47 protein-coding genes and 1 pseudogene (2 of these 48 running past the window's edge) are annotated in these 57,671 nt (G+C 72.0%); 26 read left to right on the forward strand and 22 right to left on the reverse strand.

Annotation, left to right across the window (positions count from 1 at the left end):
• Together ACZ4Z4_RS02670 and ACZ4Z4_RS02675 are read right to left on the reverse strand one after the other, a co-directional pair.
• Positions 1-1,326, reverse strand: partial view of a TIGR03767 family metallophosphoesterase gene (locus tag ACZ4Z4_RS02670; RefSeq protein WP_468321150.1) — the 5' portion only. Its footprint begins 450 nt before the window's first position; 1,326 of the gene's 1,776 nt are visible here — the first part of the coding sequence; its start codon is at positions 1,324-1,326; its stop codon lies off the left edge, out of view.
• Between the two features lie 268 nt (positions 1,327-1,594).
• Complete coding sequence (locus ACZ4Z4_RS02675; RefSeq protein ID WP_468321152.1) at positions 1,595-2,059, reverse strand: NUDIX hydrolase; 465 nt, start codon at positions 2,057-2,059, stop codon at positions 1,595-1,597.
• Positions 2,060-2,364: 305 nt separating this feature from the next.
• Between ACZ4Z4_RS02675 and ACZ4Z4_RS02680 the strand changes: the two genes are divergently transcribed.
• Positions 2,365-5,649, forward strand: coding sequence for a S8 family serine peptidase (locus ACZ4Z4_RS02680; RefSeq protein WP_468321155.1), 3,285 nt, complete (start codon positions 2,365-2,367; stop codon positions 5,647-5,649).
• Positions 5,650-5,718: 69 nt separating this feature from the next.
• On the opposite strand, the gene ACZ4Z4_RS02685 is transcribed toward ACZ4Z4_RS02680, so the two are convergent.
• The gene (locus tag ACZ4Z4_RS02685) at positions 5,719-6,414 is read right to left on the reverse strand and encodes a hypothetical protein (protein WP_468321157.1); all 696 of its coding nucleotides are present in this window, start codon (positions 6,412-6,414) and stop codon (positions 5,719-5,721) included.
• Between the two features lie 2 nt (positions 6,415-6,416).
• Positions 6,417-6,962: an RNA polymerase sigma factor gene (locus tag ACZ4Z4_RS02690; protein ID WP_468321160.1), complete on the reverse strand. Its 546-nt coding sequence runs from the start codon at positions 6,960-6,962 to the stop codon at positions 6,417-6,419.
• 197 nt (positions 6,963-7,159) lie between these two features.
• Between ACZ4Z4_RS02690 and ACZ4Z4_RS02695 the strand changes: the two genes are divergently transcribed.
• Positions 7,160-8,176, forward strand: a complete 1,017-nt coding sequence (locus ACZ4Z4_RS02695) for an aspartate-semialdehyde dehydrogenase (RefSeq protein ID WP_468321162.1) — start codon at positions 7,160-7,162, stop codon at positions 8,174-8,176.
• 26 nt (positions 8,177-8,202) lie between these two features.
• Here the strand turns inward: ACZ4Z4_RS02695 and ACZ4Z4_RS02700 are convergent, their stop codons facing one another.
• Entirely contained in the window at positions 8,203-9,414 is a 1,212-nt protein-coding gene (locus tag ACZ4Z4_RS02700; protein ID WP_468321165.1) for an MFS transporter, read from the reverse strand.
• Between the two features lie 81 nt (positions 9,415-9,495).
• Here ACZ4Z4_RS02700 and ACZ4Z4_RS02705 point away from each other — a divergent pair, with 81 nt between their 5' ends.
• Positions 9,496-10,413 carry a LysR family transcriptional regulator gene (locus ACZ4Z4_RS02705; RefSeq protein WP_468322087.1) on the forward strand — a complete coding sequence of 306 codons (918 nt, stop codon included), beginning with the start codon at positions 9,496-9,498 and terminating at the stop codon, positions 10,411-10,413.
• A gap of 7 nt (positions 10,414-10,420) precedes the next feature.
• On the opposite strand, the gene ACZ4Z4_RS02710 is transcribed toward ACZ4Z4_RS02705, so the two are convergent.
• Together ACZ4Z4_RS02710 and ACZ4Z4_RS02715 are read right to left on the reverse strand one after the other, a co-directional pair.
• Complete coding sequence (locus ACZ4Z4_RS02710; protein WP_468322090.1) at positions 10,421-10,975, reverse strand: DUF1203 domain-containing protein; 555 nt, start codon at positions 10,973-10,975, stop codon at positions 10,421-10,423.
• A gap of 165 nt (positions 10,976-11,140) precedes the next feature.
• The gene (locus tag ACZ4Z4_RS02715; RefSeq protein ID WP_468321168.1) at positions 11,141-12,430 is read right to left on the reverse strand and encodes a flavin-dependent oxidoreductase; all 1,290 of its coding nucleotides are present in this window, start codon (positions 12,428-12,430) and stop codon (positions 11,141-11,143) included.
• Between the two features lie 253 nt (positions 12,431-12,683).
• Between ACZ4Z4_RS02715 and pepN the strand changes: the two genes are divergently transcribed.
• On the forward strand, positions 12,684-15,251 hold the full coding sequence (gene pepN, locus ACZ4Z4_RS02720; protein WP_468321171.1) for an aminopeptidase N: 2,568 nt from the start codon (positions 12,684-12,686) through the stop codon (positions 15,249-15,251).
• 336 nt (positions 15,252-15,587) lie between these two features.
• On the opposite strand, the gene ACZ4Z4_RS02725 is transcribed toward pepN, so the two are convergent.
• The 3 genes from ACZ4Z4_RS02725 to ACZ4Z4_RS02735 form a co-directional block, all read right to left on the reverse strand.
• Positions 15,588-16,496: a LysR family transcriptional regulator gene (locus ACZ4Z4_RS02725; protein ID WP_468321173.1), complete on the reverse strand. Its 909-nt coding sequence runs from the start codon at positions 16,494-16,496 to the stop codon at positions 15,588-15,590.
• A 56-nt stretch (positions 16,497-16,552) separates the two neighbouring features.
• Positions 16,553-17,482: a DMT family transporter gene (locus tag ACZ4Z4_RS02730; RefSeq protein ID WP_468321175.1), complete on the reverse strand. Its 930-nt coding sequence runs from the start codon at positions 17,480-17,482 to the stop codon at positions 16,553-16,555.
• Between the two features lie 163 nt (positions 17,483-17,645).
• Positions 17,646-19,136: an FAD-dependent monooxygenase gene (locus tag ACZ4Z4_RS02735; RefSeq protein WP_468321178.1), complete on the reverse strand. Its 1,491-nt coding sequence runs from the start codon at positions 19,134-19,136 to the stop codon at positions 17,646-17,648.
• A gap of 116 nt (positions 19,137-19,252) precedes the next feature.
• Between ACZ4Z4_RS02735 and ACZ4Z4_RS02740 the strand changes: the two genes are divergently transcribed.
• Positions 19,253-19,819 (forward strand): TetR/AcrR family transcriptional regulator, encoded by a 567-nt coding sequence (locus ACZ4Z4_RS02740; RefSeq protein WP_468322092.1) that lies wholly within the window; start codon positions 19,253-19,255, stop codon positions 19,817-19,819.
• Positions 19,820-19,924: 105 nt separating this feature from the next.
• Here the strand turns inward: ACZ4Z4_RS02740 and ACZ4Z4_RS02745 are convergent, their stop codons facing one another.
• Genes ACZ4Z4_RS02745 through ACZ4Z4_RS02755 form a run of 3 tightly spaced genes read right to left on the reverse strand, consistent with a single transcriptional unit; the run spans position 19,925 to position 22,589 of the window.
• Positions 19,925-20,164 carry a hypothetical protein gene (locus ACZ4Z4_RS02745; RefSeq protein ID WP_150167792.1) on the reverse strand — a complete coding sequence of 80 codons (240 nt, stop codon included), beginning with the start codon at positions 20,162-20,164 and terminating at the stop codon, positions 19,925-19,927.
• Between the two features lie 20 nt (positions 20,165-20,184).
• A complete protein-coding gene (malQ, locus tag ACZ4Z4_RS02750; RefSeq protein ID WP_468321181.1) occupies positions 20,185-22,353 on the reverse strand; it encodes a 4-alpha-glucanotransferase in 2,169 nt (722 codons plus the stop codon).
• Positions 22,353-22,589: a hypothetical protein gene (locus tag ACZ4Z4_RS02755; protein ID WP_398297845.1), complete on the reverse strand. Its 237-nt coding sequence runs from the start codon at positions 22,587-22,589 to the stop codon at positions 22,353-22,355. The genes malQ and ACZ4Z4_RS02755 overlap by 1 nt, the downstream gene beginning before the upstream one ends.
• Before the next feature lie 354 nt (positions 22,590-22,943).
• On the opposite strand from ACZ4Z4_RS02755, the gene ACZ4Z4_RS02760 reads away from it, so the two are divergent.
• Positions 22,944-25,934 carry a beta-N-acetylglucosaminidase domain-containing protein gene (locus tag ACZ4Z4_RS02760; protein WP_468321184.1) on the forward strand — a complete coding sequence of 997 codons (2,991 nt, stop codon included), beginning with the start codon at positions 22,944-22,946 and terminating at the stop codon, positions 25,932-25,934.
• Positions 25,935-26,007: 73 nt separating this feature from the next.
• On the opposite strand, the gene ACZ4Z4_RS02765 is transcribed toward ACZ4Z4_RS02760, so the two are convergent.
• Entirely contained in the window at positions 26,008-26,544 is a 537-nt protein-coding gene (locus tag ACZ4Z4_RS02765; protein ID WP_150184145.1) for an HNH endonuclease, read from the reverse strand.
• Positions 26,545-26,820: 276 nt separating this feature from the next.
• Between ACZ4Z4_RS02765 and ACZ4Z4_RS02770 the strand changes: the two genes are divergently transcribed.
• The 14 genes from ACZ4Z4_RS02770 (at position 26,821) to ACZ4Z4_RS02835 (ending at position 47,254) form a co-directional block, all read left to right on the forward strand.
• Entirely contained in the window at positions 26,821-27,957 is a 1,137-nt protein-coding gene (locus ACZ4Z4_RS02770; RefSeq protein WP_468321187.1) for a mechanosensitive ion channel family protein, read from the forward strand.
• 1,435 nt (positions 27,958-29,392) lie between these two features.
• Positions 29,393-30,589: an ROK family transcriptional regulator gene (locus ACZ4Z4_RS02775; RefSeq protein ID WP_468321190.1), complete on the forward strand. Its 1,197-nt coding sequence runs from the start codon at positions 29,393-29,395 to the stop codon at positions 30,587-30,589.
• Between the two features lie 65 nt (positions 30,590-30,654).
• Positions 30,655-31,995, forward strand: coding sequence for an ABC transporter substrate-binding protein (locus tag ACZ4Z4_RS02780; RefSeq protein ID WP_468321192.1), 1,341 nt, complete (start codon positions 30,655-30,657; stop codon positions 31,993-31,995).
• Between the two features lie 12 nt (positions 31,996-32,007).
• Positions 32,008-32,943 carry a carbohydrate ABC transporter permease gene (locus tag ACZ4Z4_RS02785; RefSeq protein WP_468321193.1) on the forward strand — a complete coding sequence of 312 codons (936 nt, stop codon included), beginning with the start codon at positions 32,008-32,010 and terminating at the stop codon, positions 32,941-32,943.
• A 9-nt stretch (positions 32,944-32,952) separates the two neighbouring features.
• Positions 32,953-33,867 (forward strand): carbohydrate ABC transporter permease, encoded by a 915-nt coding sequence (locus tag ACZ4Z4_RS02790; RefSeq protein ID WP_468321195.1) that lies wholly within the window; start codon positions 32,953-32,955, stop codon positions 33,865-33,867.
• Between the two features lie 8 nt (positions 33,868-33,875).
• Complete coding sequence (locus ACZ4Z4_RS02795) at positions 33,876-35,141, forward strand: 6-phospho-beta-glucosidase (RefSeq protein WP_468321197.1); 1,266 nt, start codon at positions 33,876-33,878, stop codon at positions 35,139-35,141.
• Positions 35,132-36,127, forward strand: a complete 996-nt coding sequence (locus tag ACZ4Z4_RS02800; protein ID WP_468321198.1) for an N-acetylglucosamine kinase — start codon at positions 35,132-35,134, stop codon at positions 36,125-36,127. Before ACZ4Z4_RS02795 ends, ACZ4Z4_RS02800 begins: the two co-directional genes overlap by 10 nt.
• 206 nt (positions 36,128-36,333) lie before the next feature.
• Positions 36,334-37,818 carry a hypothetical protein gene (locus ACZ4Z4_RS02805; protein WP_468321200.1) on the forward strand — a complete coding sequence of 495 codons (1,485 nt, stop codon included), beginning with the start codon at positions 36,334-36,336 and terminating at the stop codon, positions 37,816-37,818.
• Positions 37,819-37,850: 32 nt separating this feature from the next.
• On the forward strand, positions 37,851-38,861 hold the full coding sequence (locus ACZ4Z4_RS02810; RefSeq protein ID WP_468321203.1) for a glutamate ABC transporter substrate-binding protein: 1,011 nt from the start codon (positions 37,851-37,853) through the stop codon (positions 38,859-38,861).
• Between the two features lie 111 nt (positions 38,862-38,972).
• Positions 38,973-40,292, forward strand: coding sequence for a hypothetical protein (locus ACZ4Z4_RS02815; RefSeq protein WP_468321205.1), 1,320 nt, complete (start codon positions 38,973-38,975; stop codon positions 40,290-40,292).
• Positions 40,289-42,826, forward strand: coding sequence for a serine/threonine-protein kinase (locus ACZ4Z4_RS02820; RefSeq protein ID WP_468321208.1), 2,538 nt, complete (start codon positions 40,289-40,291; stop codon positions 42,824-42,826). The genes ACZ4Z4_RS02815 and ACZ4Z4_RS02820 overlap by 4 nt, the downstream gene beginning before the upstream one ends.
• Positions 42,827-42,828: 2 nt before the next feature.
• A complete protein-coding gene (locus tag ACZ4Z4_RS02825; protein ID WP_468321210.1) occupies positions 42,829-44,169 on the forward strand; it encodes a PP2C family protein-serine/threonine phosphatase in 1,341 nt (446 codons plus the stop codon).
• 90 nt (positions 44,170-44,259) lie between these two features.
• A complete protein-coding gene (locus ACZ4Z4_RS02830; protein WP_468321212.1) occupies positions 44,260-45,615 on the forward strand; it encodes a vWA domain-containing protein in 1,356 nt (451 codons plus the stop codon).
• A 97-nt stretch (positions 45,616-45,712) separates the two neighbouring features.
• Positions 45,713-47,254, forward strand: a complete 1,542-nt coding sequence (locus ACZ4Z4_RS02835; protein WP_468321213.1) for an FHA domain-containing protein — start codon at positions 45,713-45,715, stop codon at positions 47,252-47,254.
• A 39-nt stretch (positions 47,255-47,293) separates the two neighbouring features.
• Here the strand turns inward: ACZ4Z4_RS02835 and ACZ4Z4_RS02840 are convergent, their stop codons facing one another.
• Complete coding sequence (locus ACZ4Z4_RS02840; RefSeq protein ID WP_468321216.1) at positions 47,294-48,253, reverse strand: methyltransferase domain-containing protein; 960 nt, start codon at positions 48,251-48,253, stop codon at positions 47,294-47,296.
• Positions 48,254-48,347: 94 nt separating this feature from the next.
• Here ACZ4Z4_RS02840 and ACZ4Z4_RS02845 point away from each other — a divergent pair, with 94 nt between their 5' ends.
• The gene (locus ACZ4Z4_RS02845; protein ID WP_362987569.1) at positions 48,348-48,761 is read left to right on the forward strand and encodes a globin; all 414 of its coding nucleotides are present in this window, start codon (positions 48,348-48,350) and stop codon (positions 48,759-48,761) included.
• Positions 48,762-48,801: 40 nt separating this feature from the next.
• On the opposite strand, the gene ACZ4Z4_RS02850 is transcribed toward ACZ4Z4_RS02845, so the two are convergent.
• From ACZ4Z4_RS02850 to ACZ4Z4_RS02875, 6 genes and pseudogenes are all read right to left on the reverse strand, one after another.
• Positions 48,802-49,488, reverse strand: a complete 687-nt coding sequence (locus tag ACZ4Z4_RS02850; protein ID WP_468321218.1) for a DUF8185 domain-containing protein — start codon at positions 49,486-49,488, stop codon at positions 48,802-48,804.
• The gene (locus ACZ4Z4_RS02855) at positions 49,485-49,925 is read right to left on the reverse strand and encodes an acyl-CoA thioesterase (protein WP_468321220.1); all 441 of its coding nucleotides are present in this window, start codon (positions 49,923-49,925) and stop codon (positions 49,485-49,487) included. Before ACZ4Z4_RS02855 ends, ACZ4Z4_RS02850 begins: the two co-directional genes overlap by 4 nt.
• 7 nt (positions 49,926-49,932) lie before the next feature.
• Positions 49,933-51,597: an energy-dependent translational throttle protein EttA gene (gene ettA, locus ACZ4Z4_RS02860; RefSeq protein ID WP_356573141.1), complete on the reverse strand. Its 1,665-nt coding sequence runs from the start codon at positions 51,595-51,597 to the stop codon at positions 49,933-49,935.
• 232 nt (positions 51,598-51,829) lie between these two features.
• Entirely contained in the window at positions 51,830-52,075 is a 246-nt protein-coding gene (locus ACZ4Z4_RS02865; RefSeq protein WP_468321223.1) for a hypothetical protein, read from the reverse strand.
• 145 nt (positions 52,076-52,220) lie between these two features.
• Positions 52,221-52,616 carry a hypothetical protein gene (locus tag ACZ4Z4_RS02870; protein ID WP_468322155.1) on the reverse strand — a complete coding sequence of 132 codons (396 nt, stop codon included), beginning with the start codon at positions 52,614-52,616 and terminating at the stop codon, positions 52,221-52,223.
• A gap of 366 nt (positions 52,617-52,982) precedes the next feature.
• A pseudogene (locus tag ACZ4Z4_RS02875) lies at positions 52,983-53,231 on the reverse strand (helix-turn-helix domain-containing protein); the annotation flags it as partial.
• 367 nt (positions 53,232-53,598) lie between these two features.
• Between ACZ4Z4_RS02875 and ACZ4Z4_RS02880 the strand changes: the two are divergent.
• On the forward strand, positions 53,599-54,387 hold the full coding sequence (locus ACZ4Z4_RS02880; protein ID WP_468321225.1) for an NUDIX domain-containing protein: 789 nt from the start codon (positions 53,599-53,601) through the stop codon (positions 54,385-54,387).
• Here ACZ4Z4_RS02880 and ACZ4Z4_RS02885 read toward each other — a convergent pair.
• On the reverse strand, positions 54,371-55,378 hold the full coding sequence (locus tag ACZ4Z4_RS02885; protein ID WP_468321227.1) for an XRE family transcriptional regulator: 1,008 nt from the start codon (positions 55,376-55,378) through the stop codon (positions 54,371-54,373). The two genes, ACZ4Z4_RS02880 and ACZ4Z4_RS02885, sit on opposite strands and share 17 nt — an antisense overlap.
• A 674-nt stretch (positions 55,379-56,052) precedes the next feature.
• On the opposite strand from ACZ4Z4_RS02885, the gene ACZ4Z4_RS02890 reads away from it, so the two are divergent.
• The 4 genes in view from ACZ4Z4_RS02890 to ACZ4Z4_RS02905 are tightly spaced (each overlapping or abutting the next) and all read left to right on the forward strand, a layout consistent with a single transcriptional unit that may run on beyond the window.
• Complete coding sequence (locus tag ACZ4Z4_RS02890) at positions 56,053-56,310, forward strand: DUF6284 family protein (RefSeq protein WP_468321230.1); 258 nt, start codon at positions 56,053-56,055, stop codon at positions 56,308-56,310.
• Entirely contained in the window at positions 56,307-56,759 is a 453-nt protein-coding gene (locus ACZ4Z4_RS02895) for a Pycsar system effector family protein (protein ID WP_468321232.1), read from the forward strand. The genes ACZ4Z4_RS02890 and ACZ4Z4_RS02895 overlap by 4 nt, the downstream gene beginning before the upstream one ends.
• On the forward strand, positions 56,756-57,625 hold the full coding sequence (locus ACZ4Z4_RS02900; protein ID WP_468321235.1) for a DUF2637 domain-containing protein: 870 nt from the start codon (positions 56,756-56,758) through the stop codon (positions 57,623-57,625). The genes ACZ4Z4_RS02895 and ACZ4Z4_RS02900 overlap by 4 nt, the downstream gene beginning before the upstream one ends.
• Positions 57,625-57,671 carry the 5' end (the start) of an RRQRL motif-containing zinc-binding protein gene (locus ACZ4Z4_RS02905; protein WP_468321237.1) on the forward strand. It continues 349 nt past the right edge of the window, so only the first 47 of its 396 coding nucleotides appear in the window; the start codon lies at positions 57,625-57,627; the stop codon falls past the right edge of the window. The genes ACZ4Z4_RS02900 and ACZ4Z4_RS02905 overlap by 1 nt, the downstream gene beginning before the upstream one ends.

Below are 57,671 nucleotides of genomic sequence, written 5' to 3' on the forward strand. Positions count from 1 at the left end.
GACGACGACGTACGACGGGCCGCCGGCGCGCCGCTCGTTGGCCGTCAGCTCGCGCTCCAGCCAGCGGAGTTGGGCGGTGCCGAGGGAGCCTTCGTAGTGGCCGCCGGGGTCGGTGGTGTCCAGGCTGATGCCGAGCACGTCGTCGCTGATGCGGAAGGAGTAGTACTGGGTGGCGGCGGCGAGGTTCTGCTGGGTGTAGCCGTGGCCGTGGGGGCCGGGGCCGGTGTGGGCGGGGTCGAGGTGCGCCTGGAGGTACTCGACGGGGGTGAAGGGCGCCCGGGAGGGGTCCGGCGTGACGGACCGCATCCGCCGCTTCTCGCTCCGCAGGAGCTCCTTGAACTGTGTGCCCTTGGGGTCGCGGCCCTTCTTGACCGCCTTCCAGAGGGCGGCTCCGCGCGACTCGTCCAGGGACATCAGCTTCTTGCCCCCGACGGCGAACTCGGTGAAGTACGAGTCCTTGGGCGCCCAGCAGCCGCCGGGCAGCGCGTCGTGGTTGCCGACCGTGGAGTACCAGGGCAGGCCGAGGCCGGGGCTGTTGACCTCGCGGATCGCGGCGTCGAGGAAGCCGTGCAGGTGCGGGAAGCCGAGCCGCTTGTCGGCGTCGCGCAGGGCGTCGTCCGGGTGCCAGTACAGCTCGACGCCGCTGGCCTGCACGCCTTCGTAGCGGCGCGGGTCGCCCGTGTTGGGGGTGATGCGGCCGCCGTTCATGACCTTGAGGAACCAGTCGAGTTCGGCGCGGGAGTTGTTGTCGGTGTTGTCGCCGGTCGTCACGACGCAGTGCAGGGGGGCGCCGGTGGCGGGCGCTCCGCGCAGCGCGTTGACGCGTTCGACGAGGGCGACGGCGCCCGCCACGGACAGGGACTCGTGGGGTCGCCAGGCGCTGGCGGTCTGCGCGCGCAAGTACTCGTACCGCAGCGGGTGTTGCACGTCGACGAGGTGCAGGTCGGTGAATTGCACGAAGGCGGCGAGCGGGGTCCGCCGCCCCTCCCGGCCGTCCTTGGCCGCCGCGAGGTCGCCGCGGACGACGCGCGGCCAGGCGGGCCCGTCGCCGAGCCGCCGGTAGCCGGTGGTGCCGTGCGAGGCGGCGACGGTGAGCAGGGTGGTGCCGTTCTTGTACGGCATGAGGGGTGCGGCGGGCGCGGGGCGGGAGCGCGGGACGGTGGCGTGGCCCGCAGGTGAGGCGTTGCCGGCACCGGCGCCGGGGCCGAGGGCGTAGCCGACGCCTGCGGAGAGGGTGACCGCCCCGGTGGCGGCGAGGAACGCGCGGCGGTCGAGTCGGGCGGTGGCGGCGGCTGGTGCGGTGGCGACAGAGCGTATGCGCGGCATGCGCGGTCTCCCCGAGTGCGAACGCGTCGGCAGTGGTCGCGGGCGTCCCGGCCGGACTGTGGCCTGCGGACTCCCGCTCGTACTGGATCGTTGGCATCGGGAATGGCCTGTGCGTGAACGAGACGGCAACGGGCAGCACCGATCACCGTACGTGGATCACTCGGCACCCTGCGCGGTCATCCGCCCCTCCCCGACCGGAGAGGAAGCGGTCACTCCGCGTTCACCTCGCGGGGAAGGGAAGCCCGGAAGGGAAGCCCCCGGAGAGAGGTCAGCGCACCGGGCCCGCGGCGCGGCCGTGTCCGTCGGCCGGGCGGTTGCGCCACAGTTCGAGACCGATGTCGACGAGTCCGACGCGGTCGAGGTCCGGCACGGCGGCGAGGGGGTGCCAGGCCGCGAGGTCCGTGGACCCGCCGGTCTCATGGCGGAGTTCGCCGCCCGTGACGCGCCCCTCGTACACGATCCGCAGTCCGTGGAAGTCGGCGACGGCGCCGAGCCTGCGCGGGTAGCGGCGGCGCAGCGAGTCGATGCCGAGGAGCGCGACGGGCTGGACGACATAGCCGGTCTCCTCGTCGGCCTCGCGGATCACGGTGTCGTAGGGGTCCTCTCCGTGGTCCATGCCGCCGCCGGGCAGCGTCCAGCGTTTGCTGCCGTCGCCCGCCACCCAGCGGGCCAGCAGCACCTGCTCGTCGCGTACGCATACGGCGTAGGCCGCCACCCGGAGTTCTTTCTGCACGAGGTCGACGCTAGGCGGTTCTCCTGTTGCCCGTCGTTCATCTGCGAGTTTGCCGTGGCTTGTCGCGCAGTTCCCCGCGCCCCTTCCAAAGGCACGACCGCTCCCCATGTCCCCCTATAGCCGCCCATGTCCGCGCTGGCGCATGGCGGAATTGCGTCACGCCCTGATCACAGCTCGGACAACTCTCCCCAAACAGCTGTCACTTGCGTAAAGCTGAGCGGTCATCCGGCCCCGCATTCCGGAACTCCTCGGAGTTCCGGGGCCGGGTCGACCCTCCTTCCCGACCTTCACGCACAGGGATGCCGATGCCCAGATCCAGTTCCAGCGCCAGACGCGCGCCCCGCCTCGCGATAGCCGTCGGTCTCACCGCCGCGCTCTGCGCGACCGGGGCCGTGCCCCTCGCCTTCGCGGCGGACGAGACCCCCGTGCCCGCGCCCAAGTCCGCGGGCGGCAAGCTCGGTCCGGCCGACGCCGACCTGCTCGCCGACGCCAAGGCGGAGGGCGAGAAGACCGTCACGATGATGGTGGCCACCGCGCCCGGCGCCACCGAGCAGGTCGCCGGCCGGCTCGACGCCGTCAAGGGCGGCTCGGTCGGCCGGACCTACGACAAGCTCGGCTACGTCCGCGCGACCGTGCCGACCGGCAAGGCCGACGCGGCGATCAAGTCGGCCGCCGAGCTGTCGTCGGTGCACGCCATCGATCTGCGCCACGAGATCGAGCTGGACGACCCGACCCCGGCCGCCGACCGCGCCAAGGGCGCGCGGACCGCCGCGCGCGGCACCTACCCGGGGCCGGACAGGAACACCCCGGCGAAGAACCCGTACAACCCGTCCGCCGAGACGGGCGCCGTCGACTTCGTGAAGAAGAACCCGAAGGCGGACGGCCGCGGCGTCACCATCGGCATCCTCGACTCCGGCGTCGACCTCGGCCACCCCGCGCTGAAGAAGACCACCACCGGCGAGCGCAAGATCACCGACTGGGTGACCGCGACCGACCCGATCGTGGACGCGGACGGCACCTGGCGCCGTATGACCAACCCGGTCAGCGGCCCCACCTTCACCTGGGACGGCGAGACCTGGCAGGCCCCGGCGGGCTCCTTCCAGGTCAACCGCTTCCGCGAGTCGGCCACCACCGGCGGCGACGCCAAGGGCGACATCAACCGCGACGGCGACACCACCGACAGCTGGGGCATGCTCTACGACCCGGCCGCCGGCACGGTCCGCGTCGACCTGAACAACAACAAGGACTTCACCGACGACGAGGTGATGAAGCCGTACAAGGACGGCCACCAGGTGGCCTACTTCGGCAAGGACGACCCGGCGACCGACGTCGTCGAGCGCGTCCCGTTCGTCGTCGAGATCCGCAAGGACGTCCCTACCGACCCGTACGGCGGCGACTGGGTCGGCAAGAAGGCCGACTTCGTCAACATCGGCGTCATCGAGTCCGAGCACGGCACGCACGTCGCGGGCATCACCGCGGCCAACGGCCTGTTCGGCGGCAGGATGAACGGCGCGGCGCCCGGCGCCAAGCTGGTCTCCTCGCGCGCCTGCACCTGGACCGGCGGCTGCACCAACGTCGCGCTCACCGAGGGCATGATCGACCTCGTCACCAAGCGCGGCGTCGACATCGTCAACATGTCGATCGGCGGCCTCCCGGCCCTCAACGACGGCAACAACGCGCGCGCCGAGCTCTACACGCGCCTCATCGACACCTACGGCGTGCAGCTGGTGATCTCCGCGGGCAACTCCGGCCCCGGCGCCAACACCATCGGCGACCCCAGCCTGGCCGACAAGGTCATCTCGGTCGGCGCCGCCATCTCCAAGGAGACCTGGGCCGCCAACTACGGCTCCCAGGTGGAGCGTCCGTACGCGATGATGCCGTTCTCCTCGCGCGGCCCGCGTGAGGACGGCGGCTTCGCGCCGGTCATCTCGGCGCCCGGCTCGGCCATCAACACCACCCAGACCTGGCTGCCGGGCTCCCCGGTCGCCGAGGCGGGCTACAAGCTCCCGGCCGGCTACTCCATGCTCCAGGGCACCTCGATGGCGTCCCCGCAGGCCGCGGGCGCCTCGGCGCTGCTGCTCTCCGCCGCCAAGCGGGAGAAGGTCGACCTCACCCCGGCGAAGCTGCGCACCGCCCTCACCTCGACCGCGGACCGCATCCGCGGTGAGCAGGCGTACGCCCAGGGCACCGGCCTCATCAACGTGGTCGACGCCTGGAACGCGATCGAGGACGACGCGAAGGCCCACACGTACACGGTGAAGGCCCCCGTCGACACCGCCCTGGAGCAGGAGCTGAAGAAGCCCGGCACCGGCATCTACGACCGCGAGGGCGGCCTGCGGACCGGCCAGAAGCGGACGTACGACGTCACGATCACCCGCACCTCGGGCCCGGACCGCGGCGTCCGCCACGAGCTGGACCTCGTCAACAACCACGAGAAGACCTTCCGCCTGCTCGGCGACGGTGACGTCACGCTGCCGCTGAACAAGCCGGTCACCGTCAAGGTCCAGGCGAAGGCCAAGTCCGCCGGGCTGCACAGCGCGATCCTCACCGTCGACGACGAGCGCTCCGAGGGCATCGACCAGCAGATCATGTCGACGGTCGTCGTCTCGCAGCCGCTCGCCAAGCCGTCGTTCACCTTCTCCGCCGAGGGCTCGGTGCAGCGCAGCGCCCCGCAGTCCTACTTCGTGACGGTCCCCAAGGGCGCCAAGTCCCTGGAGGTCTCCCTCGGCGGCCTGAAGGACAAGAGCCAGACCCGCTTCATAGCGATCCACCCGTACGGCGTCCCGGTCGACTCCACCTCGTCGATCGTCTGCTACCCGAACTACGAGAACCCGGCCAACACCTGCCGCCCGGACCTGCGTGCGTACGCGGAGCCGCAGGCCGGTGTCTGGGAGATCGAGGTCGAGTCGCGCCGTACGTCGCCGCTGCTCGACAACCCGTACAAGCTGAACGTCGCCGCGCTCGGCGTCGACTTCGACCCGGCCGTGCAGACACTCCCGGAGGCGAAGGTCGGCACGCCGGCGCCCGTCTCCTGGAAGGCCACGAACAACTTCGCGGCCGTCGACGGCAAGCTGAAGGGCGGCTCGCTCGGCTCCGCGAAGTCGGCGCGGCCCACCATCAAGCAGAACGAGACGCAGACCACCGAGGTCGTCGTGCCCGCGGGCGCGGAGCGTCTCGACGTCGCCATCGGCTCCCCCGCGGACGTCGCCGCCGACCTGGACCTCGCCGTGAAGAAGGACGGCCAGGTCGTCGGTTCGTCGGCGGAGGGCGACTCGGAGGAGAGCGTGAGCCTGAAGAAGCCGGCCGCCGGTACGTACACGATCGAGGTGACGGGCTACTCGGTGCCGTCCGGTTCGACCGCGTACGACTACCGGGACGTCTTCTTCTCGGACGCGCTCGGCCAGGTCACCGTCGACGAGTCGAAGCCGGTCAAGCTCGGCAACGGCGCGTCGGCGCAGGTCGACGCCAAGGTCGAGGCGAAGGCCCCGGCCGCCGCGGGCCGTGAGCTGTTCGGCGAGGTGTCCCTGCTCAACGCGGGCGGCACGGTCGCGGGCAGCGGCAGCGTGAAGGTCGAGAAGGTCACGCCGTAGCGGTCTTCGCGGCGGTGTTCTTCTGAACAGGCGCCGGACGGGCTCGGTCGAGCCCGTCCGGCGCTTGTCTCATCCGTCGCAGCGGATCTCCTTCGAGGCCGGCAGGGCCTTGAGGATCATCGCGCGCAGAGCGGCGCGGTCCTCGCCCACGGCCCAGTTGTCCGGCTCCCCCGAGCCCTTGGGGACGGTGATCAGGACGCGGTCGCCCGCCTTCAGGCGCGGATCCACGTCACGGTCCATCGGGAAGACGACCGTGCCGTCCCCGGACGTCGGCTTCAGATACCGCGACACCGCGACCGTGACGCGGTCCCGCGAGTCGCCCGGCACCGGCTCGACCGCCGTGACCGTGCCCTCCACGATGAGCCGCGAGCACGCGACGAAGCCCTCGGAGCTGAGCTTCCCCTCCGGTGCCGCGTCCTGCGCGCTGCCCGCCGCCGTGTCGTTGTCGGCGGCGCCGGGGCCGGCCCCCACCGAGAGCCAGGCGAGCCCACCGGCCAGGGCGGCGGTCACCGTGGCGGCCACCGCGCCGAGCGCGACGGTGACACGCCGGCGGCCCGCGCGCGGCCTCAGCGGAACGACCGGCTCCACAGGCTTGGCGGAAGCCGCGAGCGCGTCGCCCACGGCCCCGAGCCGCTCCCTCAGCAGCGCGACGTCCGCGACGGCCGCCGCGTGGGCGGCCGCGAAGTCGGGGTCGCGCAGCGCCTCCCCGGGCACGGGGTCGTCCGTGATCGCGAGCATCAGCGCGTCGAAGTCGTTCTCCCGCACCGTCACACCACCTCCCCTTCGTGCAGCCGCGCCCGCAGGAGCCGTACCGCCGTGTGCAGTCTGCTCTTGACCGTGCCCTCCGGGATGCCGAGCTCCTCGGCGATGGCCCGGACCGGAAGGTCGGCGTAGAAACGCAGGACGAGGACCTGCCGCTGGGCGTCCGGCAGCTCGCCGAGGCCCTGCGCGACGGCCAGCGAGGTGGCCCGCGCCTCCGCGCCGTCCTCGTCGGTGGCCTCCCGCCACAGCACGGCGAGCCGCTCACCGAGCCGCTCCTGCCTGCGCCGGGCCCGGTGCCAGTCCATGGCCAGGTTGGACGCCACGACGGCGGCCCACGCGGACACGTCACGCGGCGCCTCGCGCCCGTCCGCGGCCCGCTCCAGGAGCTTCAGCCGCACCTGCTGCACCCCGTCCGGCAGATCGGCGTGCGGCACCCCGCCGAGCGCGAGCACGGCCCGCACCCGGTCCTCCTGGGCCGCGTCCAGCGGGTCCGCTCCCCCGGCCGCTCCCCCGGCCCCCGCCCGCGCGCGGCGTGATTTTCTGCGCAGCAACGTGCCCCTCCCCTCCCCGCGTTTCCCCTAGGACGCCCCGGGCCCGCGAAACGTTCACGGCGGCACACCGCGAATGTGGCGTCCCGCACCTCGGACAATGGATTGGACAAGGCGGCCCTGGACAGACGCATCATGGAGCCACCCCCCACAGACCGGCCGAGGTCACGAGGCCGCACGCACAAATGGAGGACATCCCCGTGAAGGTCGGAATCGTCGGAGCCACCGGTCAGGTCGGCAAGGTCATGCGCAAGATCCTCGCCGAGCGGAAGTTCCCGGCCGACGAGCTGCGCCTCTTCGCCTCGGCCCGCAGCGCGGGGAAGGTCATCGACGGCGTGACCGTCGAGGACGCCTCCACCGCCGACTACACGGGCCTGGACATCGTGCTGTTCTCCGCGGGCGGCGCCACCTCCAAGGCCCTCGCCGAGAAGGTCGCCTCGCAGGGCGCCGTCGTGATCGACAACTCCTCGGCCTGGCGCCGGCACCCCGAGGTCCCCCTCGTCGTCTCCGAGGTGAACCCGCACGCGATCAAGGACCGCCCCAAGGGCATCATCGCCAACCCGAACTGCACGACGATGGCCGCGATGCCGGTCCTCAAGCCGCTGCACGCCGAGGCGGGCCTCGAAGCGCTGGTCGTCGCCACCTACCAGGCGGTCTCCGGCTCCGGCCTCGCCGGGGTGGACGAGCTCTTCGAGCAGGTCAAGAAGGTCGGCGAGGACGCGCCGAAGCTCACCCACGACGGCTCCGCGGTGGAGTTCCCCGAGCCGGACAAGTACGTCGCGCCGATCGCGTACAACGTCCTGCCGATGGCGGGCTCGGTCGTCGACGACGGCCTGAACGAGACGGACGAGGAGCAGAAGCTCCGCCACGAGTCCCGCAAGATCCTGGAGATCCCCGAGCTGAAGGTGTCGGGCACCTGCGTGCGCGTGCCGGTCTTCACCGGCCACTCCCTCCAGGTCAACGCCCGCTTCGCGCGTCCGCTGAGCCCTGAGCGCGCCACCGAGATCCTGGAGGGGGCCGAGGGCGTCGTCGTCACCGAGGTGCCGACGCCGCTGGTCGCCGCGGGCAAGGACGACTCCTTCGTGGGCCGCATCCGCAAGGACGAGACGGTCGAGAACGGCTTGGCGTTCTTCATCTCCGACGACAACCTCCGCAAGGGCGCGGCGTTGAACGCCGTGCAGATCGCGGAGCTGGTCGCCGCGGAGCTCAAGGGCTGACCGCACGCATGTCCCGTAGGGGGCGGTCACCTTTTCCCGGTGGCCGCCCCCTTCGCCGTCCCTTTCGCGCACGCCACCGCGACCAACGCGAGCCCGGCGAGTGTGCAGCCGAGCCACAGCACGCCACCGGCCCCGCTGCTGTCCGCGACCCGGCCGCCCGTGAAGGCGCCGAGCGCGATCGCCACGTTGAAGATGCCCGCGAAGAGCGCCGACGCGGCCTCGCGGGCGTGCGGGGCGGCGGCCATCACCCAGTTCTGGGCGGAGACCGAGACCCCGCCGTAGGCCAGGCCCCAGGCCACGAGCAGCGCCACCGAAGCGGTGAGCGAGCCGCCCGCGGGCACCATGAGCAGCACCACGGCGCCGAGCGTGGCGCTGATCGCGAGCAGCGCCCTGCGCGGGTCGCGGGCCGCGACGGCACCGCCCGCGAAGTTGCCGACGACGCCCGCCGTGCCGTAGGCGAGGAGCAGCCCGCTGACCAGGCCCGCGCCGATGCCGGGCACCCGCTCCAGGACGGGCCGGACGTAGGTGTACGCGGCGAAGTGGCCGGTGACCAGGAGGGTGACGGCGAGCAGTCCGGCCCGCAGCCTGCCGATGCGCAGCAGGCCGGGGAAGACGCCGAGGCCGATGACCTGGTCCGCGGGGAGCCGGGGCAGGACCGTGGCGAGCAGCGCCGCGACGGCGAGGGCGAGCACGGCGAGAGCCGCGAACCCCCAGCGCCAGCCCGCCAGTTCGCCCAGGAGCGTGCCCGCGGGGACGCCGAGCACGGACGCCACCGCGATCCCGCTGAAGATGACCGCGGTGGCCCGGCCCGCGCCCTCCTCGTGGACGAGCCGCACGCCGAGCCCGGCGGCGATGGCCCACACGCCGCCGATGCAGACGCCCACCAGGACGCGGGCGGCGAGCAGGACGCCGAAGGCGGGCGCGAGCGCGGAGGCCACGTTGGCGGCGGCGAGCAGCGCCATCAGGACGGCGAGGACCGTGCGCCGGTCCGCGCGGCGCACGGCGACGGGCAGCAGCAGGGCGGCGAGCGCCGCGACGAGGCCGGGCAGGGTGACGGCGAGGCCGGCGGTGCCGTCCGAGACGTGCAGGCCCGAGCCGATGGAGGTGAGGAGTCCGACGGGGAGCATCTCCGTGGTGACGACGGAGAAGGTCGCGGCGGCGACGGTGAGGACGGCGGGTCCGCCGCGCCGGCGCTCCGACACGGCAGGTGGTGTGGGGAGTTGTGTGGTCTGAGACATGGCATCCACCCTGTGGGGGTGCCCGCCGGGGAACAACGCGGAAGATCTCATCCTGGTATGAGCCGGGTTCATCGATCGGCGATGATCGAGGCCGGGACGATCAAGGAAAAGGGGCCGCGCGCCATGAGCGGGAACGGGCTGGAGATCCGGGAACTGGAGTGTTTCCTGGTGCTTGCCGAAGAGCTGCACTTCGGACGGGCCGGCGAGCGGTTGTACGTCTCGCAGAGCCGCGTCAGCCAACTGCTCGCCGCCTTGGAGCGGCGGATCGGCGGACGCCTGCTGGAGCGTACGAGCCGCCGGGTCGCACTCACCACCCTAGGGGAACGTTTCCTTGCCGAACTCCGCCCGTCGTACGACGAGTTGGCATCGGTGGTCGGGCGGGCCAGGGCGGCGGCGCGGGGCGACGGGGGCACGCTGCGGATCGGCTTCCAGGGGACCGCGGACGACGCGCTGATGCGGGCCGTCGCGGCCTTCCAGGAGCGGCACCCGGCCTGTGTCACGGAGATCGTGGAGATCCCCTTCTGCGACCCGTTCGGTGCGGTGCGGGAGAAGGCCGTGGACGTGGCGATCGTGCTGCTGCCGGTCGCCGAGCCCGATCTGGTGCTCGGCCCCGTCTTCTCCAGCGAGCGGCAGACGGTGGCGGTGTCGGTGCGGCACGCCTTCGCCGGGCGGGAGTCGCTCGCGGCGCCGGAGCTCGCGGGGACGCCGCTGATCGCGGCGGCGGCGCCGGCGCCCGCGTACTGGCGCGAGGCACACGCCCCTTCCACCGCGCCGGGTCCGGCGGTCCGCACGCTCCAGGAGGGGCTGACGCTGGTCGCGGCGGACCGGGGGGCGATGCTGCTGTGCCGCCCGACGGCGGAGTACCACGGCCGCAAGGACGTCGTCTTCGTGCCGGTGGACGGGCTGCCGGACTCGGTGCTCGGGGTGGTGTGGCACCGGGACGCGGAGACCGAGCGGGTACGGGAGTTCGCGCGGGCGGTGGAGGCGGGCGAGGCCTGAGAGCCCGTCAGGGCGTGCGGCGCGGGGGCGTGCGGCGCACCTCGAAGTGGAAGCAGCCGTACTCCACGGCGCGAACGTGTACGAGGGCGGTCCGCGGGTCGGCGAAGGCCTCGTCGAACGCGGCGTCGAAGCCCCGCTCCTCGTCCTCGGGGATCTCCAGGAGGCGGCCCCCGAGGATGTGCCCCTCGGCGCTGTAGCGGCGGACCGTCCGCAGCGCCCCGGCCCGCGAGAACGGGTATCCCGCACGCTCCCGCGCCGCCCCCTCGCAGGGTTCGGCGTGGATGAAGACGGGGCCCTGCTCGTCGTAGGCGCCGGGGGTGGCGCCGGTCTCGGCGGCCCAGCGGCGCAGCGGGGCGTACGAGACGAGGGCGATGCGCTCGCCGGGCGCGACGGGCCGCAGACAGCAACGGAGCGGACTGCCACCCTCCGCGTCGGCGTACGGGACGCAGGGCCGCCCCGCGTCGTCGGTGTCACGGAGCCGGACGAGGACTTCGGGGGCGATGGGCAGCGGGGTGTGGGCGGTGGACGCGGGGGCTGTGGTGCCCGAGTGCGGGGTGGTCATGGGGGCTGCGGTGCCCGTGTGCGGGGTGGTCATGGGGCGAGCCTCGCGCGTGACGGGGCGGAGGGCTGGCGGTTTCCGGACGTGGCGCTACAGACGCAGCGCTACGCCTGACGCGCCCCGTTCACGGACCACTCAAGACGCAGCGCTACGCCCGCCGCGCCCCGTTCACGGACCGCTCCACTCCACCCCCCACGACCCCCGCCCGTTCAGCTCCGCCACGTCCACACCCGTCGTTCTGCGGTAGGCCGCGTCCAGTTCGGCCAACTCCTCCGGGGTCAGGACGTCCGTCACGCGGTGGAAGCCCTCCGGGGCGCGTTCCGCGACGGTCTGGAGGATGCGGTCGGCCGGCATGTCGCGGTTGGCGAGGACGATCGCGTTGACGGTCTCGCGCCGCACCTCCTCGTACGCCCGCAGCCCCGCCTCCCGATCGGGCGCCGTGTGGGCGAGGCAGCGCGCGAGGACGCGGGCGTCGAGGATCGCCTGGGAGCCGCCGTTCGACCCCACGGGGTACATCGGGTGCGCCGCGTCGCCGAGCAGGGTGACCGGGCCCCGGCCCCACCGGGCCAGCGGGTCGCGGTCGACCATCGGGTACTCCAGGATGTGCCGCGTGGCGGCGAGCAGCGCGGGCACGTCCAGGTCACCGATGCGCCAGCCCGTGTAGTGCGGCAGGACGTCGGAGAGCCGCCCTGAGCGGTTCCAGTCGGCGGGTCCCGCCATCCCGTGGTGGTGCGTGGGCGGGAACCGCACCTCCGCCACCCAGTTGAGCAGCGTCCTGCCGCGCTCCAGGGCGCGCCGGGAGATCGGGTAGACGACGAGCTTCGCGGTGGCGTTGCTGCCCGCCACCGCGACGGTCCGCCCGCCGAGCACCGGGTGCCACTCGACGATGCCCCGCCACATCCGGATGCCGTTCCACAGCGGCGGCCCCTCGCCGGGGTGCAGCACGGCCCGTACCGCCGAGTGCAGCCCGTCGGCCCCGACCAGGGCGCGGACCCGCACGCCGTACTCCCTGGCGCGCGCCATGTCCCGCAGGATCACCCGCAGCGCGCCGCCCTCCTGCTCGGCGAGCCGGACGAAGGCGGTGCCGGTGCGGACCGCGTGGTCGCCGAGCCGGTCGCGGACCGCGTCGAGGAGGAGCAGCTGGAGGGCGCCGCGGTGGATGGAGTACTGGGGCCAGCGGTAGCCGAGGGCGAGGCCGCGCGGTTCGGCCCAGATGCGGTTGCCGTGCCGATCGAAGTGGACCATCACGTCGGGTGCGACGGCGGTCGCCGCGAGCTGGTCGCCGAGCCCGAGCTCGGTCAGCTCCCGCACGGCGTGCGGCAGGAGGTTGATGCCCACGCCGACGGGGCGCAGCTGGTCGGCGGCGTCCACCACGCGGACGTCGATGCCCGCCGCGTGCAGGCTGAGCGCGGCGGTGAGCCCGCCGATGCCCGCGCCCGCCACGAGTACGTCGGTCATGGCCGTCGGGCGGCGCGGCCGGCGGCGGCCGGTCTCTCGGTCCCCAGCATCTCCGTGTCCCCCTGTGGTTCCTGACCGCCCTTGTGGCCGTGGTCTGCGGCCTGCCGGGACCGGTGCGGACGCGCGAGCGTAGCCGTACCGCAGCGGGAGAACAATGGCCCGGGCGGCCATCCGGAGCGGCATGGAAGGATGGCCGGAAACACCACAAGTCGCACCCACGAAGACGCGACACGTCGTACGAGGAGATGACCGCGTGCCCGGCACCAATCTGACCCGCGAAGAGGCGCAGCAGCGGGCGAAGCTGCTCACCGTTGACTCGTACGAGGTCGATCTCGACCTCTCCGGCGCGCAGGAGGGCGGGACCTACCGGTCCGTCACCACGGTGCGCTTCGACTCCGCGGAGGCGGGGGCCGAGACCTTCATCGACCTGGTGGCCCCCGCGGTCCACGAGGTCGTCCTGAACGGCCACGCGCTGGAGGTGGCCGCGGTGTTCCGCGACTCGCGCATCGCGCTGCGGCACCTGCACGCCGGTCCGAACGAGCTGCGGGTCGTCGCCGACTGCGAGTACACCAACACCGGTGAGGGACTGCACCGTTTCGTCGACCCGGTCGACCAACAGGCCTACCTGTACACGCAGTTCGAGGTGCCCGACGCCCGCCGTGTCTTCGCGTCCTTCGAGCAGCCGGACCTCAAGGCGACGTTCCGGTTCACGGTGAAGGCGCCGAGCGGCTGGACGGTGATCTCCAACTCGCCGACGCCCGAACCGAAGGACGACGTCTGGCACTTCGAGCCGACGCCCCGCATGTCGACGTACGTCACGGCGCTGATCGTCGGCCCGTACCACTCGGTCCACTCGTCGTACGAGGGTCCCGGCGGCCAGTCCGTGCCGCTCGGCATCTACTGCCGTCCCTCGCTCGCCGAGTTCCTCGACTCGGACGCGATCTTCGAGGTGACGCGGCAGGGCTTCGACTGGTTCCAGGAGAAGTTCGACTACGCGTACCCCTTCGCCAAGTACGACCAGCTCTTCGTGCCGGAGTTCAACGCGGGCGCGATGGAGAACGCGGGCGCGGTGACCATCCGCGACCAGTACGTGTTCCGTTCGAAGGTGACGGACGCGGCGTACGAGGTGCGGGCCGCGACGATCCTGCACGAGCTCGCCCACATGTGGTTCGGCGACCTGGTCACCATGGAGTGGTGGAACGACCTGTGGCTGAACGAGTCGTTCGCCACGTACGCCGAGGCCGCCTGCCAGGCGTACGCGCCGGAGTCGAAGTGGCCGCACTCCTGGACGACGTTCGCCAACTCCATGAAGACGTGGGCGTACCGCCAGGACCAGCTGCCGTCCACGCACCCGATCATGGCCGACATCCGTGACCTGGACGACGTCCTGGTCAACTTCGACGGCATCACGTACGCGAAGGGCGCGAGCGTCCTGAAGCAGCTCGTCGCCTACGTGGGCGAGGACGAGTTCTTCCGGGGCGTGCAGGCGTACTTCAAGCGGCACGCGTTCGGCAACACGCGCCTGTCCGACCTGCTCGGTGCCCTTGAGGAGACCAGCGGCCGCGACCTGAAGACGTGGTCGAAGAAGTGGCTGGAGACGGCGGGCATCAACGTCCTGCGCCCGGTCGTGGACGTCGACACGCGGGGCGTCATCACGTCCTTCGCCGTCAAGCAGGAGGCCCCGGCGCTCCCCGAGGGCGCGAAGGGCGAGCCGACGCTCCGTCCGCACCGCATCGCCATCGGCTTCTACGACCTCGACGACGCGTCCGGCAAGCTGGTCCGCACGGACCGCGTGGAGCTGGACGTGGACGGCGAACTCACGGCCGTGGACGCGCTGGTGGGCAAGGCGCGCCCGGCGGTCATCCTCCTCAACGACGACGACCTGTCGTACGCGAAGGTCCGCCTGGACAGCGACTCCCTCGCCTTCGTCACCGACCACATCGGCGACTTCGAGGCGTCGCTGCCGCGGGCGCTGTGCTGGGCGTCGGCGTGGGACATGACGCGCGACGCGGAGCTCCCCACGCGCGACTACCTCTCCCTGGTCCTCTCCGGCATCGGCAAGGAGTCCGACATCGGCGTCGTGCAGTCGCTGCACCGCCAGGTGAAGCTGGCCCTCGACCTGTACGCGGCCCCGGCCCGCCGGGACGCGGCGCTCGACCGCTGGACCGAGGCGACGCTGGAGCACCTGCGGGCCGCCGAGCCCGGCAGCGACCACCAGCTCGCGTGGGCCCGCGCCTTCGCCTCGACGGCCCGCACGGACGCGGACCTCGCGCTCCTGGAGCGCCTGCTCGACGGCTCGGAGTCGATCGAAGGACTGGCCGTCGACACCGAGCTGCGCTGGGCGTTCGTGGCGCGGCTCGCGGCGACCGGGCGGCTCGACGAGGCGGGCATCGCGGCGGAGCTGGAGCGGGACAGGACGGCGGCGGGCGAGCGGCACGCCGCCTCCGCGCGTGCGGCGCTGCCGACCGCGGAGGCGAAGGCGGCGGCGTGGGCCTCGGTCGTCGAGTCCGACTCCCTCCCCAACGCCATCCAGGAGGCGGTGATCAGCGGCTTCGTCCAGACCGACCAGCGGGAGCTGCTCGCTCCCTACACGGAGAAGTTCTTCGCCACGGTGAAGGACGCGTGGGACTCTCGTTCCCACGAGATGGCGCAGCAGATCGCCACCGGGCTCTACCCGTCGCTCCAGGTCTCTCGTGACACCTTGGACGCGACGGACGCGTGGTTGTCCTCCGCGGAGCCGTCGGCGGCGCTGCGCCGCCTGATCACGGAGTCCCGCGCGGGGGTGGAACGCGCCCTGCACGCCCGCGCAGCCGACGCCTGATCCCTTCCCGGGGGGGGTGCCTCTGCTGTCTTCCGGTGCCTTCCGGGTGCGGGCCGCCCCTGGCTGGTCGCGCAGTTCCCCGCGCCCCTGGACTGCCTACCGGCAGCCAGGGGCCGGCAGGCCCCGTCAGGGGCGCGGGGAACTGCGCGAGCGGCCACGCAGGGCCCGCAGCCGAAAGACGTCGGAGACACCCCCAAGGGGCGCGGGGAACTGCGCGAGCAACCACACACAACCCGCACCCGAAAAACGGCAGGGACCACCCCCAGGGGCGCGGGGAACTGCGCGAGCGGCCACGCACGGCCCGCAGCCGAGAGACGGCAGGCTCCGGGCACCGGGTCAGTGGCGGGTGGGGACTGCCGCCCGGAGGGCGGCGAGGACTCGGGCCACCGCTGCCCCACCCGCCGCCCCCCTCCGCACCGCAGCCACCACATGCCGCCGCGGATGGTCAAAAGAGAGCTCGCGCATGGCCACCCCGGCGCGACTCGTCGCAGCCATGCGCGGCACGAGAGCCACCCCCATCCCCGCCTCCACCATCGCCAGGATCGCCGTCCACCCGGACGCCGAGTGCGCCTGCTCCGGAGTGAACCCCGCCCCCTCGCACGCCGCCCGGGTGATCTCGGACCAGGGCCCACTGCCGCCGAAGATCCACGGTTCGGCGGCCAGGTCGGCCAGCCGCAGCCCCTCCGCCGCGGCCAGCCGGTGGTCGCCGGGCAGCGCCACGTCCAGCGGGTCGGCGAGCAGTGACTCCCGCGTGAACCGCGTGTCCGCGTCGGTCTCGGCGGGCGCCTGGACGGCCAGGGAGAGGGCGATGTCGACCTCGCCGGCCGCGAGGAGTTCGTACGCCTGGGCCGCCTCCGTCTCCCGTACCCGTATGGAGATCCCGGGCGCCGCCTCCCGCAGCGCCCGCACCGCGGGCACGACCAGCGCGGGCACGGCCGTCGAGAACGCGCCGACCCGCACCTCCCCCGCCTCCCCCTGGGCGTAGGCGGTCAACTCCGCGTCCGCCTTCTCCAGTTGCGCGAAGACCGCCTCCGCGTGCCGCAGCACGAGGTGCGCGGCGTCGGTGAGGCGGACCCGCCGCCCGTGCGCCTCCAGGAGCGGTACGCCGAGCTGCTTGGCGAGGTTGGACAGTTGCTGCGAGACGGCCGACGGCGTCATCTGCAACGTCCGCGCCGTCGCCGTGACGGTGCCCCGCTCACTCAGCGTGCGCAGGATCTGCAGCTTCTTGATGTCCCACTCGCTCATGAGCCCAACGTACCGACTGGTCAGGAGCAGGGAACCCACCGGCCGGGCCCCCTGCCTCACTTCGTGCGGGCCGCGCCGAGCACGACCCCGCCGAGGATCAGCCCCATGCACAGCACCTGGAGCCACCCCATCGCCTCGCCGAGAACCGCGAAGGAGAGCAGGGCGACGCAGACGGGCTGGAGGTAGTAGACGACCCCGGCGCGGGCGGCGCCGATGATCGAGATCGCCTTGTTCCAGGCGAAGAAGGCGACCGCCGACGACACCACGCCGACGTAGAGGAGCGGGGAGACCGTGCCGACGGTGGGCCGGAAGCCGCCCTGGACCGCGTAGCCGGCCAGGAAGACCGGCAGCAGCATCAGCGCGCCGAGCACGAACGTCGAGAAGAGGAAGGGGAGTCCGCCGATCTCGGCCGGCTTGCGCTTGAGCAGCGCGCTGTACGAGCCGAAGGAGAGCGCGGCCGCGATGATCCACAGGTCGCCGACCGCGAACTCCATGGCGAGCGAGCCCTTGCTGACCAGGAGCAGGACACCGGCGCAGGCGACGAGCATGCCGGTGACGCGGCGCGCGCCGAGCCGGGTGCCGCCGAGGCGTTCGTAGAGGGCCATCAGGACGGGCGACGCCGCCATGATCATGCCCATGTTGCCCGCGGTGGTCGTCATGCCCGCCTGGTTCACCAGGGTGTTGTAGACGGTGACGCCCAACAGCGAGGCGAGCAGCAGGAACTTGAGGTGCGCGCGGAGCACCTTCCGCTGCTGCCAGGTCCGGCGCGCCGCGAACGGCGCGACCGCCGCGATGGCGATGATCCAGCGCCAGAACGCGTGCTGCACGGGCGGCACGGTGTCGTGCAGGGCCCGGGAGGTGACGAAGCTGCCCGACCAGACGACCGTGGCGAGGGCCGCGAGGGCGAGGCCGACGCCGATGGGGCGCGCGGCCGCCTTCGCGGCGGCCGATGCGGTGTGAGCGGGGGTCCGGTCCAGGACTGCCACGGGGTATCCCTTGCCTCTCTCCCCGCGGTGGCGGGGTGTGCGGGGTGTCGCGCGCCTCGTATCTCGGTGAGGCGCGGGACCACCGTGACACCCCCACACCCATCAGGTCCATCGAATCTTTTCGCCGATTCTTTGAAGGAGATCTGAATAATGAAGGCGCGGCCTACATCGCGCCCCACTCCTCCAGCGCCACCGCCACCTCCCCCGGCCCCGCGTCGTCCGCCGCCCACGCCACGTATCCGTCGGGGCGCACCAGGACCGTCGTGCGGCGGCCGCTCGACCAGTGGGCGGGCACGGCACGCCCCGTCCCGCACTTCTCGCTCTCCGGCATGATGAGCACGAACTCGCCCGCGCGCAGGGCCTCGTAGAGCCGCCCCTCCTTGAGCGCGACGTCCGGGATGCGCCGTCCGACGAGCCGGTGGGCGCCCCGCGGGGCCCGGTACGCGATCCCGACGCCGGTGATCTGGCCCGCCGCCTTGGCGCGCACCGCGGGCACGCTGTTGACGAACCCGGCGAGCGCGGCGCGGGCCGCGCGCGTCCACGGACGCTTGGCCATCGCGAGCCGGACGAGCCCGCCGCTGCTGCGGAGCACCGTCCTGCCGACCGGGTGCCGCTCGGACTCGTAGGTGTCCAGGAGGCCGTGCGGGGCGCGGCCGTGGACCGCGGCGGCCAGCTTCCAGCCGAGGTTCGCGGCGTCCTGGAGTCCGGTGTTCATGCCCTGGCCGCCCGCCGGTGAGTGCACGTGCGCGGCGTCCCCGGCGAGGAAGACGCGGCCCACGCGATAGGCGGGTGCCTGCCGCTCGTCGCTGTGGAAACGGGACATCCAGCGGGCGTCGTGCATCCCGAAGTCGCTGCCGAGCGCCCGCCGGACGATGTCCTTGACCTCGTCGAGGCCGAGCGGTGCGCTGTCGGGGACGTCGCGCGAGCGGTCCCAGCCGATGACGCGGTGGTAGCCGTCGGCGAAGGGCGCGATGAAGGCGAAGGCGTCGCCGACGGCGTTGACGGTGACGAGCGCCTGCGGGCGCTCCGCGAGCCTGACGTCGGCCAGGACGAGCGAGCGGATGACGGACCTGCCGGGGAAGGGCAGCCCGACCGCCTCGCGCACGGCGCTGTGCAGGCCGTCGGCTCCGACGGCGTAGGCGGCGCGCAGTGTGCCCGGCTCGCCGCCGGGGCCGCGGACCCGGAGCGTCACACCGTCGGCGTCCTGGGCGACTCCGGCCACCTCGGTCTCGTACGCGAAGCGCACCCCGGCATCGACCGCGCGCCGCTCCAGGACGCGCTCGACCGCATACTGCGGGAGGACGAGGAGATGCCGGAAGCGGGACGGCAGCCGGGAGAGGTCCAGCGAGAGGCGGTCGAAGAGGCGGAGCCTGTCGAGCGGCTCCCCCTCGGCCTCCAGCTCGTCGGCGAGGCCCCGCGCGTCCATCTGCTCCAGGGTGCGGGCGTGCAGGACCATCGCGCGGGAGAGGTTGCTGATGCCGGGCGTCCGCTTCTCCACGAGGGTGACGGGGACGCCCGCGGCGGCGAGGTCCCCGGCGAGCAGCAGCCCGGTGGGGCCGGCGCCGACCACCACGACGGCGCCACCGCCGCTGTCGGGGCCGCCGGAGCCGTGGGCGGGATTCGTCTTCTTCGTGTCGCCGGTCGTGCCGTTCATGGCCGCCTCCTGGTGCCAACACGGATGGGTCAACGCCTGTTGGTCAACGCTTGTTGGCCAACGTACGGCCGCGCCCATGGACTGTCAACGCTTGTTGGCCTACGTTTGTTGGCATGATGGAAACGAACCCCGCCCGCCGCTCCGACACCACCCGTGCCGGCATCCTCGCCGCGGCCCGCGAGCGCTTCGCCGCGGACGGGTACGAGCGTGCGACGATCCGCGCCATCGCCAGGGACGCCCGCATCGACCCCTCGATGGTGATGCGCTACTACGGCAACAAGGAGGGGCTCTTCGCCGCCGCGACCTCGGTCGACCTGCGGCTGCCGGACTTCGCCGAGGTGCCCGTGGCGGACGTCGGGCGGGTCCTCGTGACGCACTTCCTCTCCGTCTGGGAGGGCGACGAGGTGCTCACCGCGCTGCTCCGGGTGGGCATCACCAATGAGGCGGGCGCGGAGCGCATGCGGGCGGTCTTCGCGGAGCAGCTGCTGCCGGTCGCGCGCGAGGTCTGCCCCGACCCGGCCGAGGCGCCGACGCGGGCGGCGCTCTGTGCCGCGCAGGTGCTGGGGCTCGCCCTGACGCGGTACGTGCTGCGGTTCCCGCCGTCGGCGGCGCTGACGCGGGAGGAGATCACGGACTGGCTGGCGCCGACGCTCCAGCGCTATCTGACGGCCGAACGGCCGTGAGCACGCCGAGGGCGCCCTCCGACGACGTCCGTACGCTGTACGGGTGTACGTCGTCGAGGGGCGCCCTCGGCGTGAAAGGTCCGGAGGCTGCCCGGAAGCTGCGGGTCAGCCCTGCTTCTGCTGCTTGCGGGACTTGTCGCCGACCATCACGAGGCCCGCGATCACCAGGAACAGCACGATGGGCGCGGCGACATACAGGCCGAGCGTGTCGATGACGCTCAGGCCGGGGCCCGGGTCGTCACCGTCGTCGCGCACGGCCGCGAGGGCGGGGGACGACATGAGCAGCATCATCAGCGTCGTGCCGGAGGCCAGGGCGCCGGCGCGCAGTGCGTTCTTCTTGTCCACGGTGCCAACGTAGCGAACTCCTAATCGGGGTGCGCGCCCGGGGGTGCCGTACGGGCGCCCGCGCCCCTCCCGCCCCCTTGGCGCTCCCCCTCGCGGAACACCGCCATGAGGGCGTGCAGCCGGGGTGAGGCGGCGAGTACCTCCAGGGTGACGGGGCGTCCGGTGGCGTCGGCCACGGGGAGGCGCCAGTTGGGGTACTGGTCCCAGGTGCCGGGGAGGTTCTGCGGCCTGCGGTCGCCGACCGCGTCCGGGAGCCAGACGCCGATCATGCGGGCCGGGGTGGCGAGGAGGAAGCGGTGCACGGCGCGGATCTCGTCCTCCTCGCAGCCGATCCCGCCGGGCAGCATGCCGAGCCGGCAGAGCAGCCCGAGCCATTCGCGCACGTCCGCGGCGGCCTCGGCCCGCTCCTGCGCCAGCGGCCGGGTCAGCAGGCCCAGGTCGTGGCGGAGGCGGACGTGCTCGCCGGTGAGGCGGGCCGCGGTCGGGGGCAGGTCGTGCGTGGTGGCGGTGGCCACGCAGTCGGCGCGCCAGGCGTCGGCGGGCAGCGGGCGGCCCGTGCCCTGCCAGTCCCGCTCGAACCAGAGCACCGAGGTGCCGAGCACGCCGTGCTCGCGCAGCCTCTCGCGGACGCCCGGCTCGACCGTGCCGAGGTCCTCGCCGATGACGAGGGCGTCCGCGCGGTGCGCCTCCAGGGCGAGGACGGCGAGCATCGCCTCGGCGTCGTAGTGGACGTACGTGCCCTCGGTGGGGTCGTGGCCCTCGGGGACCCACCAGAGACGGAACAGGCCCATGACGTGGTCGATGCGGAGGGCGCCCGCGTTGCGGAGCAGGCCGCGCAGGAGGGCGCGGTACGGGGCGTAACCGGACTCGGCGAGGCGGTCGGGGCGCCAGGGCGGCAGGCCCCAGTCCTGGCCGCGCGCGTTGAAGGCGTCCGGCGGGGCGCCGACCGACATGCGCGGGGCGAAGTGCCGCTGCTGCGCCCAGGCGTCGGCGCCGCCCGGATGCACGCCGACCGCGAGGTCGTGCACCAGGCCGATGTCCATGCCCGCCTCGCGGGCGGCGCGCTGGGCGGCGGCCAGCTGGGTTTCGGTGAGCCAGGCGAGACGGCTGTGGAAGTCGACGCGGTCCATCGCCTCGCGGCGGGCGCGGACCGTGCCGGGCGCGTCCGGGTCGCGCAGGGCGGCGGGCCAGGAGTGCCAGTCGGGGCCGTGGATCTCGGCGAGGGCCGACCAGGTGGCGTGGTCCTCCAGGGCGGGGCCCTGTTCGGCGAGGAAGGCGTTGTACTCGGCGCGGCGGCCGGGGCCGAGGGGGACCTCGTGGAGCAGTTCGAGCGCTTCGCGCTTGAGCGCCCAGACCGCGTCACGGTCGATCAACTCGCCCTCGCCCAGAACCCCCTCGCGCAGACGCGCCGCCCGGCGGCACAGCTCCTCGGCCCGCTCGCGCGCCGCGCCCCGCAGATACGCGAACTCCGGGACCGCCTCGACGCGCAGGTGCACGGGGTCGGGGAAGCGGCGCGAGGAGGGCCGGTACGGGGAGGGGTCGCTCCCCGGCCCCTCCGGAGAGCCGGGCACGGCCGCGTGCAGCGGGTTGACCTGGACGAAGCCCGCGCCCAGGACGCGGCCGGACCACGCGGCGAGATCGGCGAGGTCGCTCAGGTCCCCCATGCCCCAGGAGTGCCGGGACAGCAGGGAGTAGAGCTGGACCAGCAGCCCGTGCGCGCGCCGCTCCGGGGTCCTGATCCGGCGGGGCGCGGCGATGAGGTGCGCCTCGGCGTCGTCGCGGCCGGGACACCGCACATGGAGCCGGTGGACCCCGGGCGGCAACGGCCCGGGAAGCCGCGCCTCACCGCCCGGTCCGCCCGGTCCGCCTGGCTCTCCCGGCACGGTCCACTCGGCCGTCCCGCCCTCCTCCAGGTCCACCCGCACCCGTGACCCCGCGGGCAGTTCCGCGAGGGACGGGGGCAGGGGGGCGTCCGTCCAGAGCACCACGGTCGGCGGGAGCAGGCGTTCGGACAGTTCCGTCTCACGGGCGGCCAGCGCGGCCCCTGCGGCTTGCGGAGTGCTCGCGTCCACGCCCAGGGCGGCCAGGGCGGCGATCACGGCGGCGTCGGAGGCCGGGACGGTGCGCCCCGGGGACGGGGAGTAGGAGGTGGCCACGCCGTACGAAGCGGCCAGCCGGGAAAGGGTCATCAGACCGCCATGGTGTCCAGGCCCGAGGCCATACCGGTGGAGGTGGGTTCGCTGGTGAGCGGCGCGGCGTCGGCGAGCGGCGGCTCGCTGGTCAGCGGCGCGGCGTCGGCGAGCGGGGGCTCGCTGGTGAGGGGCGGCTCGCCGCAGCCGCAGGAGAAGGAGCCGTCGAGGCCCGAGTCGGGGTGGGAGACCTGTTTGGAGAGCGCGGACAGCAGAAGGTTGGCGGAAGCGGCCACGTGGGAGCTCCTTTTCAGGGGGCAGGTCTCGGCAGCCCTACCCAGTGCGCGGACTCGCAGACGTATACGTTGCCACAACGTGACCCTGGTCACATCCACTCCGTCGTACGGAAGTTGTCCCCCGCGGCCCGTCCCGCCCCGGAAGAACGGGCTCCGGCCCCTCCGCTTCCGGGAAGATGTCCACCGTCGCCGCTCCCTAGTACCCCCTTCCGGAAATTCGGGCAGGTTCCGCGAAGAATCCCCCGCCCGGTACCGCATCCCGTTGACACCTCCGGCGCCTCAGTGGTGGGCTCACTGCCACATGTGACGCAAGGGACCGCAAGGACCCGAGGGACGAGAACAGGGGCGAGGGCCGTGCAGGTGCGGCGCAGGAAGGGCGCGGCCGCCATCGCGGTCGCCGTGATCGCGGGCACGCTCGGCGGCGCACACGGCGCGCTCGCGGCCCCGGGTGCGCCCGGCCGGCCCGGTGTCCCCGCTACTTCCCCCGACAACGGCGGCAAGGACGGCCGCAAGGCCGCCGCGTCCGCTCTGCCGTCCGTCTGGCCGCGCCCCCAGTCGATGGAGGCGGTGGGCGGCGCCGTGACCGTCGGCGACGACGTCGTGCTCGTCACGGCGGACGGCGCCGACTCCGACTCCGGCTCCGGCTCCGCATCCGATCCGTACGCCCTGGAAGCCCTCCGCGCCGTCCTGCGCGACGCGGGCGCCCGCCGGATCACCGAGGCGCGCGACGGCGACCCGCTGCCCGCGGGAGGCACCCTCGTCGTCCGCGTCGGCGGGACCGGCGCCGACCGGGCGCTGCGCTCCCTCGGTGTCCGCGAGCGCGGCGACCTGCCCGCGGGCGGCTACCGTCTGGCCGTCGGCCGCGTCGACGGACGCGACACCGTCGCCCTCGCGGGAGCCGGTGCGGACGGCCTCTTCCACGGCGTACAGACCTTGCGGCAGCTCGTCGGCGGCGGGCACGGCACCCGCCTCGTCCCCGGCGTACGGATCAGGGACTGGCCCGGCACCGCCGTGCGCGGCATGACCGAGGGGTTCTACGGCACCCCCTGGACGCGCGAGCAGCGGCTCGCCCAGCTCGACTTCATGGGGCGCACCAAGCAGAACCGGTACCTCTACGCCCCCGGCGACGACCTCTACCGCCAGGCGCGCTGGCGCGAGCCCTACCCGGCGGACCAGCGGGCCGACTTCCGCGCCCTGGCGGAGCGCGCCCGTGCCAACCACGTCACGCTCGCCTGGGCCGTCTCGCCCGGCCAGGCCATGTGCCTGTCGTCCGAGCGGGACGTCAAGGACCTCACCCGCAAGATCGACGCCATGTGGGCGCTCGGGGTGCGCGCCTTCCAATTGCAGTTCCAGAACGTCAGCTACAGCGAGTGGCACTGCGAGCGGGACGCCGAGACCTTCGGATCCGGGCCGGAGGCCGCCGCGAAGGCACAGGCACGGGTCGCCAACGCGGTCGCCGCGCACCTGGCCGCCCGCCACCCGGGCGCGCACCCGCTCTCCCTGATGCCGACCGAGTACTTCCAGAAGGGGACGACCGAGTACCGCGCGGCCCTGTCCCGCGCCCTCGACCACCGCGTCGAGGTGGCCTGGACCGGTGTCGGCGTGGTGCCGAGGACCATCACCGGGCGCGAACTGGCGGGCGCCCGCGAGGCGTTCGGCGCGCACCCGCTGGTCACCATGGACAACTACCCCGTCAACGACTTCGCGCAGGACCGCATCTTCCTCGGCCCCTACACCGGCCGCCAGCCCGCGGTCGCCACCGGCTCGGCCGCCCTCCTCGGCAACGCCATGGAGCAGCCCGCCGCCTCCCGCATCCCCCTCTTCACCGCCGCCGACTACGCCTGGAACCCGCGCGCCTACCGCCCCCACGAGTCCTGGCTCGCCGCCATCGACGACCTCGCGGGCGGCGACGCGAAGGCGCGGGGCGCGCTGCGGGCCCTCGCGGGCAACGACGCCTCGTCCGTGCTCGGCGCCGACGAGTCGGCGTACCTGCGGCCGCTGATGAGCGAGTTGTGGCGCGCCCGCGCGACGACGGACCGGGCGCGGACCGACCGTGCCGCCGAGCGCCTGCGCGCCGCCTTCACCGTGATGCGGGAGGCGCCCGAGCGGCTCGCCGACAGCGCGCTCGACGACGAGGTGCGCCCCTGGATCGACCAGTTGGCGCGGTACGGCGAGGCGGGCGGGACCGCGGTCGACCTGCTGACCGCCCAGGCCGCCGGCGACGGCGCGGCGGCCTGGCACGCCTCGCGCGCCCTGGCGAAGCTCCGGAAGGAGCTCGGGCGCAGCGGCGTCACCGTCGGCGACGGCGTCCTCGACCCGTTCCTCGCACGCGCGCAGAAGGCGTACGCGGCGTGGGCGGGGACCGACGGGAAGCGGGCCTCGGACGGCGGGACGGCCCGCTTCGGCCGCGTCCGGGCACTCGCCGCGGTGACCGCGCTGACCGACCCCGGCACGGAGGGCACCGTCGAGGCGCACGTCCCGGGCAAGGGCTGGCGGCGGCTCGGCGCCCTGTCGGAGAAGGGCTTCACCGAGCTCGGCCTCACAAAGGGGGAGACGGTGCGCGCCGACGCGGTGCGGGCCGTGGTCGCCGACGGCACCGTCCGCCACCTCGTCCCCTGGTTCGCCGACACCCCCGCCGCCCGCCTCTCGCTCTCCCGCACCGAGGCCGACGCGGAGATCGGCGGCGGCCCGCTGCGGGTCACCGCGCAACTGCTCCCGCTGCGCCCCGGTGACGTCAGCGGACGGCTCCGGGCGAAGGCCCCGAAGGGCATCGAGGTGCGGGTCCCCGATAGCTCCACCCTGCCGCGCGGCACGGAGGTCGGCGTGCCGGTCGACATCACGGTCCCGGCGGGCACGCGCGCGGGGACGTACGAGATTCCGCTCACCTTCGGCGGCGAGACCCGCACGGTCTCGGTCCGCGCCTACCCCCGCACCGCGGGGCCCGACCTGGCGCGCGGCGCGAAGGCGTCGTCGTCGGGCGACGAGACGAAGGACTTCCCCGCGTCGGGCGCCGTCGACGGCGATCCGGAGACCCGCTGGTCGTCACCGGCGGAGGACGGCGCGTGGTGGCAGGTGGAGCTCGCGGAGCCGGTCAGGCTCGGGCAGGTGGTGCTGCGCTGGCAGGACGCGTACGCGGCGGGCTACCGCGTGCAGACCTCCGCCGACGGCCGGACCTGGCGGACGGCGGCCACCGTGCGGGACGGCAGGGGCGGCCGCGAGGCGGTCCGCATGGACGCGCGTGACACGCGTTACATCCGGGTGCAGGGTGACGAGCGGGCCACGCGCTTCGGCTACTCGCTGTGGTCGGTGGAGGCATACGCGGTCGCCGAGGCCGCCGAGGACTGACGGCGACCGCGTACACCTCCGAAGACACGCCCGTACACACGTGCGTACGTACAACAAAGGCCCGGATCGATTGCTAGGCGGAAATGCCGTCGATCCGGGCCATCGCGTCGTCCGCGCCGAACGGCTGCAAGTACGGCAGCCAGCGCGGATCCCTATGTCCGGTCCCGATGATGCGCCAAGCGAGACCCGACGGCGGCGCGGGTTTGTGCCGCAGCCGCCAGCCGAGCTCCATGAGGTGCCGGTCGGCCTTGACGTGGTTGCAGCGGCGGCAGGAAGCCACCACGTTGTCCCAGGCGTGCTGGCCGCCTCGGCTCTTGGGGATGACGTGGTCGACGCTGGTTGCGACGCCACCGCAGTACATGCACCGGCCGCCGTCGCGGGCGAAGAGCGCCCGCCTGGTCAGCGGAACGGGCCCCCGGTAGGGGACCCGCACGAACCGCTTGAGGCGGACCACGCTGGGTGCGGGGACGGTGCGCGTCGCGCTGTGCATGAAGGCGCCGGATTCCTCGAGGCAGAGAGCCTTGTTCTCCAGGACGAGGACGAGCGCGCGGCGGAGCGGTACGACGCCGAGGGGCTCGTACGACGCGTTGAGGACCAGGACATGCGGCACGGATGCCTCCTTGTACGCCGGCGGCGCGTGGCTCGCGCCGGGACGATCTGCAAGCCAGTCTCCCCTCATGCCTGGTCGTCGCGCCAGCATGTGCCCGTAACGGCCTTGAAGTGTTTTCGACCACAGCGTGCGCGCGCCTGCCGTCTGCCTCTTCTCCTCCCTGGTTCTTCCCGAGTGAGCACCGTCTCTCCCTCGAACATGACAACGATCCACACACGATGCCCCGTTAGTGTGGTGAGTCTGCCCGGCTCCCCCCACTCCGCCGGTTCCGCTTCGATGGCGGTTCTCCGTGCGCCGGGCAGGCCGCGATACCTGGAGGTACCTGCCGTGTTCTTGTCCGTCCTGTCGGCAGCCGGAACGGACCCGGACGACACGCCACAGACCAAGCCGCCCACGCTTGAGGACGCCCAGGAGAGCGCCACGAACGCGGCCAGCTGGGTCGAGCAGAACTGGTCCACGTGGCTCGGTATCGGCCTGCGCATCGTGCTGATCGTCACGATCGCCGTCGTCCTGCGCGTCCTGGTGCGCCGCGCCATCACCAAGCTGATAGACCGCATGAACCGCACGGCGCAGGCGGTGGACGGCACGGCGCTCGGTGGCCTCCTGGTGAACGTGGAGCGCCGCCGCCAGCGCTCGCAGGCGATCGGCTCGGTCCTGCGCTCGGTCGCCTCGTTCCTGATCCTCGGCACGGCCGGGCTGATGGTCCTCGGCACCTTCGAGATCAACCTGGCGCCGCTCCTCGCGTCCGCGGGTGTGGCGGGCGTCGCGATCGGCTTCGGCGCGCGCAACCTCGTGACGGACTTCCTCTCCGGCGTCTTCATGATCCTCGAGGACCAGTACGGCGTGGGCGACTCGATCGACGCGGGCGTCGCCTCCGGCGAGGTCATCGAGGTCGGCCTGCGCGTCACGAAGCTGCGCGGCGACAACGGCGAGATCTGGTACGTCCGCAACGGCGAGGTCAAGCGCATCGGCAACCTCTCCCAGGGCTGGTCCACGGCGGGCGTCGACGTGACGGTCCGCCCGGACGAGGACCTGGACAAGGTGAAGGCGACGCTGGCGGAGGTCGGCGAGACCATGGCCAAGGACGAGCCGTGGAACGAGAAGCTGTGGGGCCCCGTGGAGATCCTCGGCCTCGACAGCGTCCTCCTCGACTCGATGGTGATCCGCGTCTCCGCGAAGACGATGCCGGGGCAGTCGCTGGGGGTCGAGCGGGAGCTGCGGTGGCGGATCAAGCGGGCGTTCGACGAGGCGGGTATCCGCATAGTCGGCGGCCTTCCCCTGCCCCCCGAGGAGGACACGGCCCCCGACCCCTCCGCCACGATGGCACCCCCCTCCGCCTACGCCTCAACCACCTCCCCCCAGTCCCTGGCGGCGTCCCCCATACCCCCGCCCCCTCCGAACCTGTCGAAGTAGGGACGGCGGCGACTTCGGTGGGCCTGCGCCTTCGATCGTCACCGGGGCCGCCCGGTTTTTGCGGAGTGTGGCGCCTCCGGGCCGGCAGTAAAGGGCGCTCCCTGCGGTCGCGTCGGCTCCGCCGATTCCGCTTCGCTCCACCCTTGACTGCCGTCCCTCCACCGCACGTTGACTTTGCCCCGGACGGCCAGGGGTGGGGTCTACGGGGACTGGGGGATGGTCCATTCCCTTTCATCGCCGGGTGCGGACCGGCCCAACGTAAGCCGACGCCACCGTCGAGACGGCACCCCCGGCTACGCCGCTCGGGCCATCACCTCTCGTCGCCGGCTGCCGACCGGCCCATCGTGTGCGCGGGCCACGGTCGGGGCGCAGCCAGCCGCCCATACGGTTTCGCCGCTCGGGTCATCACCTTGCGCTGCCGGGTGCGGCCCGGCCCATCGTGTGTCGACGTCACGCTTGGGGCGCGGCCACCAGCGCGGCCCGGTGGCCGGGTCACCGGCCTTCATCGCCGGGTGCCGATCAGCCATCGCGGCGCGCGTCCCGGCCCCGGCTCAGCCGCCCGGTCGGGCCTCGCCGCTCGCGTTCTCGGCTCGCGCGGGGAGGGGTGGTCGATGTGCTGGCAAGCCCGGGGCCGCCCCCGCCTCCCGGCACCTACTTTTGAAAAGTTGCGAATGGCAAGGCCGCGCGCCCCCTTCCCGCGCAATGCGCCGCCCGGCCGGAAGGGTCCCGGGACCTACTTTCGCTAAGTTGCGAATGCGTTTGCCGCACGCCCCCCACCACACGGCTAATGCGCCCCCAGCGTGTGAGCCCCTTGCCCCAGAAACCTGCGACGGAGAGGCATGCGGGACGGCGCGCGGGGCGTGGCAAGGGGGCGCGCGGACTCTCCATTCACAACTTTGCCGAAGTAGGTGCCGGGGGGAGGAGGAGGGGGGCGGTCCCCGCATGCCCGACGACGCGACAACCACACCGGGCAGCTCACGTTGGGCCGGTCCGCACCCGGCAGCGCAAGCGGATGGCCCGAGCGGCGTAGCCGGGGGCGGCCACCACGACGGTGGCGTCGGCTTACGTTGGGCCGGGCCGCACCCGGCGATGAAAGGGGATGGCCCAGCCCGCGAGTCCCGTCGCCCCACCCCTGGCCGTCCGGAGCAAAGTCAACGTGCGGTGGAGGGACGGCAGTCAAGGGTGGAGCGGAGCGGAATCGGCGGAGCCGACGCGACCGCAGGGAGCGCCCTTTACTGCCGGCCCGGAGGCGCCACACTCCGCAAAAACCGGGCGGCCCCGGTGACGATCGAAGGCGCAGGTCCACCGGAGTCGCCAGGTAACGACTTGGTTGCCGCGGCCGTGCCCTCTATTGACGCCCCATTCACGCCAGCCGTACGGTCCTCACGAATTGGAAAGTTTCCTAACAGTTAGCGGCGAGAGGCAGGTGGGCGTCATGGCAGCCGGCAGCACCCCGGGCTCACCGGGTACTCCGGGCACCCCGGGCACCCCGGGTACCCCACGCGTCCTGCGCGCCATGAACGACCGCGCCGTCCTCGACCTCCTCGTCGCGCACGGCCCCCTCACCCGTACCCGCATCGGCGAGCTGACCGGGCTCTCGAAGCCCACCACCTCCCAGCTCCTGGGCCGGCTCGAAGCCGCCGGCCTCGTGCACACCACCGGCAGCCTCAGTGGACGCCCCGGCCCCAACGCCCTGCTGTACGAGATCGACCCCCGCGCCGGCCACGTCGCCGCGCTCTCCGCCGACCCGAACGGCATCACCGCCCTCGTCGCCGACATCACCGGCACCGTGCTCGGCAGGGAGCGCGTGGAGGCCGAAGCCGTCGCCGTGGACGTGCGCCACCGCACCGCCCAGCTCGTCACCGAGGCCGTCGACGGCGCCCTGCGGCAGGCGGGGCTCGGCCACGAGGACCTGCGGGCCGCCGTCATCGGCACCCCGGGTGCCATCGACCCGCAGACCGGCCAGCTGCGCTACGCCCCGCACCTGCCGGGCTGGCACTCGCGGACGCTGCGCGACGACCTCGCGGCCGTCCTCGGCACGCCCGTCGACATCGAGAACGACGTGAACCTCGCCGCCGTCGCCGAGCAGTACGAGGGCGCCGCCCAGGACTACGACAACTACGTGCTGACCTGGCTCGACGAGGGCGTCGGCGCCGCCATCGTGCTCGGCGGCACCTTGCTGCGCGGCGCGACCGGCGGCGCGGGCGAGATCGGGTACATGCCACTGCCGGGTGCCCCGCTGGTGCGGAGAAGCGCGCAGGACGACGGAGGTGGGGACGGAGGGTTCGAGAGCCTGGTCTCCGCGTACGTCGTGCGCGAGCTCACCGGCGGCGGCGCCACCCTCGCGGAGGTCATGGCCGACGACGCCGCACTCGCCGAGGTCGCCCGCCGCATCGCCACCGGCATCGCCGCCGTCGTCGCCGTCGTGGACCCCGAACTCGTCGTGCTCTCCGGCTCCGTCTCCCAGGCCGGCGGCGACAAGCTGCGCGCCAGGGTCGAGGAGGAGCTGACCGGGCTCGCGCTGCCCCGCCCGCAGATCCGCATCAGCGAACTCGACGGCGACCCGATCCTCACCGGCGCCCTGCGCTCGGCCCTCACCCAAGCCCGTGACCAGGTGTTCGACACGGCCTGAGACCCTCCCCGCCCAGGGCAAGCCCCGAACCGCCCACCTCCCCTCCCCCGCAAAGGAAGTCCGCCATGCCGCGATGGCGCATGCCCACCTGCGCGTCCGCGGCGCTCGCCGCAGCCGGCCTGTTGCTCTCCGGCTGCGCCAACCCGAGCGTCGGCAGCGCGAACGACGACCCGACCAAGCCGGTCACCCTGAAGTTCTGGCACGGCTGGGCCACGCCCGGCGAGGTCAAGGCCATCAACGACAGCATCGACCGGTTCGAGAAGCTGCACCCGAACATCGACGTGAAGGCCACCGGGAACGTCTCCGACGAGACCGTCAACCAGGCCCTGCGCGCGGGCGGCGACAAGGCCCCGGACGTCGTGTCCTCGTTCACCACCAACAACGTGGGCCAGTACTGCGACTCCGGGATGTGGGTGAACCTCGACCCGTTCATGAGGAAGACCGGGCTCGACAAGCACAAGACGTTCCCCAAGACGCTGCTCGACTACACCAGCTACCGCGGCAACCAGTGCGCCCTGCCGCTGCTCGCGGACGCCTTCGGGATGTACTACAACAAGGACGCCTACGCCGAAGCCGGCATCGAGCGGCCGCCCCGCACCATGTCCGAGTTCAAGAAGGTCGCCGAGAAGCTGACCGTCCGCGGCGGCAAGGACTCGTACAAGCGCGTCGGGTTCATGCCCAGCTTCCGCTTCTACCAGAACAGCCCCGACCGGCTCTTCGCGCAGTGGGGGCCGCGGTACTTCGACGCGGCGGGCAAGTCACGCCTCGCCGACGAGCCCGCGGCGTACGACTTCTTCAAGACCGCGCGGCAGCTCGCCGAGGCTCAGGGCGGGTTCAAGAACCTGGAGAAGTTCCGGCTCACATTCGGTGACGAGATGTCCAGTCAGAACGCCTTCCTCACCGGGAAGGTCGCCATGCTCCTGGACGGCGAGTGGCGCGGCCTGATGCTGAACGAGGCGAAGGCGAAGTTCAACTGGGGCGTGGCGCCGCTGCCCGTCCCCGACGACCAGGCCGACACGTACGGGCGGGGCTTCATCACCGGCACCGTCGCCGGCATCGCGCACAGCAGCAAGTACCAGAACGCCGCATGGGAGCTGGTGCGGTTCCTGACCGCCGACACGAAGCAGGTCGTGAGCTTCGCGAACGCCATCCACAACGTGCCCTCCACGTACGCGGCGCTCAAGTCGCCCGACCTGGACGCCGACCCGACCTTCCGGGCCTTCTTCGACATCCTGTCGAACAAGCACAGCAAGGCCCTGCCGCCCTCCGTCAACGGCGGCGCCTACGTCGTCTCCCTGGGGGACTTCTCGTACTCCGTGGAGGCCGGGCGCGTCGGTGACCTGCGCAAGGGGCTGAAGAAGCTCGACGAGCAGATCGACGCCGACACCCTCCAGTCGAAGAGCTGAGGACTCCGACCCATGGCCATGACCCTGTCCAACCCCGCGCGCCGCCGACTGCGCACGCTCGGGTTCCTCTCCCCCTGGCTGGTCGGCTTCAGCGTCTTCTTCGCGTATCCGCTGATCGCCACCGTCTACTTCTCGTTCATGCACTACAACCAGATCAAGGAGCCCACCTTCGTGGGCCTCAAGAACTGGACGTACGTGTTCCAGCAGATGCCGCTGTTCGGCCCGGCCCTGTGGAACACCCTCTGGCTCGTCGTGGTCATGGTGGCGGTGCGGGTGGTCTTCGGGCTCTCGCTCGGGCTGCTGGTCACGAAGATCAAGACGGGGGCGGGGTTCTTCCGCACCGCCTTCTACATCCCGTACCTCGCGCCGCCGGTGGCCGCCACCGTCGCCTTCGTCTTCCTGCTCAACCCGGGCTCGGGGCCGGTCAACGAGATCCTCGGCTCCATGGGCATCTCCGGGCCCAACTGGTTCAACGACCCGGACACCGCCAAACCCTCACTGGTCCTGCTCTCCCTGTGGGGCATCGGCGACCTGATGGTGATCTTCATGGCCGCGCTGCTCGACGTACCGAAGGAGCAGTACGAGGCGGCCGAGCTGGACGGCGCGGGCGCGTTCGCCACATTCCGCTACGTCACCTGGCCCGCCATCACGCCGATCGTGATGTTCGCCGTGGTCACGGGCGTCGTCCAGACCATGCAGTACTACACGCAGGCCCTGGTCGCGGGGAAGGTCGCCTCCGGCGTCAACATCGGGCCCGGGTCGGTCATCCAGCCGGGATACCCCGACCACTCGACCCTCACGGTGCCCCAGCTCGTCTACCAAATGGGCTTCCAGAACTTCAACACCGGTGCCGCGTGCGTGCTCTCGCTCGTGCTCTTCGCCATCGCCATGGCCGTGACCATGCTCCTGATGCGCAAGCGCTCCGGGCTGCTCGCGGCGGAGGACTGAGGACTTTCGATGACTTCCACGACTCTCAGCGCGCCCGCGTCGGCGTCGACGCCCGAACGGAGTGCTCCGCACCGGGGACCCGCCGCCGCCCGCGCCCGCCGCAAGCGCATCCTGCACTGGATCGCCGTGCACAGCGTCGCCATAGCCGTCGCGCTGCTGTTCATCCTGCCGTTCGTGTTCGTCTTCCTGACGTCGGTGATGAGCGACGCGCAGGCGATGAGCGGCGAGCTGTGGCCCGACTCCTGGCACTGGTCGAACTACAAGGCCGTGTTCGAGACGCCGGGCTTCCTCGACTGGTGGCGCAACTCGCTCATGTACGCGGGTCTCGGCACCCTCTTCACGGTCTGCTCGGCCATCCCCGTGGCGTACGCGCTCGCCAAGTTCCGCTTCCGCGGCCGGCGCACCGCGATGCTGCTCGTCATCTCGACGATGATGCTCCCGCCGCAGGTCATCGTGATTCCGATGTACTTGGTGTGGGCGCAGCAGTTCCATCTGTCGGGCACCTTGTGGCCGCTGATCATTCCGATGGCGTTCGGTGACGCGTACTCGATCTTCCTGCTTCGGCAGTTCCTCCTCACCATCCCGAAGGAGTACATCGAGTCGGCGAAGGTCGACGGGTGCGGGGAGTTCCGCACCATGGTGAAGATCGTCGTGCCGATGGCCAAGCCCGGCATCGCCGCCATCGCCCTCTTCCAGTTCTTCTACTGCTGGAACGACTACTTCGGCCCGCAGATCTACGCGGCGCAGAACCCCGGCGCGTGGACGCTGAGCTACGGCCTGGAGTCGTTCAAGAGCGCCCACAGCGTCAACTGGAACATGACGATGGCGGCGACGCTGCTCGTCATGGCGCCCGTCATCCTCATCTTCTTCTTCGCACAAAAGGCCTTCGTCGAAGGCGTCACCCTCACCGGAGTAAAGGGCTGAGAACCGATATGAAGCTCGCAGTGGTCGGCGGAGGGTCGACCTACACACCCGAACTCATCGACGGATTCGCGCGGTTGAGGGACACCCTGCCGATCGAGGAGCTCGTCCTCGTGGACCCGGCGGCCGACCGCCTGGAGCTGGTGGGCGGCCTCGCGCGGCGCATCTTCGCCAAGCAGGGGCACCCCGGCCGCATCGTCACCACGTCCGACGTGGACGCGGGCGTCGCGGACGCCGACGCGGTCCTGCTCCAGCTGCGCGTCGGCGGGCAGGCGGCCCGTCAGCAGGACGAGACCTGGCCGCTGGAGTGCGGCTGCGTCGGCCAGGAGACGACCGGCGCGGGCGGCCTGGCGAAGGCCCTGCGCACCGTCCCGGTCGTCCTGGACATCGCCGAGCGCGTACGGCGCACCAACCCGGACGCCTGGATCATCGACTTCACCAACCCCGTGGGCATCGTGACGCGGGCGCTGCTCCAGGCCGGGCACAAGGCCGTCGGTCTGTGCAACGTGGCGATCGGCTTCCAGCGCAAGTTCGCCAGGCTGCTCGACGTCGCGCCCGGCGAGGTGCACCTCGACCATGTGGGCCTCAACCACCTGACGTGGGAGACGGGTGTACGTCTCGGGGGTCCCGGCGGCGAGGACGTCCTGCCCAAGCTGCTCGCCGAGCACGGGGACGCGGTCGCCGAGGACCTGCGCATGCCGCGCGCGATCGTCGACCGGCTGGGCGTCGTCCCCTCGTACTACCTGCGCTACTACTACCAGCACGACACCGTCGTCGACGAGCTGCGGACCAAGCCGTCGCGCGCCGCCGAAGTGGCCGCCATGGAGAAGCAGTTGCTGGACATGTACGGCGACCCGGCGCTCGACGAGAAGCCGGAGCTGCTCGCCAAGCGGGGCGGGGCCTTCTACTCGGAGGCCGCCGTGGACCTCGCGGCCTCGCTGCTCGGCAACGGCGGCAGCCCCTACCAGGTGGTCAACACCGTCAACAACGGCACGCTGCCGTTCCTGCCGGACGACGCGGTCATCGAGGTGCAGGCCGCGGTGGACGGCACGGGCGCCAAGCCGCTCCCCGTGCCGGAGCTCGACCCGCTGTACGCGGGGCTCGTCGCGCACGTCACCGCGTACGAGGACCTCGCGCTGCGCGCCGCGCTGCACGGCGGCCGCGAGCGCGTCTTCAAGGCGCTGCTCGCCCATCCGCTCGTCGGCCAGTACGCGTACGCCGAGCAGCTCACCGACAGCCTGATCGCGCACAACCGGGAGCACCTGGCGTGGGCGTAGGCGCGAGCGTGCTCGCGATCGACGCGGGCAACAGCAAGACCGACGTCGCGGTGGTCGCGGCCGACGGGCGCATCGTCGGCGCGGCCCGCGGCGGCGGGTTCCAGCCGCCGCGCGTCGGCGTCGAGACCGCCGTGGACGTGCTCGCGGAGGCGGTGGCGCGGGCGTTCGCCGAGGCCGGCGTCGACTCGGTGGGGCATGTGTCCGCGTGTCTCGCCAACGCCGATCTGCCCGTCGAGGAGCGGGAGTTGGCGGACGCGCTGCGGCGGCGCGCGTGGGGTCCTTCGGTCGACGTGCGCAACGACACCTTCGCCGTGCTGCGCGCCGGGCTCCTGGAGGACGCCGAGCCGCGCGGTGTCGCCGTGGTGTGCGGCGCGGGCATCAACTGCGTCGGCATGCTGCCGGACGGGCGCACCGCCCGCTTCCCCGCCATCGGCCGCATCTCCGGCGACTGGGGCGGGGGCGGCGGCCTCGCCGAGGAGGCGCTGTGGCACGCCGCGCGCGCCGAGGACGGCCGCGGCCCGGCGACCGCGCTGCGCGAGACGCTGCCCGCGCACTTCGGCCTGGCCTCCATGTACGCGCTGATCGAGGCGCTGCACCTGGGCCGCGTCACGCCGGTGCGCCGGCACGAGCTGACGCCGGTCCTGTTCGCCACCGCGGCTGCGGGCGACGCCGTGGCGCGGTCGCTGGTGGACCGGATGGCCGACGAGGTCGTGGCCATGGCGACCGTGGCCCTGGAACGGCTCGGGCTGCTCGACGAGGAGGCGCCGGTACTGCTCGGCGGCAGCGTTCTCGCCGCGCGCCACCCTCAACTGGACGACGGGGTGCGGGCGTTGCTCGCCGAACGGGCGCCCAAGGCGGTGCCACAGGTGGTCGTCGCACGGCCCGTGCTCGGCGCGGCGCTCCTCGGCCTCGACCACGTCGCGGCGCCGGGCGAGGTGTACGCGCGCGTGCGGGGCCATTACGAGGACGGCGCGCGCGTCGCCTGACGTGCTTCCCGCCCGCGCCGTGCGCGCGGGCGGGAACCGAACACCCCCCGATCTCGTGTTCAGAAGCAGGGATACGCACAAGATCCAGTCAAGGCCTGTGCGGATGTCGGTCCCTGCGGCGATACTTGCGGCCGTGCACTTCTTCCCGCTCCGCGCGTGCCGGGCGGAGACCAGCGTCCGATGACCGAGGGGGAGGTCGAGGCAAGGTGACACATCCGCCGACCGGCGGCGCGCTGCCGCCGGGTCCGCCCGGACAGGCGCCGGCCGTGCCCGCGCAGGCTCCGGTGCAACCCGCGCCGACGATGCCCGCCGTGCCGCCCCAGACCCCGGGCTCCCCGGCCGCGCCGCCCGCCCCGCCGCGCCGCACGGCCTGGTCCGAGGGCGTCGACCGGCTGCGCGCCGCCGCGACCACGGAGCCCGGCAAGCTGCGCATCATCGGTGCCGTGCTGGCCCTGCTCGTCGTCGCGTTCGGGGCGGTCACCACCTGGCAGATGACGGAGCGCTCGGCCGCCGCGGACGACGTGCTGCACCGCAGCCAGCCGCTGAGCGCCGACGCCGCCGCCATCTACCGCTCGCTGGCGGACGCCAACACCGCGGCGTCCAGCGGCTTCCTCGCCGGCGGCCAGGAGCCCGCCGCCGTCCGGGCGCGGTACGAGCGCGACATCAAGCGCGCCTCCGAGAAGCTCGCGACCGCCGCGTCGAACGCGGGCTCGGACTCGTCGTCCGCGGCCTCCGTGGGCAAGCTGAACAAGCTCCTGCCGGAGTACACGGGCCTGATCGAGCGCGCCCGCGCCAACAACCGCCAGGGCCTCCCGCTCGGCGGCGCCTATCTGCGGTACGCGAACGACAAGATGCAGACGCAGATGCTCCCGGCCGCCGAGAAGCTCTACAAGGCGGAGAACGCACGCCTCAGCTCCGACTACGGCAACGCCAAGCCGTACCCCTGGTTCGCCATCGCCCTCGGCGTCCTCGCGCTCGCCGCGCTCGGCTGGGCCCAGCACCGCAACTACCGGCGGACGAACCGCGTGTTCAACCACGGCCTGCTCGCCGCGACGGCGGCCGCCACCGTGGTGCTGCTCTGGCTCGTCGTCGGCCACACCGTCGCACGCTCCGGGCTCAACGAGTCGTACGACGACGGAGTCCGCTCCCTGAACGTGCTCAACGACGCCCGCATCAGCTCCCTGAAGGCCCGGGGCAACGAGAACCTCACCCTGGTCAGCCGGGGCGCCGAGACGACCGAGGTGCGCGGCGAGGCGGAGGACAAGTTCGACGTCGCCTACCGCGCGCAGATGAAGCAGCTGGGCGGCGCCGACAGCGGGCTGCTCGGCAGGGCGGCCGAGCTCGCCGACGACTCGGAGGGCGGGAACCCGGTCGCCGAGGCCGCGAAGAACGTGGGCGTCTGGAAGGACCGCCACAAGGTGGCCCGCTCCAGCGACGACTCCGGCGACTACCAGGGAGCCCTCGACAAGGTCATCGGCGCCAAGTCCGACGAACCGACCGGCGAGTGCTTCGACAACGTGGACGCGGCCCTCGACCGGGCCCTGGCGCACGAGCAGCGCGAGTTCCAGCGGGCGGCACAGGACGGCAGGGGCGCCATGAGCGGCCTCGCGGTCGGCGCCGCCGTCCTCGCGGTCCTCGCCGCGACGGGCGCCGTGCTCGGCATCGGCCGCAGGCTTTCGGAGTACCGGTGATGGAGCCAGAGGTGGAAGGGGGCGCGCAGACGATGCGGACACGACCGGACACGGTGCGGCCGCGCGGCACGGCCAGGCTGCGCGGCTGGGGCGGCGTGGGCGCGATGGGCCTCGCCTGCGCCCTGGCGGGGTCGCTCGTCCTGGCCCTACCGGACCGCGGCACCGGCGGCGCGGACCGCGAAGGCCCCGGCACCACCGTGGCCGCGCCCGCGCGGGCGGACGCCGACGACTGCAACGACCGCAGCCTGCGCCCCTCGGCCAAGGACGGCCCGACGATCGACAGGATCAAGAACCGCGAGATCAAGAAGCTCGTCGTCGGCGTCGACCAGAACAGCTACCGCTGGGGCTACCGCGACCCGAACGCGCCGGGCGGCACACTCGAAGGCTTCGACATCGACCTCGCGCGGGAGATCGCCGAGGAGATCTTCGGCGACCGCGACGCCATCGTCTTCCGGGCCATACCGACCAACCAGCGCATCGAGGCGATCCAGAGCGGCCAGGTCGACATGGTCGTCCGCACGATGACCGTCAACTGCGAGCGCCTCGAGGACGTCGACTTCTCCACCGGGTACTTCGAGACGGGCCAGCAGGTCCTCGCCCCGAGGAAGCGCAAGGACATCACCGGCTACAACTCCTCGCTCGCCGGCAAGAAGATCTGCACCGCCTCCGGCTCCATCGCCGAGGAGGAGCTCAAGAAGAAGAGCTTCGGTGCCGACATCTCCACCACGGTGCCGAATCAGCTCGACTGCCTGGTCCGGCTCCAACTGGGCGAGGTGGACGCGGTGGTGACCGACAGCGCGCTCGCCGCGGGCCAGGCCGCGCAGGACCCGACGGTCGAACTCAAGGGCGAGGAGCCGTTCACCACCGAGCACTACGGCGTGGCGATGAAGAAGGGCTCGGACGACCTGGTCCGCCGGGTCAACAAGGTCCTCGACGACTACCGCAAGGACACGGAGCACGGTTGGGAGCAGTCCTACGACAAGTGGCTCAAGGGCGGCCTCGGCAAGTCGCCGGGCCCGCCGGACCCCGAGTACCGGGACTGACCCGGAGCCGACAACCGACCTGGTACCACTGAAGAGTTCACGACTGAAGAGTCCACGACTGAAGCGTCCACGACTCAAGAGTCACGGCACCGCACAGCGGAGAGGTGATCGATGAGCGTCACGGGACCCCCCGGTCCGGTGATGGACCGGGACGAGGTGGACCGTGCGCTGGCGCGGCTCGACGCCGAGCACGAGGCGATCGAGACCTCGCTGCTCGCCCTCCAGGACCACGCGGGCCGCCGCCTCCTCGAAGGCGCCCGGCTCACCGGCGTCACCGAGGAGCGCTGGGCGGCCACGGAGACCCGGATCACACTGCTCTGGGCCTACTTCGACGCGTACGCGGGCGCCCTGCGCACGGCACACGAGGTGCGTGAGCGCAGACGCTGGCCCAGCAGGGACGACCTCGCCGAGCTGACCGAACTGCTGCGCGGCGAGTCCGTGACCGTCGCGGGCGGCACCTCGTCGGGCGCGTCCTCGTCGCTCACCGGCCCCGCCAGGCTCACCGAGCGCTTCACGCTCGAAGAGCTCGTGACCCGGATGAACGACCTGTACGCGCACTCCCTCGACATGGTCGTCGCCGCCGACGCCGTGTGGTCCGCGCTGCCCGCCCGCATCGACCTGCTGGCCGCCGAGCTGTCCCGCACCCGCCAGCTCGCCCACTCCGTCGGAGTACGGCCCGGGGAGCACCCCTCGGGCGACGACCTGGAGCGGATCACGCGGACCCTGACCGCGCTGCGCGAGCAGGTGGTCTCCGACCCGCTCGCCTTCTGGCAGCCCGCGCAGGGCAGTTCGGCACCCGGCGGCGGCCGCCCCGCCACCGACCGCTACGACCGCGAGGCACGCGCGCTGGAGGAGGTGCGCCGCGAGATCGACGCGGTGCTCACCGTCCGCCAGGACGCGGAGGCCCGCCTCGGCAAGCTGCGCGACGTGCTCTCCCGCGCGGACCGCACCCTCGCCGAGGCACGCTCCGCGCGCGGGGAGGTCCTCGCGAAGATCGCCGCCTCCGAGGTGCCCGCCGTCAGCGGCCCGCCGACCGCCCTTCAGGAGCAGCTGGCCACCGCCGCCGAGTATCGCAGGCACGGCCAGTGGCACCGCCTCTCCCCGCTCCTGGAGTCCCTGGAGCAGAAGGCCGAGGACGAGCTGCTGCGGGCCCGCGAGTCGCTGGGCGCCGTCACGGCGCCGCTCGCGGTCCGCGCCGAGCTGCGCGGCCGGCTCGACGCGTACAAGGCGAAGGTCGCCCGGCACGGCCACGCCGAGGACCCGCTGCTCATCGAGCGGTACGACGCGGCGCGCCGGATGCTGTGGAGCGCGCCCTGCGACCTGCGCGTGGCGGAGCAGGCGGTCCTCCGCTATCAGCAGGCCGCCGCCGAAGTGCTCGCGCCGAGGGTCCCGCAGCAGGGCGGGCCCACCGACCGGACGGGGGAATCGTGAGCCAGCGTCAGTGTCAGCGCCCCACATGCACCGGCAGCTACGACGACTTCGGCGGCGGTGAGCTGTACTGCGACACCTGCGGGCTCGCCCCGGTCGTCGCGCCGAACGGCATGGTCGGATCGACGCCGACGGGCATCACGGCGGGCGGCAAGGGGTCGCGGGGCAGCGGAAGTTCCAGCGCCCGCTCGTCCTCGCGGTCGTCCTCCAGGTCGTCCTCGCGCTCGTCCCGCTCGCAGTCCTCGCGCAGATCGGTGTCGGGGCGGCTCTCGCGTTCCCTGTCGGGCGGTTCGACGTCCCGTTCGGTGTCGGTGCGCAGCTCCGGCTCGGCGGCCTCGTCCTCGGCCCGCGGGCGGCTCGGCGTCGGCCTGGTCACCGTGCCCGACGTGCCGCGTCCCGACCCGCGCGAGGCGGTGCAGAAGAATCCCGAGGTGCCCGAGCGGAAGCGATTCTGCTCCCGCTCCGACTGCGGGGCGCCGGTGGGTCGCGCGCGCGGCGAGCGGCCCGGCCGCACGGAGGGTTTCTGCACCAAGTGCGGCCACCCCTACTCGTTCGTGCCGAAGCTGAACACCGGCGACATCGTGCACGGCCAGTACGAGGTCGTCGGCTGCCTGGCGCACGGCGGCCTCGGCTGGGTCTATCTCGCCGTCGACCGCGCGGTGTCCGACCGCTGGGTGGTCCTCAAGGGCCTCCTCGACACGGGCGACCAGGACGCGATGGCCGCGGCGATCTCCGAGCGCCGCTTCCTCGCCGAGATCGAGCACTCCAACATCGTCCGCATCTACAACTTCGTCGAGCACCTCGACCAGCGCACCGGCTCCATGGACGGCTACATCGTCATGGAGTACGTCGGCGGCAAGTCCCTCAAGGAGATCGCCAACGGCCGCCGCACCCCGGACGGCAGGCGCGACCCGCTGCCGGTCGAGCAGGCCTGCGCGTACGGCATCGAGGCCCTCGAAGCCCTCGGCCACCTGCACAGCCGCAACCTCCTGTACTGCGACTTCAAGGTCGACAACGCCATCCAGACCGAGGGCCAGCTCAAGGTCATCGACATGGGCGCGGTCCGCAGGATGGACGACGACGAGTCCGCGATCTACGGCACGGTCGGCTACCAGGCGCCCGAAGTCGCCGAGGTGGGGCCCTCGGTCGCCTCCGACCTCTACACGGTCGCGCGTACGCTCGCGGTCCTGACCTTCGACTTCCAGGGCTATACGAACGTATTCGTGGACTCCCTGCCCGACCCCGACCACATCGAGGTCTTCCGGAAGTACGAGTCCTTCTACCGCCTCCTGGTCCGCGCCACCGACCCGGATCCGGCCCGTCGCTTCGCCTCCGCGCAGGAGATGGCCGAGCAGCTGACGGGCGTCCTGCGGGAGGTCGTGGCACTTCAGACGGGGCTGCCGCGCCCCGCGCTCTCCACGCTGTTCGGCCCCGAGGTGAAGGTCCCTGACACGGAGCTGTTCGCGGAGCTGAGCGGGGAGGTGTCCCGGCTGGGGGCCCGCGCCGAATCCAGCGGCCCGGACAGCGGCAAGGCCCTGCCGGAGGGCGCCGGTGCCACGCAGATCGTGCGGGCCATCGACGCCGCCGCGACGGCCCTCGCGCTGCCGGTCCCCCTCGTCGACCCGAACGACCCGAACGCCGGCTTCCTCGCCGGCCTCATCGCGTCCGCGCCCGCCGAGCTGATCACCGCGCTCGGCGCGGCGCCCGCCGACTCCCTGGAGCTGCGGCTGCGCGGGCTGCGCGCCCGGCTCGCGATGGGTGAACTGGCGCCCGCCGCCCAGGCACTCGCCGAGCTGGAGCTCCAGCACCCGGACGACTGGCGGGTGGTCTGGTACCGGGGCGTCGCGGCCCTGGCGACCGGCGACTTCGAGAGCGCGGCGCTCTCCTTCGACGCGGTCTACGACGCGTTCCCCGGCGAGCCCGCGCCGAAGCTGGCGCTCGGCGTCTGCGCGGAGGTCCTCGGCCAGCTGGACAACGCCGCGGAGTACTACCGCCTGGTGTGGACGACCGACCCCAGCTATGTCAGCGCCGCGTTCGGCCTGGCCCGGGTGCAGCTCGCCGCCGACGACAGGACCGGTGCCGTGCGCACCCTGGAGTCGGTGCCGGAGTCGTCGATCCACTACACCGCGGCCCGGGTCGCGGCGGTGCGGGCGCGGCTGCGGCAGCGGGTGGCGCCGGACCCGGCGGCGGCCACCTCGTACGTCGCCCTCCTGGACGACCTGACGGCGGCCGCGGGCCAGATCGAGGCGCTCGCCGGGTTCGGTCTCGACGCGGTGCGCAGGGAGCGGCTCTCGACCGAGGTTCTGGGGACGGCGCTCGACTGGGTACTCTCCGGTAGGCACTCTGGTCACGTCTCCGCACCGCCGGCCACCGCCGGGGCGCGGGCCGTACTGCTCGGCAGCGACCTGGACGAGCGCGGACTCCGGTTCGGTCTGGAGCGTTCGTACCGGACGCTGGCCCGGCTCGCACAGGGTGGCGATGAGAGGATCGAACTGGTGGAACGGGCCAACCGTTTCCGCCCCCGGACGTGGGTGTGAGTATGTCGCAGATGCCCCAGCTGTCTGCCTGCCCCAGCTGTGAGGAGCCGCTGGAGTCGGGTGACCTGTATTGCGGTGCGTGCGGGTTCGACCTGTCGGCGGTGCCACCGCGGCCGGACGTCTCCCCCAACGGATCCGCGCGGCTCGGGACCTCCGTCCCGGCCGGGGACCCGTCGGAGTGGCCCGTCGCGCCGGAGGTCGACAGCTCGGACACGCCGGTGCCGACCCACCTCGCGACGGAGCTGCGCGGCACGGACTCGGCGGGCGGCGAACTGCCCACCGCCGCCGGGGCCGCGGCCCCGGAGCACCCCGAGGCAGTGAGCGAGCCGGACGAGTACCCGCTGCCCGCCCCCGGCCCCGCCGCCGCAGACACCGCGGCCGCCACCGACCCTCGTACGGACACGCCCGACCCCACGCCCGCCGCCGGCACCAAGCTCTGCGTGGCCTGCCGCTCGGGGCGGGTCGACCCGGACGGCTACTGCGAGAACTGCGGGCACGCCCAGCCGCGCGAGCGCGACCACATGGAGCAGGAGCTCGAAGCGGTCGCCGCGGTCAGCGACCGCGGCCTGCGCCACCACCGCAACGAGGACGCCTTCGCGATCTCCGCCGCCGCGCTGGCCGACGGCTCCCCCGCCGTCGTCGCGATCGTCTGCGACGGCGTCTCCTCGGCGACCCGCCCGGACGACGCCTCGCTCGCCGCGTCCCGCGCCGCCAACGAGTCGCTGCTGACGGCGCTGCCGCGCGGCACCCATCCGCAGCAGGCGATGCACGAGGCGATCCTCGCCGCGGCCGACGCCGTCAACGCGCTCGCCGCCGAGCCCGCCACGGCCCGCGAGCACAGCCCCCACCAGAACGCGCCGGCCTGCACGCTGGTCGGCGCGGTCGTCGCCGGCGGCCTGCTCGTCGTCGGCTGGGTCGGCGACAGCCGCGCCTACTGGGTGCCGGACGACCGCAGCGGCCCCACCGTCCGCCTGACCGAGGACGACTCGTGGGCCGCGCAGATGGTGGCCGCGGGGCTGATGAACGAGGCCGAGGCGTACGCCGACGAGCGCGCGCACGCCATCACGGGCTGGCTCGGCGCCGACGCGTACGAACTGGAGCCGCACACCGCTTCCTTCAAGCCGGACCGTGCGGGTGTAGTGGTGGTGTGCACGGACGGGCTGTGGAACTACGCGGAAGCCGTCGAGGAAATGGCCGACGCGGTGCCCGCCGACGCCGCGGACCGGCCGCTGCACAGCGCCCAGGTGCTGGTCGGTCACGCGCTGGACGGCGGTGGCCACGACAACGTAACAGTGGCCGTCGTCCCGTTCCCGTACGTGCCGCAAGGGGCAGGATCGGCCTAGACAGAGGGCAGGAGCGACCCGGAGCCGAGCGGGGGGCCGTACCGGCTCGTGAGGGCGTGAGGTTTTCCGGATCTGAGGGGGAGCAGTTCCATGGCCAATTTCTCGAAACCGAACGTGCCGCAGTTCTCGGTGGAGGTCTACCAGAACGAGTACCTGCCGGAGGGCGGCCGGGAGGTCAACGCCATCGCCACGGTCACCTCGACCGGTGGCGGGACCATCGGATCGGCGGTGCGCGCACCGCACCTGTACTCGGTGGGGCAGAGCCCGGACGCCGCCGTGGCGATCATGGTCGACTGCTCCGGGTCGATGGACTACCCGCCGACGAAGATGCGGGGCGCGCGGGACGCGACGGCCGCCGCCATCGACGCGCTCCGCGACGGCGTGCACTTCGCGGTGATCGGCGGCACGCACATCGCCAAGGAGGTCTATCCGGGCGGCGGCCGCCTCGCGGTGGCGGGGCCGCAGACCCGTGAGCAGGCCAAGCAGGCGCTGCGCAGGCTGAGCGCGGGCGGCGGCACGGCGATCGGCACCTGGCTGCGCCTGGCCGACCGCCTGCTGGCCTCCGCCGACATCGCCCCGACCGCGGTGCGGCACGGCATCCTGCTCACCGACGGGCGCAACGAACACGAGTCGCCGGACGACCTCAAGGCCGCGCTCGACTCCTGCGCGGGCCGCTTCACCTGCGACGCGCGCGGCGTCGGCACGGACTGGGAGGTGAAGGAGGTCACAGGGATAGCCTCCGCGCTGCTCGGCACCGCCGACATCGTCGCCGACCCGGCCGGGCTCGCCGCCGACTTCACGCGGATGATGGAGATGGCGATGGGCAAGGAGGTCGCCGACGTCAGCCTGCGGCTGTGGACGCCGATGGGCGTGGAGATCAAGTTCGTCAAGCAAGTGGCGCCCCGCGTCGAGGAGCTGACGGACCGTCGCACGGAGGCGGGACCGCGCGCCGGGGACTATCCGACGGGGTCCTGGGGCGACGAGTCCCGCGACTACCACATCTGTGTGCAGGTGCCGGCCGCCGCGCTGGGCCAGGAGATGCTGGCGGCCCGCGTCTCGCTGGTCGTGCCGCAGGGGGACGGCAGCGCGCAGACGCTGTCGCAGGGTCTCGTACGGGCGGTGTGGACGGACGACATGGCGGCCTCCACCTCGATGAACCCGCAGGTCGCGCACTACACCGGCCAGGCCGAACTGGCGCAAGTCATCCAGCAGGGACTGGACGCCCGCAAATCGGGAGATGTCGACGGGGCGACGGCGAAACTGGGCCGCGCCGTCCAGCTCGCCAGCGCCTCGGGCAACGCCGATACGGCGAAACTGCTTTCGAAGGTGGTGGACGTCGTGGATGCCGCGGCAGGTACTGTTCGATTGAAGGCGAAGGTCGCCGAGGCCGACGAGATGACACTCGAGACACGGTCCACGAAGACTGTTCGCGTGAAGAAGCAGTAACCCTGCGAACGCAGTAAGCGTGCGGACGCAGCAAGCCTGACGAAGCAGTAAGTGCGTACGGCCCTCGGGCCGGAGAAGGAGAGGGGGAAGCGCCGACATGCCGACCTGCCCGAACGGACACCAGTCGGGTTCCGACGACTGGTGCGAGGTCTGCGGTCACCGCATGGCCGGTGCCGTACCGCCGCCTCCCCCGCCGCCGCCCCCGGCCGGGTACGGCTATCCCCCGCCGCCGCCCGGCCAGGACCCCGGCTTCCCGCAGCCCGCGCCGGGCCGCCCGCATCTGGCCGCCGTGCCCGATCCGGCTCCGGAGGGGCAGCTCTGCCCGCAGTGCCGCACGCCCCGCGAGGCGAACGCGCCGTTCTGCGAGGAGTGCCGCTGGAACTTCCTCACCAACACGGCGACGTCGTACACGCCCGCCGCGCCGAACCCGCCGCTGCCGGCCACGCACGGTGGCCCCGGCGCCGGTCCCGGGCGCGGTCCGGGCGCGGGCCCCGGCCCCGGCATGCCGCCGGGTCCGAACCCGCCGCAGCGGTTCCAGCAGCAGCCGCCGCCCGGGTACGAGTACCAGGGCTCGCGTCCCTCGCAGGTGAACCGGCCCGCGGAGCCGATTCCGCCGTTCGGCAATGGGAGCGGGCCGGGTGGTCCCGGGGGCCCTGGTGGCCCTGGGTCCGGTGGTCCCGGTGGCCCCGGTCCCGGTCCCGGCGGCGGGCAGCAGGGTCCTGGTCACCAGGGCCCGGGTCCCCAGGGTCCCGGCCCGCAGAATTCCGGCCCGCACGGGCCCGGTCCGCAGGGTCCGGGTCCGCAGGGTCCCGGTCCGGGGAATTCCGGTCCGCACGGGCCTGGCCCCCAGGGGCCCGGTCAGCAGGGCCCGGGCCCTCGCGGCCACGGCCAGCCGATCCCGGGCCAGCCCGGTCCGGGACCGCAGGGCCCCGGCCCGCAGGGCCACGGTCAGCCGGGGCAGCCCGGTCAGGCACCCACCGGTGCACCCGGCGCGCCCGGCGCCCCCCAGGCGTTCCAGCAGCCCGGCCCGCCCGCACCCCCCGCGTTCCCGCAGGAGACGGGCAACCCGCAGGGCCCCCCGCCGGGCCCGGGCGGCACCGGCGGCCCCTCGTTCGGCGGCGGAGACGACGACTGGGTGCTGTCGCCACCCACCTCGTCCCCGGCCCCGTCCCAGCAGGAGCCGTTCCAGCAGGGCACCGCGCAGCCGCAGGCTCCGCAGACCCAGCAGGGGCCCGGCACCTGGACGGTGACGATCGGTCCCGACCGCGAGTACTTCATGGCGATGATGCAGCGCAGCGGCCCCGAGGCCTCGGGGCTCAACCTGCCCGCGTACTCGCCCGAGCAGCAGCGCCCGCTCTCCGGCAACCAGATCAGCATCGGCCGCCGCCGGCACTCCACGGGCGACACCCCGGACATCGACCTGTCGGTGCCGCCGGAGGACCCGGGCGTCTCGCACCAGCACGCGGTCCTGGTTCAGCAGCCCGACGGCAGCTGGGCGGTCGTCGACCAGAACTCGACGAACGGCACCACGGTCAACGGCGGCGAGGACCCCATCCAGCCGTTCGTGCCCGTCCCGCTCCAGGACGGCGACCAGGTGCACGTGGGCGCCTGGACGACGATCACGATCCGCCGGGACTGAGACGGGGCCGGGGCGAGCCGCCGGAGACGTCCGTCCCCGTCAGAGAGGCCAGGCGTACGGCCCTTCGGGGTCGTCCAGCCAGGCCCACTCGTACGACCCACTGACCGTGACCCCGAAGCGCTCGCGCACCGGCCGCCCCTCGCGCTGCCACAGCGCGAGCGCTTCGTGCGGATCGAGGCTGCCCGCGGTCAGCTCAAGAAGGAAGCGGAACAGCTCGTTCTGTAGCGCCTTGCGCGGCAGTCCGCCGATGTGCTGCTCCTGCGGAGCCCTCGCGCCGCCGCCGCGCAGCGGCACGAAGTAGGCGGGGGTGTGCAGGAAGCGCCCCTCGGCGTGCTCCGCGTCGCGCACGGTCAGCGCGATCAGGCCGGTGGCCAGCGGGGCGAGGATGCGGGCGCCGGGGCGGCACTGGGCGAGCCACTCCCTGGGCACCGAGCTCATGGTGCAGGTGGCGATGATCCGGTCGTAGGGCGCCCGCTCGGGGCAGCCGGCCGCTCCGTCACCGGTCACCACGGCGGGGTGGTACCCGGCGGCCGTCAGGTGCCGCCGCGCGGACTCCGTGATCTCCGGGTCGAGGTCGACGGTCGTGACGTGGTCGTCGCCGAGCCGGTGGGCGAGCAGCGCGGCGTTGTAGCCGGTGCCCGCGCCGATCTCCAGGACGCGGTCGTCCTCGCGTACGTCCAGTTCGACGAGCATCTTCGCCATCAGGGACGGCTGGCTGCTGGACGAGACGAGTTCCCCGTCGCGCACCCGGGTGGCGAGCGGGGCGTCGGCGTAGGCGCCGCGCAGCCAGCGGGTGCGGCGCCGGTCGTCGGGGTCCTCGCCCCACAGCCGCTCGTAGCCGCCGACCACGCCCAGGTAGTAGTAGGGCACGAATAGGTGCCGCGGCACGGCCCTGAACGCCTCCCGCCAGCCGGGGTCGTCCCGCCAGGCCCCGCTCGCCTCTATCTCGCGGACGAGGGCGGTCCGGACCTCGGCGAGCAGCACAGGATCGGGTTCCATGGGTCCACTGTGCTGCGCCGTCGCCGCCGATGCGAGGCGATGGTCCGAGGCGATGGTCCTAAGCCTTCCGTACTCGGCCGTCCCGTCTGAGACCATGGAACGCGTGAACGAGATCCCGCGCGGCACGCTTCAGGAGCAGACCTACTACGAACAGGTAGGCGGCGAGGAGACCTTCCGACGCCTGGTGCACCTCTTCTACCAGGGGGTCGCGGAGGACCCGCTGCTGCGACCGATGTACCCGGAGGAGGACCTGGGCCCGGCCGAGGAGCGCCTGGCGCTCTTCCTGATGCAGTACTGGGGCGGCCCCCGCACGTACAGCGACAACCGCGGCCACCCCCGGCTGCGCATGCGGCACGCGCCGTTCACGGTCGACAGGGCCGCGCACGACGCCTGGCTGAAGCACATGCGCGCGGCCGTGGACCAGCTCGGCCTCTCCGAGGAGCACGAGCGCACCCTCTGGAACTACCTGACGTACGCGGCGGCGTCCATGGTCAACTCCGAGGGCTGACCACCTTTCCGAAGCCGAAGCCGCAGCTTCGACGCCACGGCTAGGCGGGTGTGACGGAGAGCCCCGACCCACCCGCCCGGCGCACGGCGACGGATCCGTAAGCCGTACGCAGCCGCAGCCACGCCCCGGACGACAGCAGCGTCAGCGCGTCCCCCCGCAGGAAGCCCAGGGTCTGCGCCGCGTGCGCGGCCCGTACGGGCAGTTCCGTGTCGCCGACGGGCCGGGACCAGATCTCCCGCCCGACCCGGTCGAGCTCGGTCCGCACCCGCCGCTCGGCGGGCAACTCCTCGACGCGGGACCGGAATTCGGCCACGGCCTGCTTGACCAGGGACCGCACCGCGGCCGGAGCCGGCAGCCCCGGCTCCGGCCGCCAGCCGCCGCGCGGCGGCAGCACGCCCGCCCACGGCGGCCCGGTGACGGCCTCCGGGACATCGGCGACCCCCGCCGTCGCCACGGACTCCGCCGCCTCACCGACGCGCTCGAGGAACTCGCCGGCCGAGACGGTGACGTCCAGCGCGGTGTCGATCCCGTGTTCGTGCGGCTTGGCGAGCCGCGCCGTCCGGACGACGAGCACCTCGAACGACGGCGGCCGCCCGAACACGGCGAGCGTGTCCCCGGCGGCCTGCAACCGCACGGCGGCTGCCTTGTCGTAGTGGATCAGCCTGGCCAGGAAGGCGGCGAGGTCCGCCGCCTCCCCGGCATCGGCGAAGTGGAGCCGCGCGGTCATGCGGCAAGCGCCCCCGAGCCGCTGTCGGCGCTGTCGTCGACGTACACCTGGAGGAACGACCTCTCCTCGGCGGTGATCCGCCGCGGCCGCTGCGCCTCCAGGTCGAAGGGCACGACCACGGTCGAGGCGCGCACATACACCTGGTCCGCGTCCTTGATCTCGTACGCGATGGTCAGCGACGCGGCACCGATCTTCGTCACCCACGACTCGACGGTGACCGGCTCGTGCCGGTGCACCAGCGGCCGTACGTAGTCGATCTCGTGCCGTGCCACGACCGAACCGCCGGAGAACGACGGCGAGCCGTCACCGGGCGCAAGCCGGAACATGAAGTCGATGCGCGCCTCCTCCAGGTACCGCAGGAAGACGACGTTGTTGACGTGCCCGAAGGCGTCCATGTCCGACCAGCGCAGCGGGCATTGGTATATGTGTCGAGCCACAGCCGCCTCAGCCTCGCGTGAGCTTCTTGTAGGTGGCGCGGTGCGGACGGGCCGCGTCCGGGCCGAGACGCTCGATCTTGTTCTTCTCGTACGCCTCGAAGTTGCCCTCGAACCAGAACCACTTCGAGTCGCCCTCGTACGCCAGGATGTGCGTGGCGACCCGGTCGAGGAACCAGCGGTCGTGGGAGACGACCACGGCCGCGCCCGGGAACTCCAGGAGCGCGTTCTCCAGGGAGGACAGGGTCTCGACGTCGAGGTCGTTCGTCGGCTCGTCGAGGAGGAGCAGGTTGCCGCCCTGCTTGAGGGTGAGCGCGAGGTTCAGACGGTTGCGCTCACCGCCGGAGAGCACACCCGCGGGCTTCTGCTGGTCCGGGCCCTTGAAGCCGAAGGCCGACACGTACGCGCGGCTCGGCATCTCGACCTGGCCGACGTTGATGTAGTCCAGCTCGTCCGAGACGACCGCCCAGAGCGTCTTCTTCGGGTCGATGTTGGCGCGGCTCTGGTCGACGTAGGAGATCTTGACCGTGTCGCCGACCTTGATGGAACCGGAGTCCGGCTCCTCCAGGCCCTGGATCATCTTGAACAGCGTGGTCTTGCCCGCGCCGTTCGGGCCGATGACACCGACGATGCCGTTGCGCGGCAGCGTGAACGACAGGTCGTCGATGAGGACCTTCTCGCCGAAGGCCTTCGAGAGGTTGTTGACCTCGACGACGATGTTGCCCAGGCGCGGGCCCGGCGGGATCTGGATCTCCTCGAAGTCCAGCTTCCGCATCTTGTCCGCCTCGGCGGCCATCTCCTCGTAACGGGCGAGACGCGCCTTGGACTTGGCCTGCCGCCCCTTGGCGTTCGACCGCACCCACTCGAGCTCTTCCTTGAGCCGCTTGGCGCGCTTGGCGTCCTTCTGGCCCTCGACCTTGAGACGGGTCTGCTTGGTCTCCAGGTACGTGGAGTAGTTGCCCTCGTAGCCGATGGCGCGGCCGCGGTCGAGCTCCAGGATCCAGCCCGCGACGTTGTCGAGGAAGTAACGGTCGTGGGTGACGGCGACGACGGTGCCGGGGTACTTCGCGAGGTGCTGCTCCAGCCACTGCACGGACTCGGCGTCCAGGTGGTTGGTGGGCTCGTCGAGGAGCAGCAGGTCGGGGGCTTCGAGGAGCAGCTTGCAGAGCGCGACGCGGCGCTTCTCACCACCGGAGAGGTTGGTCACGGGCCAGTCGCCGGGCGGGCAGCCGAGGGCGTCCATGGCCTGTTCGAGCTGGGCGTCCAGGTCCCACGCGTTGGCGTGGTCCAGGTCCTCCTGGAGCTTGCCCATCTCCTCCATCAGCGCGTCGGAGTAGTCGGTGGCCATCAGCTCGGCGACCTCGTTGAAGCGCTTGAGCTTGCCCATGACCTCCTTCGCCCCGTCCTGCACGTTCTCCAGGACGGTCTTGGACTCGTCTAGGGGCGGCTCCTGGAGGAGCATGCCGACGGTGTAACCGGGCGACAGGAAGGCATCGCCGTTCGACGGCTGCTCGATGCCCGCCATGATCTTGAGCACCGTGGACTTGCCGGCGCCGTTGGGGCCCACGACACCGATCTTCGCGCCAGGAAGGAAGCTCAAGGTGACATCGTCGAGGATCACCTTGTCGCCGTGCGCCTTGCGCGTCTTGCGCATGGTGTAGATGTACTCAGCCAAGAGAAACCGTCCGGCAATCAGTGAGTGGGCAGATACACCCCATCTTGCCTGACGGCCACCCCCCGGGGGAAACCAGTATGGTCGGGGGCTCTGACCTGCGGCGGAGCGGTTGGGCCCGCGACCGGTATCCGTCGTCATTGGTCATCTATGGCCGTCGCCGGTCATCCTCTACCGGCCCACAACCGGCCCCGAGGCTGCCCCGCACCCTTCCGCTGACCAGGGCGGATGCCCTCTAGCGCTTGTCGAGCCACTGCACTAGAGGTGGGATCACCGCCATGAAAGCGAGAGCAGTGCCGAGCGGCACCGCAGCCTCAGGGAAGGCGTACACCAGGGCGGCGACAGCGAAAGCCACTCCGAGCAGGCCTCCGAGCACCACAACCCGTCGCCTGCTGCAGCGGCCGGACGTGCCATCAGGGCGATGATCCACGTTCTCGGCATAGCGCGTGGTTGCGGTCGTCCGCTTTTCAGGTACTGTCATTTTTGACCTTTCTTTGACTGAGGTTGGGTCAAGGCGGCTCCCGTACCAGCGGGGGCCGCCCTATTCGCGGCTGCGCCACCTTGCGTTCGAGAATTAGATCTACTTCCCACTGGGGCGCCTCCACCAAGCGCCCACCCGGTTACACCTAGATCGTTTCACGCCTGGGCGAAACAGGCGGATCCCCCGCCTCGTTCCCTGCCGCTTCTAAATCAGAGCTGATCACGGCATCTACCACGGCCTGCACGATGCGGGACAATACATCCTCATCTATAGGACGGTTGCGCTCCGCAGCCAAGAATGAAGACAGCACTTCATCCAGCCGTTTCGGAAACTGTGCGACAACTCCATTCATCGCACGCACCCAAGTCTCAGGCGGCTCCGCCCAGTAGGTGCGATACGGCCATCGGCGTTCACTCGCGGCGCATTGACGGATGTAAACCTCGATCTCCGTAGCCGGAACCCCGTGACTATCTCCGATGCGAAACATTTCCGCAATCCCGAGATCGATTGTGTCGCGCGCCTCTGAAGGCAACCTCCGCACCGCGCCAAGATGTCCTGTACGTCCGCGCCGCTCCCTCTCAGCGCGTTGCCATGCCTCGTCCCACGAAGCGACCTCGTCCTCCGACTCTCCGCACGCTCGGGCAAGCTCGGCCACTGTCCGTCGACCAAACTTGTGGTGTCCGCGCAAGGCGTTGCTGAGAGTGCTCCTGCGTAAGCTGCCACCCCGCTTTCTTGCCCGCCCCTCAAGCTGCCGTAGAGAGTAGCCACTCTTGTCTGTGAGCAGCACCAGCGCCTCACGAAGCTCTCCATGAGTAGTAACCGTTTCAGGGCCTTTCCTCCCCAGGTCCCTGCCGGGTCTAATCCCGGCGACCAGCTCAGCCCAACCCCATTGCTCCTTCGCTTCCTCCGGATCTGAATTGCACCCAGCCACGAAGGCGTCGAACACTTCCCGCCTAGGTAAAGCCGATCCCTGCGTAGCACGATGGAGCACCGATTTCGACATAAAGGTGCGCCCTGCAAGCTCGCTATAACTGACACCGCTGCGCCTTTTCTCGTCACGCAGCCACCTTTGCAGCCTTCCAAATCTGGCAGGTGAAATACGCCGATCCATGCCTCGCATTACCCCTCCCCTAGCGCCGATATTGCAGCCCAGCATCTGAATAAGAGCATCGACCTTCGTGCTCCCGCAGAAGGGCTTGCTTGAATGCGAGAAGGGTGACCCGGCACGATGGTTCGTGTCCACCGGGCTTGATCATTCGTCCGGGACGGATGCGGATTATCTGGAGCGAGTACTGGCGCACCGTCCCACATCGCCGCATGTCACAGCCCTACGCAAGGCCAATCCGTCCCAGAAGTGTCCAGGTTCTGGCGAACAGCTAGTGCTCTCGCCAGAAGACCGTGCCGACTCCACAGGGAGACGTTGGCACCGGGCGCGTGAGGGCGGTCTGCACGGGCTTGGCTCGCAAGGAGCCCCGGCTCGCTACGCTGGTACGCACCACTTCAGAATGGAGAGTGCTCCACGGATGGGACCGAAGACGGCCAAGGTCTACGAGACAATTCGCGCTCGACTCGCATCAGGCGAGTACGCCCCCGGCGAGAAGATGCCCTCAGAGCGAACGCTCTCGGAGGAGCTCAGCATCGGCAGGACGGCCCTGCGGCAAGTCCTCGCCCGGCTCCTGGCAGAGGGCGCTTTGGAAGTCCGAGGCAGAAGCTCGTACCGAGTCCCCGGAGCGGTGAGCGTCGATAAGCCCGAGGGCCTGGAACCGTGGATCATCCACGGTGAGCGGGATCTCTACGACAACCGCTGGGTGAAGCTTCAGCTCTGGGATGTGGAGCCGCCCGGCGTGGAGCGCTTCGAGCACCACGTGGTGAAGCTTCACCACGTGGCCGTCACCGCAGTCTTGGACGATCAGGACCGCGTCCTCATGATGTGGCGCTACCGCTTCGTCCCACAGCAGTGGGGATGGGAGCTCCCGGGCGGCATCGTGGACGAGGGGGAGGACCCTGCGGCCACGGCGCTACGGGAAGTCGTGGAAGAAACGGGTTGGCGCCCGAAGTCCGTGGAACATGTCGTCACCTATCAGCCCATGGTCGGGATGGTCGACTCGCCCCACGAGATTTTCGTCGGGCACGGAGCCGAGAAGGTTGGCGATCCGACGGACCTCGAAGAGGCTGGCCACATCGAGTGGGTGCCCCTGGCCGACGTTCCGGGCCTCATGGCCCGCGGTGAACTGATGGGCTCCGGAACCCTTGTGGCTCTGCTTCACATCCTTGCGAGTCGTGGCAAGCAGGGGATCACAGCCGCTCACTGAGGCGGTCAACGCGGCGGCGCTGCCGCACCGAACCGGTGCGGCTCGCCAGTAGCCGCGCCTTCCGCAGATGCGTGTTCGCGTCGTCGTACTCGGCCCGCGCCAGATGAGCTTGGGCGAGGTCAGCGTGAAGCCCGGCTTGTGCACGGACAAAGGTCGGGTCCACCACCTCTAAAGCCCCGTACAGACTGCTCACAGCGTCGGCGTCCCCCAACAGGCCCAGAACGTTGCCTCTCCACCGGGCCAAATGGCCGCCGTTCAGAAAGATGCTCACCATGTCCGGGTCGCGATCCTCAGCACCGGGCGGGATGCTCGCCATCGCCGCGTCAAGTGCGCGTCGGCAGTCATCGGGCATGCCGGCGTGGGCGCACAGCTCTGCCTCAGCGGCGTACAGCCACGCCCATAGGCGGGGCGATCCTGCTTGCCCCAGGGTGCGTTGAGCGTCCCGGACCAGCTCCAGACCCAGGGCAGGTCGGCCAGCCTCGCAGAGTACGTACGCCTGCTCTCCCATCGCGTGAGCGAGGTACATCGGAGCCTCTGCGTCGTGCGCTGCCCGCTTGGCGAGCTCGTAGTGCTTCCAGGCCCGTTCGATAGCCCCCGAGTCGATCGCCTGCCAGGCGGCAAGCGTCGATGCCCCGACAAGCGCAAGCGCCACCGGTCGGCGAGCACTCGGGAGCACTGCAAAGTTCAGCGCATCCTCAAGAGCGGCGAGGTGCCCTGTCATCTGGTCCACGAGGCCAGCAGCGCCCATCTGACGATCCATGGTCCGCAGTAGCTCGGTCTGGTCGTTGAACGTCTGCACCATGGATTCGCCAACGCTGTGAGCCGAGTCGATCCGGCTCAGCAGATCGTCGTACCCATCGGTCACAGGTGGAGCGAGCGCTGCCGGGCCGCCTCGCAATTCCCGGTCTACGACCCCGAGGAGTTGCCGCAGGATCGCCGCGTAGCGGTCCGAGATGGTGCGCTTGCCGTTCTCCCACTCGGATACGTACACACGCAGGCTCGCAGTCGAGGCGACATCGGTTACGTGGTGTCGGGCGTACTGCTCGATCTCCCGAACCAGTCGTTCTTGAGACCAGCCCCGCGCTGCTCGCGCATTTCACAATCCCGTACTCACAGGTCACCGTCCGCTAGATCCACTCGCCGACTCCACCAGCATGCCTTACATCGGCGCAGGTCAACAGGGGTTAACACGACGGGAGTTAAGGCCTGTTGACTACCGGACGCACTCCTTCCGCAGGTCTTCTGTAAGTGCACCGCAAGGGGCGCGCACCACTCGAATCGGTGAAGCCCCTTGACTCTGGTGTGCACCAGTTGCATGCTTCTGGTGCGCACCAGATGACGGACTCGCGTCCGCCACTGGTGCCAACCAGGAGCCCCGCATCGGACGGGGGGAGGCGACCCGGCGCCTTGTCATTAACCGGAGGGCTTATAGATCGAGAGATCACGTCTCCATACGCCTACGACGGCGGCGCCTTGCGCTGCCAAAGGAGACAGAAGCACCACCTCACCGCCGCATCGTTGCTGCGGCCGGTTGCCTCCGCTGTTCGTCTCGCACGAGCAGCGCCGAGGGGAGCCGGAACTTCCGACTTCAACGGCGCGCGGCCCCGGTGCTGGAACACCGGGGCCGCTGTTCGGGCCGTTCCTGTACGAGAGGAACAAGACCCAATGGAACACATCGTTACTGTTCAGGACGCTGTTACCGCGTTCGCCGACTTCATGGACCCGACGAACGGGGAGCTGGACGCGATCGAGCAGGAGATGCCCGCGATCCTCGCGGACGTCGACCTGCTCGACGCGCAGATCATCACCCTTGACCGCACCCCCAACGAGGTCGACGAGCGGCGCATCCGCAGGGCCCGCCGAAAGGTGCTCGCCGCACGGCGCACGCTGACCAACACGGTCGTTTCGGGGGTGGGCGCGTGAGTGCCGCCGACTCGAACCTGACGGCCGCGCACGCTGAGGTGAAGGCGGAGATCGCGCGCACCGACACCAAGACCATTCTGCTGCTGGCGTTCGTCGGTGCGCTGCTGGCCGGTACGTGGGCGGTCGCCAAGGACGCGTCCTTGTCGGTGCCCGCCGGCGTGGCCGGCGCTCTGGGGATGGCGCTGCTGCTGGCTGCGGCGGCCCTGCTGCTGTCCTCGGTGCGTCCGAGCCTTGGCGGCCGGCACGGCTTCCCGCTGTGGGCGACGCTGAGCGCCGAGGAGATCACCGCAGAACTCGCCCAAGACCAGCGGGCGCGGGACATCGCCGGACTCTCCCAGATCGCGGTCAAGAAGTTCACCGGCCTGAAGCGGGCGGTCGACCTGACCCGCGCGGGCGGCGCCCTGCTCGTGCTCGCCGTGCTCCTTCAGGCGGGGGGTGCGCTGGTATGAACCGCACCGGCAAAACTCTGCTGATCCTCGCCCTCGTGGCGGTGGTCGGTATGGCGTTTCGGGTCTCGTGGAATGCGCTGCGGGACATCGCGAACGCGGTCGGCGCCGACAGTACGGCGGCGACGCTGTACCCGTTCGTAGTCGACGGCCTGATGGCGCTCGCGCTGGTCGCCACCCTCGTCCTCGCCGGGCGGGATCGGACGTTCGCGCTGCGGGTGCTGGGCACCTACACCGGCGCCTCGCTGGTCCTGAACTACGTGCACGGCCTGGTCCCGGAGCTGCACGGCCGCACGGTCGACTGGGGTCGACTGGCCGACTGGGACCCCGCGCTGCTGGCCACGTCGCTTCCGGTCGGCTCGATCTACTTCGGGTCCGATCTGGTCGCCAAGGTCCTGCACCACCGCCCCGCCCCGATCGAGCCGCCAACCGCGAATGCGGAGGAATCTACCGAGACCACCAGGAATCGGTCTACGGCTGACCTGCCCGAATCGGTTCCCGCAGCGGTGGCCGTGAACCCGGTGAGGTTGCCGCGTCCGGTGCCGGTCGGCTTCCTGAAGTCGACCCTTGCTGCCAAGCCGATCCGCTCGATCGCCCCGACTCCGGTCGTGCCGATCGAGCAGCGTGCGGTGGCTGCTGAGTCGGTCCGTCCGCGTCGGGCGACCGGGCGCGTTCCGGATGTCGCCCGATCGCCGCGTCCCAAGCGCACCTTCGAGCAGCTGCTCGATGAGGCGCGCACGGTGACGGCCGATTGGCCGGACGCGAAGGTGACCGGGGAGGGCATCCGCCGTGCCATCCACACCTCACCGGCCAACGCCCGCTCGCTGCGGGACACGCTGCGTGCGGAGCGCGCGAAGGCGGTGGCGTGATGCCCACCGCGTACGCCAAGTGCTACGACCCGACCGGCGCCCGCTA

Source organism: Streptomyces sp. NPDC030245, from assembly GCF_055572995.1.

Bases quoted from the DNA above. Each gene is read 5' to 3' on its own strand.
- ACZ4Z4_RS02830 (WP_468321212.1), top strand. From the start codon at position 44,260: ATGGCCAATTTCTCGAAACCGAACGTGCCGCAGTTCTCGGTGGAGGTC.
- ACZ4Z4_RS02825 (WP_468321210.1), top strand. From the start codon at position 42,829: ATGTCGCAGATGCCCCAGCTGTCTGCCTGCCCCAGCTGTGAGGAGCCG.
- ACZ4Z4_RS02735 (WP_468321178.1), bottom strand. From the start codon at position 19,136: ATGAACGGCACGACCGGCGACACGAAGAAGACGAATCCCGCCCACGGC.
- ACZ4Z4_RS02815 (WP_468321205.1), top strand. From the start codon at position 38,973: ATGAGCGTCACGGGACCCCCCGGTCCGGTGATGGACCGGGACGAGGTG.
- ACZ4Z4_RS02770 (WP_468321187.1), top strand. From the start codon at position 26,821: ATGGCGGTTCTCCGTGCGCCGGGCAGGCCGCGATACCTGGAGGTACCT.
- ACZ4Z4_RS02790 (WP_468321195.1), top strand. From the start codon at position 32,953: ATGACTTCCACGACTCTCAGCGCGCCCGCGTCGGCGTCGACGCCCGAA.
- ACZ4Z4_RS02705 (WP_468322087.1), top strand. From the start codon at position 9,496: ATGATCGAGGCCGGGACGATCAAGGAAAAGGGGCCGCGCGCCATGAGC.
- ACZ4Z4_RS02725 (WP_468321173.1), bottom strand. From the start codon at position 16,496: ATGAGCGAGTGGGACATCAAGAAGCTGCAGATCCTGCGCACGCTGAGT.
- ACZ4Z4_RS02785 (WP_468321193.1), top strand. From the start codon at position 32,008: ATGGCCATGACCCTGTCCAACCCCGCGCGCCGCCGACTGCGCACGCTC.
- ACZ4Z4_RS02865 (WP_468321223.1), bottom strand. From the start codon at position 52,075: ATGACAGTACCTGAAAAGCGGACGACCGCAACCACGCGCTATGCCGAG.
- ACZ4Z4_RS02680 (WP_468321155.1), top strand. From the start codon at position 2,365: ATGCCCAGATCCAGTTCCAGCGCCAGACGCGCGCCCCGCCTCGCGATA.
- ACZ4Z4_RS02810 (WP_468321203.1), top strand. From the start codon at position 37,851: ATGCGGACACGACCGGACACGGTGCGGCCGCGCGGCACGGCCAGGCTG.
- ACZ4Z4_RS02775 (WP_468321190.1), top strand. From the start codon at position 29,393: ATGGCAGCCGGCAGCACCCCGGGCTCACCGGGTACTCCGGGCACCCCG.
- ACZ4Z4_RS02710 (WP_468322090.1), bottom strand. From the start codon at position 10,975: ATGACCACCCCGCACTCGGGCACCACAGCCCCCGCGTCCACCGCCCAC.
- ACZ4Z4_RS02780 (WP_468321192.1), top strand. From the start codon at position 30,655: ATGCCGCGATGGCGCATGCCCACCTGCGCGTCCGCGGCGCTCGCCGCA.
- ACZ4Z4_RS02715 (WP_468321168.1), bottom strand. From the start codon at position 12,430: ATGACCGACGTACTCGTGGCGGGCGCGGGCATCGGCGGGCTCACCGCC.
- ACZ4Z4_RS02900 (WP_468321235.1), top strand. From the start codon at position 56,756: ATGAACCGCACCGGCAAAACTCTGCTGATCCTCGCCCTCGTGGCGGTG.
- ACZ4Z4_RS02880 (WP_468321225.1), top strand. From the start codon at position 53,599: ATGGGACCGAAGACGGCCAAGGTCTACGAGACAATTCGCGCTCGACTC.
- ACZ4Z4_RS02835 (WP_468321213.1), top strand. From the start codon at position 45,713: ATGCCGACCTGCCCGAACGGACACCAGTCGGGTTCCGACGACTGGTGC.
- ACZ4Z4_RS02840 (WP_468321216.1), bottom strand. From the start codon at position 48,253: ATGGAACCCGATCCTGTGCTGCTCGCCGAGGTCCGGACCGCCCTCGTC.
- ACZ4Z4_RS02845 (WP_362987569.1), top strand. From the start codon at position 48,348: ATGGAACGCGTGAACGAGATCCCGCGCGGCACGCTTCAGGAGCAGACC.
- ACZ4Z4_RS02795 (WP_468321197.1), top strand. From the start codon at position 33,876: ATGAAGCTCGCAGTGGTCGGCGGAGGGTCGACCTACACACCCGAACTC.
- ACZ4Z4_RS02700 (WP_468321165.1), bottom strand. From the start codon at position 9,414: ATGTCTCAGACCACACAACTCCCCACACCACCTGCCGTGTCGGAGCGC.
- ACZ4Z4_RS02890 (WP_468321230.1), top strand. From the start codon at position 56,053: ATGGAACACATCGTTACTGTTCAGGACGCTGTTACCGCGTTCGCCGAC.
- ACZ4Z4_RS02740 (WP_468322092.1), top strand. From the start codon at position 19,253: ATGGAAACGAACCCCGCCCGCCGCTCCGACACCACCCGTGCCGGCATC.
- malQ (WP_468321181.1), bottom strand. From the start codon at position 22,353: ATGACCCTTTCCCGGCTGGCCGCTTCGTACGGCGTGGCCACCTCCTAC.
- ACZ4Z4_RS02850 (WP_468321218.1), bottom strand. From the start codon at position 49,488: ATGACCGCGCGGCTCCACTTCGCCGATGCCGGGGAGGCGGCGGACCTC.